Annotated in this window: 51 protein-coding genes (1 of these 51 running past the window's edge); 34 read left to right on the top strand and 17 right to left on the bottom strand. The window is 47.0% G+C overall.

Annotated elements, in window-relative coordinates; genetic code table 11:
- Window positions 1-294 precede the first annotated feature (294 nt).
- The 3 genes from QTO06_RS18165 to QTO06_RS18175 all read left to right on the top strand — a co-directional run bounded on the left by QTO06_RS18165 (window position 295) and on the right by QTO06_RS18175 (window position 4,888).
- Window positions 295-1,710: an SLC13 family permease gene (locus QTO06_RS18165; protein WP_331409251.1), complete on the top strand. Its 1,416-nt coding sequence runs from the start codon at window positions 295-297 to the stop codon at window positions 1,708-1,710.
- 286 nt (window positions 1,711-1,996) lie between these two features.
- Window positions 1,997-3,877 carry a methyl-accepting chemotaxis protein gene (locus QTO06_RS18170; protein ID WP_331409252.1) on the top strand — a complete coding sequence of 627 codons (1,881 nt, stop codon included), beginning with the start codon at window positions 1,997-1,999 and terminating at the stop codon, window positions 3,875-3,877.
- Between the two features lie 123 nt (window positions 3,878-4,000).
- Window positions 4,001-4,888 (top strand): DMT family transporter, encoded by an 888-nt coding sequence (locus QTO06_RS18175; RefSeq protein ID WP_331409253.1) that lies wholly within the window; start codon window positions 4,001-4,003, stop codon window positions 4,886-4,888.
- A 138-nt stretch (window positions 4,889-5,026) separates the two neighbouring features.
- On the opposite strand, the gene gpmM is transcribed toward QTO06_RS18175, so the two are convergent.
- Complete coding sequence (gene gpmM, locus QTO06_RS18180) at window positions 5,027-6,559, bottom strand: 2,3-bisphosphoglycerate-independent phosphoglycerate mutase (protein ID WP_331409254.1); 1,533 nt, start codon at window positions 6,557-6,559, stop codon at window positions 5,027-5,029.
- Window positions 6,560-7,045: 486 nt separating this feature from the next.
- Here gpmM and QTO06_RS18185 point away from each other — a divergent pair, with 486 nt between their 5' ends.
- The 5 genes from QTO06_RS18185 to QTO06_RS18205 all read left to right on the top strand — a co-directional run bounded on the left by QTO06_RS18185 (window position 7,046) and on the right by QTO06_RS18205 (window position 11,464).
- Window positions 7,046-7,480 carry a rhodanese-like domain-containing protein gene (locus QTO06_RS18185; protein ID WP_005425033.1) on the top strand — a complete coding sequence of 145 codons (435 nt, stop codon included), beginning with the start codon at window positions 7,046-7,048 and terminating at the stop codon, window positions 7,478-7,480.
- Between the two features lie 201 nt (window positions 7,481-7,681).
- Window positions 7,682-8,146: a protein-export chaperone SecB gene (secB, locus tag QTO06_RS18190; RefSeq protein ID WP_005386410.1), complete on the top strand. Its 465-nt coding sequence runs from the start codon at window positions 7,682-7,684 to the stop codon at window positions 8,144-8,146.
- 205 nt (window positions 8,147-8,351) lie between these two features.
- On the top strand, window positions 8,352-9,389 hold the full coding sequence (gene gpsA / locus QTO06_RS18195; protein WP_009707847.1) for an NAD(P)H-dependent glycerol-3-phosphate dehydrogenase: 1,038 nt from the start codon (window positions 8,352-8,354) through the stop codon (window positions 9,387-9,389).
- Window positions 9,390-9,467: 78 nt separating this feature from the next.
- Window positions 9,468-10,289 (top strand): serine O-acetyltransferase, encoded by an 822-nt coding sequence (gene cysE, locus QTO06_RS18200; RefSeq protein ID WP_331409255.1) that lies wholly within the window; start codon window positions 9,468-9,470, stop codon window positions 10,287-10,289.
- Window positions 10,290-10,315: 26 nt separating this feature from the next.
- The gene (locus tag QTO06_RS18205; protein ID WP_331409256.1) at window positions 10,316-11,464 is read left to right on the top strand and encodes a murein hydrolase activator EnvC family protein; all 1,149 of its coding nucleotides are present in this window, start codon (window positions 10,316-10,318) and stop codon (window positions 11,462-11,464) included.
- A 96-nt stretch (window positions 11,465-11,560) separates the two neighbouring features.
- On the opposite strand, the gene QTO06_RS18210 is transcribed toward QTO06_RS18205, so the two are convergent.
- The 4 genes from QTO06_RS18210 to epmA form a co-directional block, all read right to left on the bottom strand.
- Window positions 11,561-12,517 carry a DHH family phosphoesterase gene (locus tag QTO06_RS18210; protein WP_331409257.1) on the bottom strand — a complete coding sequence of 319 codons (957 nt, stop codon included), beginning with the start codon at window positions 12,515-12,517 and terminating at the stop codon, window positions 11,561-11,563.
- Window positions 12,518-12,703: 186 nt separating this feature from the next.
- Window positions 12,704-13,339, bottom strand: coding sequence for a TetR/AcrR family transcriptional regulator (locus QTO06_RS18215; protein WP_005440488.1), 636 nt, complete (start codon window positions 13,337-13,339; stop codon window positions 12,704-12,706).
- Window positions 13,340-13,360: 21 nt separating this feature from the next.
- Window positions 13,361-13,735: a VanZ family protein gene (locus tag QTO06_RS18220; protein WP_039840843.1), complete on the bottom strand. Its 375-nt coding sequence runs from the start codon at window positions 13,733-13,735 to the stop codon at window positions 13,361-13,363.
- 9 nt (window positions 13,736-13,744) lie between these two features.
- Window positions 13,745-14,716 (bottom strand): elongation factor P--(R)-beta-lysine ligase, encoded by a 972-nt coding sequence (gene epmA, locus QTO06_RS18225; RefSeq protein WP_122068686.1) that lies wholly within the window; start codon window positions 14,714-14,716, stop codon window positions 13,745-13,747.
- 449 nt (window positions 14,717-15,165) lie between these two features.
- Here epmA and frdA point away from each other — a divergent pair, with 449 nt between their 5' ends.
- From frdA to frdD, 4 genes are read left to right on the top strand one after another with little or no spacing between them, the layout of a single operon-like run.
- The gene (gene frdA, locus QTO06_RS18230) at window positions 15,166-16,986 is read left to right on the top strand and encodes a fumarate reductase (quinol) flavoprotein subunit (protein WP_331409259.1); all 1,821 of its coding nucleotides are present in this window, start codon (window positions 15,166-15,168) and stop codon (window positions 16,984-16,986) included.
- Window positions 16,986-17,744 (top strand): succinate dehydrogenase/fumarate reductase iron-sulfur subunit, encoded by a 759-nt coding sequence (locus QTO06_RS18235; protein ID WP_103412613.1) that lies wholly within the window; start codon window positions 16,986-16,988, stop codon window positions 17,742-17,744. Before frdA ends, QTO06_RS18235 begins: the two co-directional genes overlap by 1 nt.
- Window positions 17,745-17,746: 2 nt before the next feature.
- Entirely contained in the window at window positions 17,747-18,130 is a 384-nt protein-coding gene (gene frdC / locus QTO06_RS18240) for a fumarate reductase subunit FrdC (protein WP_005425044.1), read from the top strand.
- A gap of 12 nt (window positions 18,131-18,142) precedes the next feature.
- On the top strand, window positions 18,143-18,520 hold the full coding sequence (gene frdD, locus QTO06_RS18245; protein WP_005425034.1) for a fumarate reductase subunit FrdD: 378 nt from the start codon (window positions 18,143-18,145) through the stop codon (window positions 18,518-18,520).
- Window positions 18,521-18,611: 91 nt separating this feature from the next.
- Here the strand turns inward: frdD and QTO06_RS18250 are convergent, their stop codons facing one another.
- From QTO06_RS18250 to efp, 3 genes are all read right to left on the bottom strand, one after another.
- On the bottom strand, window positions 18,612-19,295 hold the full coding sequence (locus QTO06_RS18250; protein WP_331409261.1) for a nitroreductase family protein: 684 nt from the start codon (window positions 19,293-19,295) through the stop codon (window positions 18,612-18,614).
- Window positions 19,296-19,538: 243 nt separating this feature from the next.
- Window positions 19,539-20,942, bottom strand: a complete 1,404-nt coding sequence (locus QTO06_RS18255) for an SPFH domain-containing protein (protein WP_331409262.1) — start codon at window positions 20,940-20,942, stop codon at window positions 19,539-19,541.
- Window positions 20,943-21,215: 273 nt separating this feature from the next.
- Window positions 21,216-21,782 (bottom strand): elongation factor P, encoded by a 567-nt coding sequence (efp, locus tag QTO06_RS18260; RefSeq protein WP_005440472.1) that lies wholly within the window; start codon window positions 21,780-21,782, stop codon window positions 21,216-21,218.
- A gap of 32 nt (window positions 21,783-21,814) precedes the next feature.
- Here efp and epmB point away from each other — a divergent pair, with 32 nt between their 5' ends.
- Together epmB and QTO06_RS18270 are read left to right on the top strand one after the other, a co-directional pair.
- Window positions 21,815-22,837 (top strand): EF-P beta-lysylation protein EpmB, encoded by a 1,023-nt coding sequence (gene epmB, locus QTO06_RS18265; RefSeq protein WP_331409264.1) that lies wholly within the window; start codon window positions 21,815-21,817, stop codon window positions 22,835-22,837.
- Between the two features lie 94 nt (window positions 22,838-22,931).
- Window positions 22,932-23,429: an MgtC/SapB family protein gene (locus QTO06_RS18270; RefSeq protein WP_005425045.1), complete on the top strand. Its 498-nt coding sequence runs from the start codon at window positions 22,932-22,934 to the stop codon at window positions 23,427-23,429.
- A 77-nt stretch (window positions 23,430-23,506) separates the two neighbouring features.
- Here QTO06_RS18270 and QTO06_RS18275 read toward each other — a convergent pair whose 3' ends face one another.
- The 3 genes from QTO06_RS18275 to QTO06_RS18285 all read right to left on the bottom strand — a co-directional run bounded on the left by QTO06_RS18275 (window position 23,507) and on the right by QTO06_RS18285 (window position 26,563).
- Window positions 23,507-24,070 carry a VC2662 family protein gene (locus tag QTO06_RS18275; RefSeq protein ID WP_331409266.1) on the bottom strand — a complete coding sequence of 188 codons (564 nt, stop codon included), beginning with the start codon at window positions 24,068-24,070 and terminating at the stop codon, window positions 23,507-23,509.
- A gap of 473 nt (window positions 24,071-24,543) precedes the next feature.
- Window positions 24,544-26,199, bottom strand: coding sequence for a chaperonin GroEL (gene groL / locus QTO06_RS18280; RefSeq protein ID WP_239911975.1), 1,656 nt, complete (start codon window positions 26,197-26,199; stop codon window positions 24,544-24,546).
- A gap of 73 nt (window positions 26,200-26,272) precedes the next feature.
- On the bottom strand, window positions 26,273-26,563 hold the full coding sequence (locus tag QTO06_RS18285; RefSeq protein ID WP_005440461.1) for a co-chaperone GroES: 291 nt from the start codon (window positions 26,561-26,563) through the stop codon (window positions 26,273-26,275).
- A 228-nt stretch (window positions 26,564-26,791) separates the two neighbouring features.
- Between QTO06_RS18285 and QTO06_RS18290 the strand changes: the two genes are divergently transcribed.
- On the top strand, window positions 26,792-28,171 hold the full coding sequence (locus tag QTO06_RS18290; RefSeq protein ID WP_331409269.1) for an MATE family efflux transporter: 1,380 nt from the start codon (window positions 26,792-26,794) through the stop codon (window positions 28,169-28,171).
- A 105-nt stretch (window positions 28,172-28,276) separates the two neighbouring features.
- Here QTO06_RS18290 and pfkA read toward each other — a convergent pair whose 3' ends face one another.
- The 3 genes from pfkA to QTO06_RS18305 all read right to left on the bottom strand — a co-directional run bounded on the left by pfkA (window position 28,277) and on the right by QTO06_RS18305 (window position 31,066).
- A complete protein-coding gene (pfkA, locus tag QTO06_RS18295) occupies window positions 28,277-29,239 on the bottom strand; it encodes a 6-phosphofructokinase (protein WP_331409270.1) in 963 nt (320 codons plus the stop codon).
- Between the two features lie 285 nt (window positions 29,240-29,524).
- Window positions 29,525-30,433 carry a CDF family cation-efflux transporter FieF gene (gene fieF / locus QTO06_RS18300; RefSeq protein WP_331409271.1) on the bottom strand — a complete coding sequence of 303 codons (909 nt, stop codon included), beginning with the start codon at window positions 30,431-30,433 and terminating at the stop codon, window positions 29,525-29,527.
- Window positions 30,434-30,556: 123 nt separating this feature from the next.
- Complete coding sequence (locus QTO06_RS18305; protein WP_331409272.1) at window positions 30,557-31,066, bottom strand: CpxP family protein; 510 nt, start codon at window positions 31,064-31,066, stop codon at window positions 30,557-30,559.
- Between the two features lie 191 nt (window positions 31,067-31,257).
- Between QTO06_RS18305 and QTO06_RS18310 the strand changes: the two genes are divergently transcribed.
- The 4 genes from QTO06_RS18310 (at window position 31,258) to trmL (ending at window position 34,641) form a co-directional block, all read left to right on the top strand.
- On the top strand, window positions 31,258-31,947 hold the full coding sequence (locus QTO06_RS18310; protein ID WP_331409273.1) for a response regulator: 690 nt from the start codon (window positions 31,258-31,260) through the stop codon (window positions 31,945-31,947).
- Window positions 31,947-33,350, top strand: a complete 1,404-nt coding sequence (gene cpxA / locus QTO06_RS18315; RefSeq protein WP_331409274.1) for an envelope stress sensor histidine kinase CpxA — start codon at window positions 31,947-31,949, stop codon at window positions 33,348-33,350. The genes QTO06_RS18310 and cpxA overlap by 1 nt, the downstream gene beginning before the upstream one ends.
- A 72-nt stretch (window positions 33,351-33,422) precedes the next feature.
- Window positions 33,423-34,031: a superoxide dismutase gene (locus QTO06_RS18320; protein WP_331409275.1), complete on the top strand. Its 609-nt coding sequence runs from the start codon at window positions 33,423-33,425 to the stop codon at window positions 34,029-34,031.
- Window positions 34,032-34,161: 130 nt separating this feature from the next.
- Complete coding sequence (gene trmL / locus QTO06_RS18325; protein WP_009698900.1) at window positions 34,162-34,641, top strand: tRNA (uridine(34)/cytosine(34)/5-carboxymethylaminomethyluridine(34)-2'-O)-methyltransferase TrmL; 480 nt, start codon at window positions 34,162-34,164, stop codon at window positions 34,639-34,641.
- Between the two features lie 70 nt (window positions 34,642-34,711).
- Here the strand turns inward: trmL and QTO06_RS18330 are convergent, their stop codons facing one another.
- Complete coding sequence (locus QTO06_RS18330) at window positions 34,712-35,230, bottom strand: FxsA family protein (protein WP_255985437.1); 519 nt, start codon at window positions 35,228-35,230, stop codon at window positions 34,712-34,714.
- Window positions 35,231-35,654: 424 nt separating this feature from the next.
- Between QTO06_RS18330 and aspA the strand changes: the two genes are divergently transcribed.
- The 10 genes from aspA to QTO06_RS18380 all read left to right on the top strand — a co-directional run bounded on the left by aspA (window position 35,655) and on the right by QTO06_RS18380 (window position 47,118).
- Window positions 35,655-37,106 carry an aspartate ammonia-lyase gene (gene aspA / locus QTO06_RS18335; RefSeq protein ID WP_005440436.1) on the top strand — a complete coding sequence of 484 codons (1,452 nt, stop codon included), beginning with the start codon at window positions 35,655-35,657 and terminating at the stop codon, window positions 37,104-37,106.
- A 176-nt stretch (window positions 37,107-37,282) separates the two neighbouring features.
- Window positions 37,283-38,590, top strand: coding sequence for an anaerobic C4-dicarboxylate transporter (locus QTO06_RS18340; RefSeq protein ID WP_005440434.1), 1,308 nt, complete (start codon window positions 37,283-37,285; stop codon window positions 38,588-38,590).
- Window positions 38,591-38,751: 161 nt separating this feature from the next.
- Entirely contained in the window at window positions 38,752-40,584 is a 1,833-nt protein-coding gene (locus tag QTO06_RS18345) for a protein-disulfide reductase DsbD (protein WP_331409277.1), read from the top strand.
- Window positions 40,585-40,779: 195 nt separating this feature from the next.
- Window positions 40,780-41,415, top strand: coding sequence for a response regulator (locus QTO06_RS18350; protein ID WP_005440424.1), 636 nt, complete (start codon window positions 40,780-40,782; stop codon window positions 41,413-41,415).
- Window positions 41,416-41,543: 128 nt separating this feature from the next.
- The gene (locus QTO06_RS18355) at window positions 41,544-42,170 is read left to right on the top strand and encodes a MarC family protein (RefSeq protein WP_005448274.1); all 627 of its coding nucleotides are present in this window, start codon (window positions 41,544-41,546) and stop codon (window positions 42,168-42,170) included.
- A 200-nt stretch (window positions 42,171-42,370) separates the two neighbouring features.
- The gene (locus QTO06_RS18360) at window positions 42,371-42,634 is read left to right on the top strand and encodes a DUF4212 domain-containing protein (protein WP_005448273.1); all 264 of its coding nucleotides are present in this window, start codon (window positions 42,371-42,373) and stop codon (window positions 42,632-42,634) included.
- A gap of 12 nt (window positions 42,635-42,646) precedes the next feature.
- On the top strand, window positions 42,647-44,374 hold the full coding sequence (locus tag QTO06_RS18365; protein ID WP_005448271.1) for a sodium:solute symporter family protein: 1,728 nt from the start codon (window positions 42,647-42,649) through the stop codon (window positions 44,372-44,374).
- A gap of 260 nt (window positions 44,375-44,634) precedes the next feature.
- On the top strand, window positions 44,635-45,120 hold the full coding sequence (locus QTO06_RS18370) for a hypothetical protein (RefSeq protein WP_005448269.1): 486 nt from the start codon (window positions 44,635-44,637) through the stop codon (window positions 45,118-45,120).
- Window positions 45,121-45,335: 215 nt separating this feature from the next.
- Window positions 45,336-45,716, top strand: a complete 381-nt coding sequence (locus QTO06_RS18375; protein ID WP_005440416.1) for a hypothetical protein — start codon at window positions 45,336-45,338, stop codon at window positions 45,714-45,716.
- A gap of 16 nt (window positions 45,717-45,732) precedes the next feature.
- A complete protein-coding gene (locus QTO06_RS18380) occupies window positions 45,733-47,118 on the top strand; it encodes a class II fumarate hydratase (RefSeq protein WP_331409278.1) in 1,386 nt (461 codons plus the stop codon).
- A 56-nt stretch (window positions 47,119-47,174) separates the two neighbouring features.
- Here the strand turns inward: QTO06_RS18380 and QTO06_RS18385 are convergent, their stop codons facing one another.
- Together QTO06_RS18385 and QTO06_RS18390 are read right to left on the bottom strand one after the other, a co-directional pair.
- Window positions 47,175-50,606: a hybrid sensor histidine kinase/response regulator gene (locus QTO06_RS18385; RefSeq protein ID WP_331409279.1), complete on the bottom strand. Its 3,432-nt coding sequence runs from the start codon at window positions 50,604-50,606 to the stop codon at window positions 47,175-47,177.
- A gap of 143 nt (window positions 50,607-50,749) precedes the next feature.
- Window positions 50,750-51,940 (bottom strand): 3-phenylpropionate MFS transporter, encoded by a 1,191-nt coding sequence (locus QTO06_RS18390; protein WP_039840831.1) that lies wholly within the window; start codon window positions 51,938-51,940, stop codon window positions 50,750-50,752.
- 241 nt (window positions 51,941-52,181) lie between these two features.
- Here QTO06_RS18390 and QTO06_RS18395 point away from each other — a divergent pair, with 241 nt between their 5' ends.
- The 5 genes from QTO06_RS18395 to accB form a co-directional block, all read left to right on the top strand.
- Window positions 52,182-54,008: a DUF294 nucleotidyltransferase-like domain-containing protein gene (locus QTO06_RS18395; RefSeq protein WP_331409280.1), complete on the top strand. Its 1,827-nt coding sequence runs from the start codon at window positions 52,182-52,184 to the stop codon at window positions 54,006-54,008.
- Window positions 54,009-54,043: 35 nt separating this feature from the next.
- Window positions 54,044-54,676 carry a 3'-5' exonuclease gene (locus tag QTO06_RS18400; protein ID WP_005440406.1) on the top strand — a complete coding sequence of 211 codons (633 nt, stop codon included), beginning with the start codon at window positions 54,044-54,046 and terminating at the stop codon, window positions 54,674-54,676.
- A gap of 218 nt (window positions 54,677-54,894) precedes the next feature.
- On the top strand, window positions 54,895-56,847 hold the full coding sequence (gene acs / locus QTO06_RS18405) for an acetate--CoA ligase (protein WP_045485557.1): 1,953 nt from the start codon (window positions 54,895-54,897) through the stop codon (window positions 56,845-56,847).
- Between the two features lie 305 nt (window positions 56,848-57,152).
- Window positions 57,153-57,602, top strand: coding sequence for a type II 3-dehydroquinate dehydratase (aroQ, locus tag QTO06_RS18410; protein WP_331409281.1), 450 nt, complete (start codon window positions 57,153-57,155; stop codon window positions 57,600-57,602).
- Between the two features lie 60 nt (window positions 57,603-57,662).
- Window positions 57,663-57,671, top strand: the 5' end (the start) of a protein-coding gene (gene accB, locus QTO06_RS18415) for an acetyl-CoA carboxylase biotin carboxyl carrier protein (RefSeq protein WP_045482542.1). Its footprint extends 456 nt past the window's final position; 9 of the gene's 465 nt are visible here — the first part of the coding sequence; it begins with the start codon at window positions 57,663-57,665; its stop codon lies off the right edge, out of view.

Below are 57,671 nucleotides of genomic sequence, written 5' to 3' on the forward strand. Positions count from 1 at the left end.
AATTGTTCTTGTGCCCAAAGTTTAGCGTCTGAATATGTCATCTTAGTGTTTCAGTGAGGAATAGTAAGTGATCAGATCGCACACACGTTAAAGAGTTCAAAAAAAATCCCCAAGCTACAAGCTTGGGGATTTGTGTATAAGAGACAGCCGTTTACGGGGGCTTTTTTTTATTGACGAAAAGCAAAACTCTGTTCGAAATTTCGCCTCTCTTTTTCAAACTCGTACTTGCCTCTAAGTACCTAAAAGCGCAATCAATTATTCTGCGTTGAGGGATGATTATAAAAGGGGCTGCCAATGCCAAAGATGAGTGCGGACACACTGGTCAAATTACTGGTGTGTTTTTTGATTCCACTCGGTGTTTTAATGATGCCGATAGATGCCATTCCAATTGACGATCTCACTTTAATTCAGCATCGTCTTCTGGCTATTTTTCTTCTTGCTGCACTACTTTGGGTTTTAGAGCCGGTTCCCGTCTTCGCTACTTCGATTCTGATCATCGCACTTGAATTGATCATGATATCGGACAAGGGATTACACCTATTTCGCAATCCACCAGCGGGACATGACTTGGGTGAGTTGATTGCTTACACCGATATTTTCTCCGCTTTCTCCTCTCCCATCATCATCCTTTTCATGGGTGGTTTCGCGCTCGCTATTGCGGCCTCTAAATACGAGCTTGATAACAACCTTGCTCGTGTGCTGCTAAAGCCATTTGGTACTCAACCTAAGTTCATTATGTTGGGTTTAATGCTGATCACCGCCGTGTTCTCGATGTTTATGTCGAACACTGCGACGACCGTTATGATGCTAGCTCTCCTTGGTCCCATTGTTGCTTCAGCACCAAAAGGAGACTTGGGGATCAAAGCACTGGTTTTGTGTATTCCTATTGCCGCTAATACCGGCGGTATCGCGACGCCAATCGGTACACCGCCTAACGCGATTGCCTTGCAATATTTAACCGGAGAAAACAGCATCGATTTCCTATCTTGGATGCTGATGGGCTTGCCTTTTGTCTTAGTGCAACTGACGCTAGCTTGGTTCTTATTGCAAAAGCTCTTCCCTTCTAGTGAACCGGAAATGAAACTGCGCTTGGATGGTAAATTTAAGAAAAGCTGGCGTGCCATAGTGGTCTACGTGACCTTCGCTATGACCATCCTGCTATGGATGACAACTAAAGTGCATGGCATGAATACCTATGTAGTCGCTATCATTCCACTCGCGGTATTTACCTTAACGGGAATCATGGGCAAAGAAGAGCTCAAGCTTATCAACTGGGATGTGCTATGGCTGGTAGCCGGTGGTATCGCCATTGGTATTGCGTTAGATAAAACTGGCTTGGCTGAAGCACTCGCACACGCAATTGATTATGAGTCCCTATCACCATTCGCTGTCGTTGTTGCCCTATCGATCGTGTGCTGGCTAATGGCAAACTTTATGTCTAATACTGCCACTGCGAACTTGTTGATGCCGATTGCAGCGGCGATTGGTGCTTCTATGCCGAGTCTGGTTGCTATCGGTGGTTTACAAGGATTGCTGGTTGTCGTCGCTTTCTCGGCTTCACTAGGTATGATTTTACCAGTCTCTACACCACCTAACTCACTCGCTTACTCAACAGGCTTAATTGAAAGCAAAGACATGGCAAAAGTCGGTTTGATTATCGGTTTGGAGGGCCTATTCATCGTCTATGGCGCTGTGATTATCTTGTTCTAACACGCTAACTTCGGGGTGGTTCACGCCACCCCAGGCTCTTTCCTTCCAGCACTTTAAATCCACAGCAATATTTACGAAATCTATATCGATTTTCGAATCTAGAAAATTCACTTTTATAATCAACATATTGAATAAAAATTACGCTATTTATCTCAAGTTTTCACGTAAAACGTCGATAAATTAGCTACAGCCTTTCATGTAACTTTCAGTGCTTGAATCGTCTCACACCCTTTGAAGTCACGGCTCGTGACATTGATCTTTTCGTCTGTTTTATGAAGGTAAGGCAATGAGAAATACCATCAAACTTAAAATACAGATTGCGATTGCAGTCATTATCGCCATTGTTAGTGGCGTTCAAGCTTGGGTTTCCGTCAATCAACTGCGCACAGAAACCACTTCTACCCTTAATCGAGAGATTCAAAACATCTCTCAATCGACCAATCGTTACATCAGCGATTGGCTGGCGATTCGCAGCGATATGATGCTGGCAAATGAAAATATCATTGCAGGATCAGACGATGCCGATCGTGAAATGCTACTGACCAAGCGCGCTGGTAAGTTTTTATCGGTCTACGCTGGCTTCTCTGACGGCTCAATCGCCTACGGTGATAAGACGGAATCATGGCCTGCAGATTACGATCCACGCACTCGTCCTTGGTACCAAGATGCGATGGCAAAATCAGGGTTGATCATCACAGAGCCATACCAAGACTTCGATGGCAGCATTGTGGTTAGCTTTGCCAAAGCTTTTAATCAAGGTAAGAAAGGCGTGCTTGCTGCAGACTTGGCGGTAACTGACATCATCACTGAAGTGCTTAACATTCAACTTGATAATGACGGTTTCGCGTTCCTAGTTGATGGCAACAATAACCTAGTGGCTTACAAAGATGAAAAGCTTAGCCAAAAACCACTGACAGAACTCAACCCAGCTTTAACTCATAGCACGATGATGACGCTAGCTGGCGATGCGAAGCTAGACACCATTCAATGGCCGAGCCAAGGCGACAAGCTGATTTACGTGGCGAAAGTGCCGAACACCGATTGGTCTTTAGGTATTGTTCAAGACAAACAAATGGCGTTTGCTTCTGTCTCTGATCAAGTGACATTTACCGCTATTGCTTCGATTGTGTTGTATCTGATTATTGCGGCAATCAGTACTTACATCATCACTCGTTTATTGCAGCCACTTCAAACGCTTTCTGATGCGCTTTCAGAGTTATCACAGGGCGAAGGCGATCTTACTCAGCGCATCAAGATCGAGCGCATGGATGAGATTGGGGAACTTGCCACTCACGTGAACCAGTTCCTTGCTCAAATGCAGACCATGTTGAAGAGTATTGTTGAAGACAGTGAGCAACTTTCGGAACAAGCAAATCAAGCAAATGAGCTATCTGCGATGGCTGCGGGTCGTGTTGAACATCAGCAAAATGACGTCAACCAAATTGCTACTGCTATTCATGAGATGTCAGCAACCGCTGCTGAGGTAGCAAGCCACGCAGAGCTAACAGCGAGCGCTTCGCAAAACTCCGCATCTGCTTGTATGGAAGGGCAAAACGTCATCCAGAAAAACCGTGAAGCCATTGTAGAACTAGCAGAACAAGTAAGTGATGCCGCCAGCGTGATTTCAGAGCTAGAAGCAAACACGCAAAGCATCAACCAAATCCTATCGACGATCCAAGGCATTGCCGAGCAAACCAACTTGTTGGCACTCAACGCAGCAATTGAAGCGGCTCGTGCTGGTGAGCAAGGTCGCGGTTTTGCTGTGGTTGCTGATGAGGTACGTGTGCTTAGCCAACGCACTCATGGTTCAACGGAAGAAATCCGCACCATGATCGAAACGTTGCAAAACAACACCAAGCTAGCAGTAAACAGTATGCAAACCAGCACAAGTTTGGCAGACACCAGTGTGGACTATGCTCAACAAGCACACGACAGCTTGACTAGCATTACTAACTCAATTACTGAGATCAACGACATGGCAATGCAAATCGCAAGCGCTGCAGAAGAGCAACGCGCGGTAAGCGAAGACATCAGCCGCAACACACAAGGCATTAAAGACGATGCCGACATGATTGCCGAACAATCGCTTAAGAGCAGCGAAGGCGCACGCCAGATGTACGATACCGCCAATACCATGCGTGAGAACATCAGTCGCTTTAAAGTGTAACCCTCCCTATCAAAAGCAGCTCAACGAGCTGCTTTTTTATTAGCAACAAGATGCTCTTTTACATCTTTATGAATTGATGCATATTAAAGCCCTTCCCCTGCTCTACAAGGATGTCTCGCAATCATGGGTTACGAATGGCTAGCGCTGTGCGCTGCTTTCTTATGGGCTGTTTCTAGCTTAATTTCTGTTGTTCCCGCTCAGCATCTTGGTGCGTTTGCCTATAGCCGTTGGCGTATGGGTTGTACCGCAGTAATCCTCTCCACAATGGCGTGGATAACGGGTGGCTGGCTCAGTGTATCGGCAGGACACATTACGCCGATGATGGCGTCCGGTTTGATTGGTATCTTTATTGGCGATACCGCGTTATTCGCTTGTTTGAACCGCATGGGGCCACGCCAAGCAGGCTTGTTGTTTTCTTGTCATGCCGTCTTCTCTGCCATTCTGGGTTACTTCCTGTTTAGCGAAAGCATGACGGGTATGGAGCTGATTGGAGCCGCCTTGGTCTTCAGCGGTGTAGTGATGGCAATTTTCTATGGTCGACGCGGGCAAACCAGCAACGCGCTAGAAGAGATCAAAGGCAACGTTTGGATTGGCGTCGGACTCGGTTTAACTGCCGCTATGTGTCAGGCTCTGGGCGGCATCATCGCTAAACCTGTCATGCAAACCAGTGTCGATCCTGTCGCCGCTTCCGCGATTCGTATGCTCAGTGCTTTCGTCGCACATTGCGCACTCTGGTTAATTGGCGCCAAAGTCGCTCGCGCGACTCAAACCATCACATGGAAAGTTTTTGGCATTACCGCATTAAATGGCTTTTTGGCCATGGCGGTGGGTATGACGTTGATTCTATATGCCCTGCGTGAGGGGAATGTCGGGATGGTGGCTCTGCTTTCTTCAACAACGCCGATCATGTTGTTGCCATTGTTGTGGATTTACACCAAGAAACGTCCGAATCGATTCGCTTGGTTTGGCGCTGCTCTGGCGGTCATAGGCACTGGCATCCTAGTGCAATAGCTCAGGTTTAATGAGGGGCTGTTAACCATAGTAATTGTTGAGCTTCGTAACTCACCGCCGCCTTACTAAACACCGAATCGTAGACATAAAAAAGCCCGAGTCGAGCTCGGGCTTTTATCATTCTGAATCGTCAGTTAATTACTTAACTAGCACTTCACCAGACATTTCTGCAGGGATTTCTAGACCTGCTAGAGAAAGCATTGTTGGTGCAAGGTCAGACAGTTTACCGCCTTCTTTGAACTCAACTGCTTTGCCACCTACGTAGATTAGAGGTACTGGTAGGTTAGTGTGAGCAGTGTGGATGCCACCCGTTTCTGGGTCGATCATCATCTCTGCGTTACCGTGGTCCGCAGTAATTAGCATTTGACCACCAACTTCTTTGATTGCTTCAACCAATCTACCAACGCTTTCGTCTAGTGCTTCGATAGCTTGCTCAGCCGCTTCGTAAACGCCAGTGTGACCAACCATATCTGCGTTCGGGTAGTTACAGATGATAGTATCGAACTTACCAGACTTGATAGCCGCAACCATCTTCTCTGTTAGCTCTGGAGAGCTCATTTCTGGCTGCATGTCGTAAGTTGCTACTTTTGGAGATGCAACAAGTTGACGCTCTTCGCCTTCGAATTCGTTCTCAATACCACCGTTGAAGAAGAACGTTACGTGCGCGTATTTCTCTGTTTCAGAGATACGTAGCTGAGTTTGACCTTGCTTAGATAGCCACTCACCGTAAGTGTTTTCTAGAGACGCAGGTGGGAATGCGATTGCTAGAGGGATGTCAGCCGCGTATTGAGTCAGCATCACGAAGTTGATTGCTGGGAATACAGCGCGCTCGAAGCCGTCAAATGCAGGAACGAATGCACGAGTGATTTGACGTGCACGGTCAGCACGGTAGTTCATGAAGATAACCGCATCGCCATCTTGCATGATTGCGTCTTCTTGACCTTCTGCTTTGATAGCTGTTGCTTTAACGAATTCGTCGTTTTCTTCACGAGCGTAAGCCGCTTCTAGACCTGCAACTGCCGTTTCTGCTGTGAACTCAGCTTTAGCTTGAGTTAGAAGATCGTAAGCAACTTGAACGCGATCCCAGTTGTTGTCACGGTCCATTGCGTAGTAACGACCTACTAGAGAAGCAACACGACCTTTACCTAGTTTCGCAAATAGATCTTGGAAACGTTGTAGTGAGTTTTCGGCACTACGTGGTGGCGTATCACGACCGTCTAGGAAGCAGTGTAGGTAGATCTTTTCAGCGCCACGAGCTGCTGCCATTTCAACGGCTGCGTAGATGTGGTCTTCGTGAGAGTGAACGCCACCAGGAGACATAAGACCCATGATGTGTACTGCTTTTTCAGCTTTTACTGCAGAGTCGATAGCTTCAACTAGTGCTGCTGTTTCAGCGAATTCACCGTCAGCGATAGACTTAGTGATACGAGTTAGATCTTGGTATACAACGCGACCTGCACCGATGTTGGTGTGACCAACTTCTGAGTTACCCATTTGACCGTCAGGTAGACCAACGTCCATGCCTGAAGCAGAGATTAGAGTGTTAGGGTTGTTCGCAATTAGTGCATCCATTACTGGTGTTTTAGCATTTGCAATTGCGTTACTTGCTGTGTCTTCACGGTAACCGTAACCGTCAAGGATAACTAGAGCCAATGGCTTCTTAGCAGACATAGTGATGACCTCATCAAATTTAAGTAACTTTCGGTGTAGAGCTTCGCTGCTCTATCTAACCTTGAAACAAAACTAGCGTAATTTTACTACACTTTTTAACCAAAACTGTAGGTTAAGATCAAATAATGTTTGCGATTTATTGTTGCTATCTTACAAGTTAGCAAGCAATCCGACTCAGTCAGCAAACGTGTTCCACAAGCATAGTCACTTTCAAGACGCTTTGTACGACCACCGAAATACTTTGGTGAAAAACTTTTTGTTGTGACCCATTGTGCGCTTTTTCGACCAGAAGTGAAGTCAATTACACCGATTGAATTGATAGGAGGAAGTGATAATAAGATTGCGTGAATAACACATCAGAAAAGCCTTGGGGCAAGCGCGTAGATCTCAATTATTCGTTAGAAAATTTTAACCCTCTCGCCTAAGACGACTAACCCCGCTATACTCCTGCTTTATTTTTCCGCCAACATTGCAAGAGCTCAAGACATGCAAGAGTACATTGATTTTTTCCAACAGAACATGATTCTATCTTTGGTTTGGGTAGGTCTTCTTGTCGCATTTATCATGAACCTCGTGAAATCAGCGACAGCCGCATACAAAGAGATTAACGTAAACCAATTGACTCACCTTATGAACCGTGAAAACGGCGTTGTGGTGGACATCCGCTCTAAAGATGAGTTCAAACAAGGTCATATCACCGACGCACTTCACATTTTGCCGTCTGATATCAAAGCAGGTAACTTTGGTAGCCTTGAAAACCGTAAATCAGACCCAATCATTGTGGTATGCAAAACGGGTCAAACCGCTCAAGAAAGTGCAAACCTACTAGCGAAAGCAGGCTTCGAAAACGTAAGCCTACTGAAAAACGGTTTGATTGCATGGAACGAAGCGAACCTTCCACTAGTACGTGGTAAGAAATAAGGTCGCGGTAAAACAATTTTGCCAGCCTCGTTTATATAAACTGAGCAAATAGAAAGCAGTTGAAGCACTAAGTTGTGATGCTTTGCACGTAATACGCGCTTCATCTAGTCAAGCTAGATTTGCTCAGTTAGTCTCAGGACAAACCATATTTCTGGGTTTAGAAAATCCTAGACCCAACAAATGTTTATTAAGGATTTAAAAATGGCTGAAGCAGCACCACAAGACGCACAACAAAACTTTGCAATTCAACGCATCTTCCTAAAAGACGTTTCTTTCGAAGCGCCTAACTCTCCAGTAATCTTCCAAAAAGAGTGGAACCCAGACGTTAAACTAGACCTAGACACTCAAAGCCGTGAGCTTGGTGAAGGTGTTTACGAAGTTGTTCTACGTCTAACAGTTACTGTTAAGAACGAAGAAGAAACAGCGTTCCTATGTGAAGTTCAACAAGGTGGTATCTTCACTGCTGAGCAAATGGAAGCAGGTCAACTTGCACATTGCCTAGGCGCATTCTGCCCGAACATCCTATTCCCATACGCTCGTGAAACTATCTCAAGCCTAGTGGTTAAAGGTACGTTCCCTCAACTGAACCTAGCACCAGTTAACTTCGACGCGCTATTCATGAACTACCTACAACAGCAAGCTCAACAAGGCGAAGCTGAAGCGTAATTCACGTTTTGTAAGTGACGTGTTGCCCTTCATAGAGAATGAGCACACGTCATATACCTGAAGAAAATGCACAAAGCGTCCTCTCAGCGATGCAATGTGCATTTTTTATTTCTGATAAAAGTTCCTAGTTCCTAACCCCTTGAGAGCGTAAACTCTAGCGATTATGAACTAGATTCTACTAGTAGAAAGACAATTAGGCGGTAGCATGACACAAGCAAATACAAACAATGCTTACGGTAAAGACATCGCAATGACTGTGATCGGTGCTGGCTCATACGGCACTTCTTTGGCAATCTCCCTTGCTCGTAACGGCGCGAACGTCATCCTATGGGGTCACGAGCCAGAGCACATGGCACGCCTTGAAGCAGACCGTGCCAACCACGAATTCCTACCTGGTATTGATTTCCCAGAGAGCTTGATCATTGAATCGGATTTAGAAAAAGCCGTTCAAGCAAGCCGTGACTTGTTAGTTGTGGTTCCTAGCCACGTTTTCGGCATCGTACTAAAAAGCTGTCAGCCTTTCCTACGTGAAGATTCTCGCATCTGTTGGGCAACCAAAGGTCTTGAGCCAGAAACCGGTCGCCTACTAAAAGAAGTGGCGTTTGACATCATCGGTGACAGCTATTCGCTAGCGGTACTGTCTGGCCCTACGTTTGCTAAAGAGCTTGCGATGGGTATGCCTACTGCCATCTCTGTTGCCTCGCCAGACGCAGACTTCGTTGCTGACCTACAAGAGAAAATTCACTGCAGCAAAACTTTCCGTGTCTACGCAAACAACGACTTTATCGGCATGCAACTTGGCGGTGCGGTGAAGAACGTTATCGCAATTGGCGCAGGTATGTCTGATGGTATCGGTTTTGGTGCCAATGCCCGTACAGCACTGATTACACGTGGTTTGGCAGAAATGAGCCGTCTTGGTGCCGCACTAGGCGCACAACCTGAAACCTTTATGGGTATGGCTGGCTTGGGTGACCTTGTTCTGACTTGTACAGACAACCAATCGCGTAACCGCCGTTTTGGTTTGGCACTAGGTCAAGGTAAAGACGTCGACACTGCGCAAGAAGAAATCGGTCAAGTCGTTGAAGGCTACCGCAACACCAAAGAAGTTTGGATGCTCTCTCAGCGCATGGGCGTAGAGATGCCAATTGTTGACCAAATTTATCAAGTATTGTATCAAGGAAAAGATGCACGCCTGGCAGCGCAAGATTTACTTGCTCGTGACAAAAAAGCCGAAGGAAAGTAGCACCCTAGCTCCCTTTGCACCTCATCTGAGAAGAATAGAAGTTGTCGGGTCACGGAAGAACCACTCAGGATATTGAGAATGAAACACTGCGAAAAACAAAAAGTCTGGAACAAAATTGTTTCAGAAGCCCGTGAGATGTCAGAGCAAGAGCCTATGCTGGCGAGCTTTTATCATGCGACCATTATTAAGCATGACAGCCTGTGTGCCGCATTGAGCTATATTCTGGCCAACAAATTAAACACTGCATCGATGCCTGCTATGGCAGTGCGTGAAGTGGTTGAAGAGGCATTTGCTGCCGATCCTACTATCACGGACGGCGCAGCTTGTGATATTTGTGCCACGGTCAATCGCGACCCCGCGGTTTCTATGTACTCAATGCCATTATTGTACTTAAAGGGCTACCATGCTCTGCAAGGCTACCGAGTAGCAAACTGGTTGTGGAAGCAAGGTCGTCACGCTCTTGCGACATATCTACAAAATCAGATTTCTGTTGCATGTCAGGTTGATATTCACCCTGCAGCGCGCATTGGTAGTGGTATCATGCTAGACCATGCAACCGGCATTGTGATTGGTGAAACGGCCGTTGTCGAAAACGACGTGTCTATTCTGCAAGATGTCACCCTAGGTGGTACCGGTAAAGAATGCGGTGACCGTCACCCGAAAATTCGCGAAGGCGTAATGATCGGCGCAGGTGCAAAGATTCTTGGCAATATCGAAGTGGGAGAAGGTGCCAAAATTGGCTCCTGCTCCGTGGTATTGCAAGCAGTGCCACCCCACACAACTGTGGCTGGTGTGCCTGCAAAAATCGTTGGTCGTCCGAAAACGGACAAACCTTCTCTCGATATGGATCAAGGCTTTAATGGCAAATCGCAAAGCTTTATCCATGGAGATGGTATTTAATCGTCATCTGATCCTTTGACAATAATGTGGTAGGTAACTCTCAAGTGCGAAAACAAAATCACCCAGTGCTACGCTCGGCTATTTTATTAACTTGTGCTTTATCTGCCACATATCCCCTCACCTCTTTCGCTGCCAGTCAGCAAGAGTTAAAAGGCGTTTCTAGCGAAATCAGCCGTCAGCGTAAATCGCTCACTTCTCAAGAAAAACAACTTAACGATCTGCAAAAGTCGCTTAAAGACCAAGAGCTTGGTATCTCGAAACTAGAAAGAGAAATTAAGCAAACTAAGGCGGAATTAGCGCAAGCCGATCAGAACATTAATAAGTTGGAAGAGAAAATTGCACTGCAAGAAGGCCAGCGCCAAGCGCAAGAGGAAGAGCTAAAACAACTGATTCAAACCTACTACGTCACGGAGCGTGCGAAAGCCAATGGGCATCTCCTTAACGAAGGCGTAGAAGAAGATCGCATCAGCCAATACTTTCAACATCTTGCCAAAGCTCGCGCGGAAGTCATTGATGCGATTACCAAAACCACTCAAGAGTTGGCGCACAACAAGAACCAACTCGAACTGGAAAAAGACCAAATTGAAACCTTGCTTAAACAGCAATCAGAAAAACGTTCGTCTTTAGCAAGCACGCAGTCGAAACGTAAAGGTACGCTGAGCAAGATTCAAAAGAGCATCAAAGATGACAAACGTTACTTAGCAGAACTGCAACGTAACGAAACCCGTCTAAAGGCCGAGATAGCGAAAGCCGCAAAACGTAACGCAGTACCGATGGATGGTATTGCGAAACAACGTGGCAAACTGCCCTGGCCACTGAAAGGCCGAGTGCTGCATAACTTCGGAACCAGACAGACTGGCCAAGTAAACTGGAAAGGCATGGTGCTTTCAGCAAGCTACGGTCAACAAGTCAAAGCCGTTTACCCAGGTACCGTTGTATTCGCCGAATACTTGCGTGGTTATGGTCTAGTCGTTCTACTCGACCACGGTAAAGGTGACATGACGCTCTACGGTTACAACCAAGCATTGACCAAAAAAGAAGGCGATAAGGTAACAGCCGGTGAAGTGATTGCCCTTGCGGGTGATACAGGTGGTCAAGACAGGCCTTCACTGTACTTCGAAATTCGCCGTAACAGTGAAGCGCAAAACCCGAAATCTTGGTTAAAGCGTTTGTAGCTATCATTTATCATCGCAGTTCTAAGCTGCACTATCGTGACACAAAAAACAAAGGAGCCACTCGGCTCCTTTGTTGTATGTCTATTTTGGAAAATGCTATGCGTAGTAGGTTTCGACCGCATCAATAAAGGCACTAACATCATCTTTGCTTAGCGCATTGATACCCGCCGCAGCCTCTCGACCACCACCTGTCGGGAACTGTCCACACACCGCCACGGCACCTTGCTTGTTATTCAATGGCGCGCGAAGAGAAACCGTGTAAGTACCGTCTGCATTTTCTGTTAATACCGCATGCGCAGAGTCTGGGGTTTGGTTTGCAAGCCAGTTGCCATAAACGCCGCTAATTCGACGTGATGCTGCATTGTTTGGCAGTTCAAATAGCTTGAGCTTCGCACTCTCGTGAGTAGCAGGAACCGCCTGCGCCGCATCCATATCTTGTTGATAAGCCGATTGTAATTGGTAGTAAGGTGACGCTTTATCTGCAATCGCATCGAATGGTGAAACGTATTGCTTTAACGCTTGATACAAGTCCGCTGGGTGAAAATGCAGGTCGTCTACTTTAGAGCCATAGCCGTTGTAGTTAATCAACGTCCCGAGCTCTTTTAGTTGTGCTTTCTGCTCTTGATTAAGTCCGGCTTTGTCCGCCAATGCATCCGCTTTAGCGATCAAGTTATCGCCATAAGCAGCGGTGATCGCCCATGTATGAAAACGGCCATCAAGCAGTTTATCGATAATCAATGCAGTACACATGTTGGCATCGAGATCGATGTGCGCGTCCAAATTACCATGTTGAGGAATCTCGCCCGCCTTGTGGTGATCGGCGTAGAAGACATGCGCGCCTTGAGCCAAAGCTTGCTCTAGACCTACCATGTTCTTTTCCATTGAAATGTCCAATACTGTCAGCTCATCACCCGCTTGCACATCCACTTTTTCCATCAGTTTGATGTCGCGCTTTACGCCTGTCACCAACTCAGCGTTGATAGGATCCGCTAAGCGCAATTGCAGCAATGCGATGATGCCGTCGGCATCGCCATTAAAAATGTCGTAATTCATTGAACGATAGTTCCTTTATCGAGAATCATCTTCCACTAGAAAGTATGGAAGAGCATGAGTTCTATTGTGCGAAATGAGCACAGCAAGTCAACTCAAGGAAGGAGTTGAAAATGAGAGCTGCGCTCTAAACCTTAAGCGTTGAGCCATACTCTCATTTTCTGAAATGAATAAGGAGGGAAAATAGTATTAACTGTGCAGACGACTCACTGCTTCTTCAAGCAAAAGCAACTGTTCCATGCCCTGCTCGGTCGCCACGGGTTTCACCACGTTAAGCATCTGCAACATGCCTTGTTTCACCATTAGCTCAGTAATATCGGTCTTTGATGACATCGCCGATTGGTAAGCTAACCAACTACACGCAATAAGATGCAGCGTGCAAACCAGTGATTTCAACTGCTCTTGGTCGACATTCAACAGCTTCAGCGACACAAACTCTTGCATGATTGCAATGAGGTTGGCTTGCAGCTTCTCTTGAACATCAATGTATTCATCATGCAGTTGCTCATCTCGAGAAAGGATTTCTGGCAGGTTCGCGTAGAAAAAACGGTACTTCCACATCAGAGTGAAGATTGAATCGAGGTAGCTTTTCAGCATGGTCAGGCTCTCTTGAGAACCTTGAATTGGAGTAAAGCGTTCTAGCAGTTCCGCAGAGTAAAGCGCGAAAATCTCACGCACGATTTCTTGTTTGTTACGGAAGTGGTAGTAAAGATTGCCTGGGCTAATTTCAATATGATCAGCAATGTGGTTAGTTGTAATATTGCGCTCACCATGTTGGTTAAACAACTCCAGTGCGGCATAAACGATTTTGTCGCGCGTTTTCATGGTTATCGTATTCCCTCTTCATTATCGAATCGAGTATAGCGACTTCACCAACCTAGGTCGATAGAGGCTCCAAATACGGTAACATAGCAGACCAGTTAGAATGCCAATCGAGTTCGCAATCAAGTCGTGCCAAGAGGTTTGACGCCCCACATAACCTTGTAAAACTTCAATCACAGCGCTGAATAACAGAATGCTCAGAGCCACCGTCCAACGCTGACGCCAGCTTGCTACACAGAAGCAGCCCAAGAAACCAAAACCACTGTACGCCATCGCGTGCTGCATCTTATCTAAGTACGCAATATCCCCCCAATCTTGCAACTCTCCCGAGCTCAAAGATAGGTAAGCAATTAATGTCGCGTAACTCAGTAGCACCAAACGTGCAGCGGTCAGATTCATCGTCAATCCTTAAGCAATTGGGAATGGGAAAGCAGTTACTTGGTCAATATGGTCACAACCAAGAGCCAACATAATCAAGCGATCAACGCCGAGCGCCACACCGGCACAATCTGGCAAGCCTGCCTCTAACGCGCCAATCAAGTGATAATCGATCGGCTGTGGCTTAAGACCCATTTCCAGACGCTTAGCGTTATCTTGTTCAAAGCGAGCCAATTGCTCTTTCGGGTTATCTAGCTCGTGGAAACCGTTCGCTAACTCAATACCTTTGAAGTACACCTCAAAACGATCAGCAACGCGATTGTCTTGTGGATTAATCTTCGCTAATGCGGCTTGCGATGCAGGGAAGTCATAAACAAATGCCGGTACTTGCTGGCCAATCTTAGCTTCCACACCAATGCTGAATAGCAGTTGCAGCAAGGTATCGCGATCTTCTTCAGGCTCAGCAATGTCGCTCAGACCCAGCTTTGCTGCGACTACTTTTAGCTCTTGCATCGAGCCTTCTAACGGACACACGCCAAGCACATCAATAAAGGCTTGCTGGTAAGTCATTCGTTCAGCAGCGCCGCACTTCAATACCAGTTGTAGCAGGTCATCCATTTCGTCCATCAGCTTGTGGTGATCAAAGTCGATGCGGTACCACTCCAACATGGTGAATTCAGGATTGTGGTGACGACCATTCTCTTCATTACGAAACGCTTTGTTGATTTGGTAGATACAACCACTGCCTGCCGCTAGTAAGCGCTTCATATGGAATTCAGGGCTAGTCATAAAGAACAGCTTGCTGCCATCGGCATAGCCTGGGCCAACAAACTCGGTCTGGAAAGTATGCAAATGAATGTCGGTCACAGTGGCGTGACTCATGGCTGGCGTGTCGACTTCCATCACCTGTCGCTCGGCAAAGAATTGACGAATAGCGGTGATCAACGCGGCACGTTGACGAAGTTGTTCCATAGAAGCAGTAGGTTGCCAGGTCGTTTGCATAACAAGACTCTCAATACATAAGTGAGCGAGGAAAATAGCAATTTTGTCACGCTTTGCCTAGCTCGGCGAGGGGGGATTCATCTTAATTGTATTGGTCTAAATACGAATAAAACTCGATCAGAACTGAAGCAAGTATTCCACGTTCTACAGTACAAAAAACACTCACAACTTACCCTATTATCAATGAGGGTAATATCGTGCAACACCTGTGTAACATTGAGCAGCTTTACGTTTATCCCTCAACTGTTTCGTGCCGTGATAGCAGTCACATAACCTAGAATTTCTATGCTCTCGTGTGCATTACCGGAGAAAAAACCCAAATACATCAATTTTTCTGCCATAAGGCTCCCCTACACTAACCCTACTACTTTTGAGGGATAGCCTAAAAACGGTGCCCTCACACTCACAATAACAAGCGGATTTCCGCAATCACACACTGGAGGATAACTGTGCAAACTATCACCACAGATATCGCAGTCATCGGCGCAGGCGGCGCTGGTCTTCGTACTGCTATTGCAGCGGCTGAAGCAAACCCGGACTTAGAAGTAGCGCTTATTTCTAAAGTTTACCCAATGCGCTCCCATACGGTTGCTGCAGAAGGTGGCTCAGCAGCAGTTATCAAGGATGAAGATAGCTTAGACAACCACTTCAACGACACTGTTGGCGGTGGTGACTGGCTATGTGAACAGGACGTTGTTGAATACTTTGTAGAGAACGCGACTCGCGAAATGATCCAAATGGAGCAATGGGGTTGCCCATGGAGTCGTAAAGAGAACGGTGAAGTCAACGTACGCCGCTTTGGTGGTATGAAGGTTGAACGTACTTGGTTCGCTGCAGATAAAACGGGCTTCCACATGCTTCACACGCTATTCCAGACGTCGATGAAGTACGACAACATCAAGCGCTTTGATGAGTACTTTGTTGTCGACTTGCTTGTTGATGAAGGTGAAGTACAAGGTCTGATTGCAATCCACATGTCTGAAGGTGAGTTGATTACGATTAAAGCGAAGTCTGTTGTACTAGCAACAGGTGGCGCAGGTCGCGTTTACCACTGTAACACCAACGGCGGTATCGTAACGGGCGACGGCATGGCGATGGCTTACCGTCACGGCGTTCCTCTACGTGATATGGAATTCGTTCAGTACCACCCAACAGGTCTTCCTGGCACGGGTATCCTGATGACTGAAGGTTGTCGTGGTGAAGGCGGTATCATCGTCAATAAAGACGGCTACCGTTACCTACAAGACTACGGTATGGGCCCAGAGACTCCAGTGGGTCAACCTAAGAACAAATACATGGAACTTGGTCCACGTGACAAAGTTTCTCAAGCTTTCTGGCACGAGCAACAGAAAGGCAACACCATCAAACACCCTCTTGGTGATGTGGTGCATCTAGACCTTCGCCACCTAGGTGAAGAGTACCTACAAGAGCGTCTACCGTTCATCTGTGAGCTAGCGAAAGCTTACGTGAACGTTGACCCTGCAAAAGAGCCAATTCCAATTCGTCCAACGGTTCACTACACCATGGGTGGTATTGAAACCAACGGCGAATGTGAAACTCGCATTAAAGGTCTATTCGCGGTTGGCGAATGTGCGTCTGTTGGTCTTCACGGTGCAAACCGTCTAGGTTCTAACTCGCTGGCTGAGTTCGTAGTATTCGGTCGCGTTGCGGGTGAACAAGCGGTGAAACGCGCGGCAGAATTCAAAGGCTGGAACGAAGAGTCTATCGCGACTCAAGTGAAAGCTGTAGAAGATCGCATTGCTGCTCTAATGAACCAAGAAGGCGATGAAAACTGGGCAGATATCCGTACTGAAATGGGTCACACCATGGAAGCGGGTTGTGGTATCTACCGCCAAGAAGATTTGATGCAAGCAACGATTGAAAAGATCACTGAGCTGAAAGAGCGTTACAAGAAAATCAGCATCAAAGACAAAGGCAAAGTGTTCAACACTGACCTTCTATACGCTATCGAAGTGGGTTACGGCCTGGAAGTCGCAGAAGCGATGGTTCACTCTGCAATCCTGCGCAAAGAATCTCGTGGTGCCCACCAACGTCTAGACGATGGTTGTACAGAGCGTGATGACGTGAACTTCCTGAAACACTCGCTTGCTTTCTTCAAAGAAGATGCAGCACCAAGTATCGACTACAGCAACGTGACGATTACTAAGTCACAGCCTAAAGCGCGTCTATACGGTGAAGCAGCAGAGAAAGCAGCAGCAGCTGAAAAAGCCGCTGAAGCAGAAGCGAAGAAGGCAGAGGAGCAAGCATAATGTCATCAAACCGCATTCAAAAAGTCGACATTCTGCGTTACGACCCAGAGAAGGACGCAGAACCATATACTCAAACGTTCGAAGTACCTTTTGATGAAACCATGTCTGTACTTGACGCACTTGGCTACATCAAAGATCACCTAGATAAAGATCTGTCTTACCGCTGGTCTTGTCGTATGGCGATCTGTGGTTCTTGCGGCATCATGGTAAACAACGTGCCTAAGCTAGCTTGTAAGAGCTTCCTACGTGATTACCCGAATGGCGTAACTATCGAGCCACTAGCAAACTTCCCAATCGAGAAAGACTTGATCGTGGATATGACGCCGTTCATCGAGCGCTTAGAAGCAATCAAACCTTACATCATTGGTAACGACCGCAAACCAGAAGACGGTACAAACCTACAAACACCAGAGCAAATGGCGAAATACAAGCAGTTTGCTGGCTGTATCAACTGTGGTCTTTGCTACGCAGCATGTCCTCAGTTCGGTTTGAACCCTGAGTTCATCGGCCCTGCAGCACTGACTCTGGCACACCGTTACAACCTAGACAGCCGTGACAACGGTAAAGATGAGCGTATGAAGCTGATCAATGGTGAAAACGGCGCTTGGGGTTGTACATTCGTAGGTTACTGTTCTGAAGTTTGTCCGAAGAACGTTGACCCAGCAGCGGCAGTAAACCAAGGCAAAGTGGAGTCTTCTATGGACTTCGTAATTGCGATGTTGAAACCTGATGGTTCACCAAAGAAAGTGGAGGCATAAGGATGAGCAACCGTAAACCTTACGTTCGTGAAGTAAAACGCACTTGGTGGAAGAACCATCCTTTCTACCGCTTCTACATGCTACGTGAAGCAACTGTGCTCCCTCTGATCCTGTTCACTATCTTCCTGACTTTCGGTCTAGGTTCACTAGTGAAAGGCCCAGAAGCTTGGCAAGGTTGGTTGGAGTTCATGGCAAACCCTATCGTGGTAGCGATCAACATCGTTGCACTACTAGGTAGCCTATTCCACGCACAAACTTTCTTCAGCATGATGCCACAAGTTATGCCAATTCGTCTGAAAGGCAAACCAGTGGATAAGAAAATCATCGTTCTGACTCAGTGGGCAGCAGTTGCGTTCATCTCACTGATCGTTCTCATCGTGATGTAAGGAGCTTGAGTAATGAAACCGAATTATAGTGTTAATACAGCACCGAAACGTTCTGATGAGCCAATCTGGTGGGGTCTATTTGGTGCCGGTGGTACTTGGTTCGCAATGATCACGCCAATCACGGTACTCGTACTCGGCATCCTAGTTCCACTAGGTGTGATTGATGCAGAAGCAATGAGCTACGAGCGCGTGTCTGAATTCGCAACTAGCATCATTGGCGCACTGTTCATCATCGGTACGCTAGCGTTGCCAATGTGGCATGCGATGCACCGTGTACACCACGGCATGCACGACCTTAAATTCCACACAGGTGTGGTAGGTAAGATCGCATGTTACGCGTTTGCAGGTCTTATCTCTGCACTGGCTGTTGTCTTTATCTTCATGATTTAAGACGCTGACGGAAATGAAAAAAGCTGGCATATCGCCAGCTTTTTTATTGCCTGTTATTTATGTTTATCTTCAGCGCTATTCGTTTTAGACACTATTCAATAAAGGTCGCGATTTCATCCAGTGACTTTTTGTGCATTGCATGTTCTGGAATGGTTGCGTTTTCTTCCGGATAACCGGTCACAATCAACATGTACGGACGGTCAACATCGTTGTCTCGCCCACAAATCTTACTCAAGAAACTCATCGGCTTTGGCGTGTGAGTCAACGTACCCAAACCTGCATTGTGCAGTGCTTGAAGTAAAAAGCCTGTGGCAATCCCGACTGACTCGTGCACGTAATAGTTAGTTTGTTCCCCATCGTTACTCATGCCGCCCTTCTTCTGCGAAAACACCGCAATCAACCATGGTGCTTTTTCTAGATAAGGCTTACTGGCATTGGTACCGAGTGGCTTCAGTGCATCTAACCATTCTTGCCCTGCTCTCCCTTCATAGAAAGAACGCTCTAGTTCTTCAGCGGCTTGGCGGATCTGCCCTTTCACTTCCGCACAGTTAATCGCAACAAAATGCCAAGGCTGATGGTTTGCCCCACTCGGAGCTGTACCTGCTGCTCGAATGCAATGCTCAATCACTTCTTTCGCCACTGGACGATCAGAGAAGCTACGAATGGAATGACGGCGTTGAAGTTGCTCAAGATTATGTACAGCTCTTGCTGCCATTTCTTGTGGTGGGTATTCAACAAAATCATTGAGTGGGTGATGTTGTTCTTGATTCGACATAGTGCTTCCTTGCGCTTGTTGGGTGTCGATTTACTATAGCTACAAATTTCACCCTCGCCTTTTTATCTTCATAAAATCAATGTGATATTGAGATAAAGCGCAAATATTCAGCAATAGATAACCAACAAAAAAGAGAGGCCGATAACACGTATCAGCCTCTGCATTACTCTGATTTGTACAGTTATCAGAGCTTTTGGTCACCCATGATCTTTTTGCTTTTTTAGCTTTTGACCACCCATGATCTTATTGCTGTGTGACCTTCTTGGTTTGGTCCATTAAGCCCAATGCGCCAAAGCCCGTAATGACATCAAGGTTGGTTTTAAGACCCGTTTCTTCACCACCACCGATGTAGTTTTGTGGCATCTGCACTTGGAAGTTTTGCAGGTTGTTATACAGCGAGTTCGCCACATCTCGGTTCAACTCTGCCAAGTACACTTCTCGGTTTGCACCCAGTGCTGCGTACTTCGCTTTCAAGACTTCCGCTTCTGCACGGCCTTTTTCAAGAATCGCTTTTGCTTCAAATTCCGCTGATAGAGCGTTGGCTTTTTGAATCGCTAGGTTAGCTTCCGCAATCGCTAACTCTTTCTCTTTTTCCACCTCAGCCAGTCGCTTGGTTTTTTCGACTTCGACGATTTCACGCTCCGCAATTTGACGTGCAACTTCGACTTCTTTTTGCTGAGCGATGATCGCGAGCTCTTTACTACGTTGAGCATCTTGTACTTCACGGGTACGTTGAATCTCTTTACGTAACTGCTCAGTCTCTGCTTGCGCTTTCGAGGTCTCTTGCTCCTGAATCGCACGGATACGGTCTGCTACTAAGCGTTTTTTATCTGCCAGCAATTGATCAAGCTGCTTCTCTGGTTGCGGGTCACCGATGGTCACCTGCGTCACTTGAATACCGTATTGCTGTAGCGGGTTATCCTGACGGATTGGTTGGCCTGTGTTGTCCACAACCGGTACCGTCTTCCAAACCAGTTGGTTAGTGCGTTGCAGTTGGTTCGCGTTCGACTGATTCGCACCCACCGGAGCCAGATCTAGCTCTTCCACTTCAACTTGACGACGCTCTGTCAGATAAATACCTTCACGCAGTTGGTCACCCAATTTGGATTTGAACTGGTTCAAGCCGCCTTGGAAAAACTCTTCACCTGTGTATTGAGTCGCGGTAATCACCGTCACGTTACGTGCGTTCTTCACTAACAATGCATCGATTAGGTTGCTGTTGTTGCGGAACTCTTTATGCATCTTCTTAACCGCTTCTGGGTCATTACTTAACTTGAAGCGGAATGTCACAGGGATCTGACCAATGTAGGTATCGGCAAAGCGAACCTGAATCGCATCAAGGCGTTGATAAAAATCTTCGCCCTTGCTGTTACCAAATGACACGGTGATCACTTGGTCATACTTAGTGATCTTGGACAGAAACGGCATGCGAAAGTGAATGCCCGGTTCTGTGAATACGTCTAATTCACCAGTGATGTTGTTCTGATGCACATAGCTGTAACCCGCATCGGTCATCAGCACTGAGCTGTTAATCGTTAAGCCTATTGCCAGCAGCGGAATACCAAATACGGCTGCTTTCAATCCTTTATGTAGTAACTGACGTCTCTCTTCCACCTTTAAACCTCGTCCTAAGCCTCTGCTTTCCATTTTGCTCTCCTTTTTGGATTGTCATTGAGTTAAATCGATAAAAATCAAATTGCTATACAACTCGCTGACAACGAGGACTAATGTATCAAATTGTTACATTAAGAAATAATCGAAAGATTCATGAAATAAATAAGATTTTTACGAATAATATAAAATCATCAGGAATTTGCGGAAGATATCGATGTTTTGTACAGAGGCATCAAAGAGAGGAAAATGACAGACAATAAAAAAGGCCGCCGAAGCGACCTTTTCAATCAGAAAGTCTAAGGTGAATTACTTCACACGACCTACGTATTCACCAGTACGAGTGTCAACTTTGATCACTTCGCCGATTGCGATGAATAGTGGTACACGTACTACAGCGCCAGTTGATAGTGTTGCTGGTTTACCACCTGTACCTTGAGTATCACCTTTCAGACCTGGATCTGTGTCAGTAACTTCTAGTTCAACGAAGTTTGGTGGAGTAACAGTAATTGGGTTACCGTTCCAAAGCGTGATCATACAAGTGTTGTTTTCTACCAACCACTTAGCGTTTTCACCAACCGCTTTCAAGTCAGCAGCGATCTGCTCGAAAGTTTCGTTGTTCATAAAGTGGTAGAATTCGCCGTCTGAATATAGATAATCTAGGTCGATATCCATTACGTCTGCCACTTCACAAGTGTCACCAGACTTGAATGTTTTCTCTAGCACTTTACCAGAAAGAAGTTTACGAATTTTAACGCGGTTGAACGCTTGGCCTTTACCTGGTTTAACGTATTCGTTTTCCAGAATTACACAAGGCTCGTTATCAAGCATTAACTTAAGGCCGCCTTTAAATTCATTGGTGCTAACTGTAGCCATTTTTTCCTCTTACATTCTTAGAGCTAAATTCAATGCCGCACATAATAACCCGAAAAGTCGAATCTGTTGAGCAAAACTGGCTCAAACAGTTAGCGAATGGGATCTCTGATCCTGCAAAATTGCTGGAAATATTGGAAATTGATCCATCGCCATGGCTGGACGGGTTTGCTGCGCGCAAGCTGTTTGCACAGCGTGTACCGCAAAGTTTTGTCGATAGGATGGAAAAAGGCAATCCTTACGATCCACTTTTGCGCCAAGTTTTACCTTTGAGCGAAGAGTTTGAGGTCCATGAAGGCTATTCCAATGATCCTTTGGAAGAGCAAGACAACGAACTCCCTGGGTTGCTGCACAAATACCGCAACCGAGCCTTAATGATCGTGAAAGGTGGCTGCGCGGTGAATTGCCGTTACTGCTTCCGTCGTCACTTCCCTTATCAAGAGAATAAAAGCGGCAAGCAAGCATGGACAAAGTGCTTAGAGTACATGGCGCAACAACCAGAGCTGAACGAAGTGATCTTCTCTGGTGGTGATCCTTTGATGGCGAAAGACGATGAGATCCACTGGCTGCTTGAACACATCGCACAAATTCCACACATCAAACGCCTGCGTATTCACAGCCGTTTGCCAGTGGTAATTCCTGCTCGTATCACTGATGAGCTATGCCAACTACTTCGCGCTTCTCGTCTGCAAACCGTGTTGGTGACGCACATCAACCACGCTAACGAAATCAACGCTGAATTTGCCGCTAAAATGGCGAAGCTTAAGCAAGCCGGAGTGACCTTGCTAAACCAAGCGGTATTGCTGAAAGACGTTAACAACAGCATTGAAGCACAAGTTGCATTAAACGAAGCCTTGTTTGATGCGGGCATTTTGCCTTACTACTTGCACGTATTAGATAAAGTCCAAGGTGCGGCGCACTACTTTGTTTCCGATGAAGAAGCCAAAACAATCATGCGCGGTGTGATCACGCGAGTTTCCGGTTACCTAGTGCCTAAACTAACCCGTGAAATTGGCGGTCGTCCAAGTAAAACGCCTCTGGATCTGCATCTAGAGTAAGTTGCTAGCCGTATAAAGGTTGTCGTTACGAGCAAAAGCTTTTGTTCGATCGAACGGTCTTATCTATGCATACTCCGCAAATTTGGAGGTTAAGATGCAAGCAACTTTTGAACACTATTTCGATCTTGGCCCATTCAGTTGGGCGGCATTACTTTGCTGCGCAATCAATGGTTTGATGATTGGCATTGAGCGTCAAACTCGAGGTAAACCCGTTGGTATTCGTACTGCAATTCTCGTCATATCAGGTACTTACCTATTTATGTCAATGGCGGTTTCACTTTCACCAAACACGTTAGACCAAGCTCGTGTTCTTGGGCAGATCATTACTGGTGTTGGCTTTTTAGGTGCTGGTGTGATGATGACTCAAGACGGCAAAATCCACGGTGTGACTTCAGCAGCAGTAATTTGGGTATTGGCAGGCTTGGGCTTGATGATTGGCTTAGGTTACTTATCGCAGTCGATCATTATTACCGTGTTGGCATTGACCGTTTTGCTCGGTGTAGACCGGGCAGAAAACCGCGTCAAAGCTTTGCGCCGCGGTGTGCACCAGAAAATGCAGCAGCGAAAAACATCTACACGTTTGATCAAATAATCCATTCAATAAAAAAGACCCCGACGTCTCGCCGGGGTCTTTTTGTATCTGGCATTTATCGTGGAAGGTCGCGGAACTTATTTCGCAAAGTTCACGATAGGGAAACACTTGAAGAAACCGTTGTCCGCACAGTTTAGAAGACCAATTTGAACACCATCGATTTGATCAGTCATGTTGAAGACACCAAGCTGGAAGTTAGATTTTTTAGAGATACTTGCCAGACCAATGTCTGCCATTGTGTAACCTTCAGAGTAGTTCACCGCACTCCAGTTCAAACCTTTCACATTGTTTGTTACGTTCACTGCACCCAAGTTAACACCATTCGTCTGACCTTGGTTCCAGTTAAATAGACCCAGAGAAGCACCCGTCATTTCTTGATTTACTTTTGATGCACCAAAGAAAAGACCGAAGTTCACACCGGTTGTACGATCTGTTTCAGACATACCAAGTAGAGAGAAATCGACACCTTTCACTTCGTTCACCTGACCGTGAAGAACAGCAAGACGCACACCACCAACTGAGGAGTTAGAAGGCGCGTTCGTGTTGTCGATTGTAGAGAACATAACTGGTGAGCTGTCAGCAAGAGCAACAGGTGAAGCGATAACGGCTGTAACAGCCAGTGACGTCATTAGCTTTTTCATTTTCATCTCCATGGGGATTTGTCTTTTACAACATAGTGTAGTGTTCAGAGTTTGCGCTATTTTTAGTTGATGAATGTTAGCGCTAAGTCATATTTAACTGAGTGAATATTTAACCCAATAATTCACACGCATTATTTATCCGCTTTTTTCCTAAACTCTGATGATTAGTAACCACTCAATTTCGAGTGTTTCCGTCAATGTTCTCAGCACTCAGCTCAATCCAATGACACCTTGCTCTGCTATGTCTAACGAAGAAGAATCAGAATTTCCCTACAACTCAATCTCACCAACAAACAGCCTCAATTAACAGACATAAAAAAGCCGAGGCATTCACCTCGGCTTCCTAGTTTGGTTTGGTCGTTTGTCTTTAAGCTATAACGTCTTAGAGCAAAGAGAAAGCGCGGAGTTTACGCACGTAAATGAGCACTTTCGGTGCAGCTATAAGGCGTTAGAGCGACAAGACAAGCAGCAAATTACATCATGCCGCCCATACCACCCATACCGCCCATACCGCCCATACCACCCATGTCAGGCATACCTGCGCCTTCTTTTTGTGGTAGGTCAGTAACCATCGCTTCAGTTGTGATCATTAGACCTGCAACTGATGCTGCAAATTGTAGAGCAGAACGCGTTACTTTAGTTGGATCTAGGATACCCATCTCTAGCATGTCGCCGTACTCGCCTGTTGCTGCGTTGTAGCCGTAAGAACCTTCACCTGCTTTCACGTTGTTCGCTACTACTGACTCTTCATCACCTGCGTTCTTCGTGATTTGACGGATTGGCGCTTCCATTGCACGTAGTGCAACGCGGATACCAACGTTTTGCTCTTCGTTGTCGCCTTCTAGGTCAACAATCTTAGATGCTGCACGGATTAGTGCTACACCACCACCAGCAACAACGCCTTCTTCAACCGCTGCGCGAGTTGCATGTAGTGCGTCTTCTACGCGGTCTTTCTTCTCTTTCATTTCAACTTCAGTTGCTGCACCAACTTTGATTACTGCAACACCGCCTGCTAGCTTAGCAACGCGCTCTTGTAGTTTCTCTTTGTCGTAGTCTGAAGTTGCATCTTCGATTTGCTGACGGATTTGAGCAACACGACCTTGGATCATTGCTTCTTCACCCACGCCATCGATGATGGTTGTGTTTTCTTTTGTGATTGCAACGCGCTTCGCTTGACCTAGGTCTTCTAGTGCTACTTTTTCTAGCTCTAGACCCACTTCTTCAGAAATCACGATACCGCCAGTTAGGATAGCGATATCTTGTAGCATTGCTTTACGACGGTCACCAAAACCAGGCGCTTTCACTGCTGCTACTTTAACGATGCCACGCATGTTGTTCACAACTAATGTTGCTAGTGCTTCACCTTCTACGTCTTCAGCGATGATCAGTAGCGGGCGAGATGCTTTTGCTACTGCTTCTAGTGCTGGAAGAAGTTCACGGATGTTCGATACTTTCTTATCGATCAGAAGGATGAATGGGTTTTCTAGATCAACAGAACCTGCTTCTTGGTTGTTGATGAAGTAAGGAGATAGGTAACCGCGGTCGAACTGCATACCCTCTACTACGTCTAGCTCATCTTGTAGTGCTTGACCTTCTTCAACTGTGATAACACCGTCGCGGCCAACTTTTTCCATTGCTTCAGCAATGATGTTACCTACGCTTGAGTCAGAGTTCGCAGAGATAGTACCAACCTGTGCGATAGCTTTAGTGTCGTTACACTCAACAGATAGCTCTTTTAGTTGCTCAACTGCTGCGATAACTGCTTTGTCGATACCGCGCTTAAGGTCCATTGGGTTCATACCCGCTGCAACTGCTTTTAGACCTTCATTTACGATTGCTTGCGCCAGTACAGTTGCTGTTGTTGTACCGTCACCCGCTGCGTCGTTTGCTTTAGACGCAACTTCTTTAACCATTTGTGCGCCCATGTTCTGGAACTTGTCTTCCAGCTCAATTTCACGCGCTACTGATACACCATCTTTAGTGATTGTTGGTGCACCAAAAGATTTGTCTAGAACTACGTTACGACCTTTAGGACCCAGTGTTACTTTTACTGCGTCCGCTAGAACGTTTACGCCTTCTAGCATTTTAACTCGTGCGTCATTACCAAATTTAACGTCTTTAGCAGCCATCTTTGATTTCCTTTCTAAATTCTGTTTTTGATTGCGTTTTGAATCAGAGCAAAAAATTACTCAACGATTGCTATTAGTCGACAATAGCCATGATGTCGTTTTCAGACATGATAAGAACTTCTTTGCCGTCGATCTTCTCAGTCTTAGTGCCGTAACCTTCAGCGAAGATAACGGTATCACCAACTTTAACGTCCAGCGGTAGCACTGTGCCGTTCTCTAGGATGCGGCCCTTACCCACAGCTAGAACAACACCGCGAGTCGATTTTTCCGCAGCAGAACCAGTTAAAACGATGCCACCAGCTGACTTAGATTCAACTTCTTTACGTTCAACGATAACTCGGTCATGTAATGGACGAATGTTCATCGGTCGTCTCTCCTGAAAATTTCCATGATTATTTGATAATTGCCCGCTCAGGGGCACGTGATCTGTATATAAGGGCAAAGCTAAGGATCCCAAGGGGTAGACGTGAAATTTTTGTGACTTAGTTAAAATAACCAGCAGCTAAGCAACGGTTTGCGTGCGAAATGCTCGCTCGCCGAGGCAATGGCTTTCTTGTATCCTTGCCCTTCCCTCACCAGATAGACGTCAAAAATGTTGGAAAAGAATAAGCCGGGCAACCAGGCCGAAGACAAACATGGTTTGTTGACCGCCCCCATTCCCGACACCTTACGCAAAATGACCGTACCTATGACCATGGGCATGATCGCGATTTTGATGTTTAACTTGGTCGATACCTTTTTTATCTCACTGTTGGGTACCGAAGCGCTCGCCGCGATCAGTTATACCTTCCCAGTGACCTTTGCGGTGAACTGCATCACCATGGGCATTGGGATGGGCCTGTCGACCAATATAGGCCGCTTACTTGGCCAAGGGCAGTCTTCCCAAGCCGCTCGTTTTACCAGTCATGGCTTACTGCTTGCCGTTGCCCTAGTCACTATCGCTTCGACATTGGGCTTCTTTACTATCGAACCTTTGTTTAGCTTCCTAGGCGCAAAAGAAGACTCTATCCCACTGATTGAGCAGTATATGCAGGTTTGGTATTTGACCATTCCTCTATTAGTGATTCCAATGGCGGGCAACAGTGCCATTCGCGCCACAGGTGACACCAAAACTCCAGCCAAGATCATGATGCTCGCAGGGCTTATTAACGGCATTCTCGACCCGTTACTGATCTTTGGCTATGGCCCTTTCCCTGAGCTCGGCATTCAAGGCGCTGCGATTGCCAGTGCATTCAGTTGGCTTGGTGCGTTGTGCGGTTCTTTCTATGTACTGATCAAACGCGAAAAGCTGCTTGCCGCGCCGCAATGGTCGCTCATCAAACAAGACTGGCAGCAAACACTTAAGATAGGCACACCCGCCGCCCTATCGAATGCCATGACGCCACTCTCTGGCGCGATTCTGATGATGATACTTTCCAGTCACGGTACTGCAGCGGTGGCCGCTTATGGCGCGGCGCAGCGTATTGAGTCAATTTTGATTCTGGTGCTGATGTCGCTTACCTCTGCACTCACCCCGTTTATGGCGCAAAATTTCGGAGCCAATAACCCTGCTCGTGCTTTCTCTGGCTGGTTCCTGAGCATGCGCTTTGCGGTGGTCTTCCAAGGCTTTATCTTTTTGATGATGGTGCCTCTTAGCATTCCTCTTGCTGCGCTTTTCTCTCAAGAAGCAGCGGTAAAAGACTTGTTGTGGCATTACCTCTTAGTCGTGCCATTTAGCTACGGCTTCCAAGGGATTGTGATGATGCTGGTGAGTGGCTATAACGCGATGCACAAACCGCTGCGCGCCTTCCAATGGAGCTTTATGCGCTTGTTCGTCTTTACGTTACCAGCGGCATGGGTTGGCAGTCAGCTTTATAGCATCGAAGGTTTGTTTATAGGCATTGCTCTGGGTAACACCTTAGGTGGGTTGTTAGGTTATCTCTTTGCCCTGCGCGAGCGTCGCCTGACGTTAGCAGAGCATGCGAGTTCTTAACTCGGCACAGAGCCTGTCTCAAACAAACTTCAGCTCAGGTAAATTTCAGACAATAAAAAACCGCAGATAACCGCGGTTTTTTGATTTTGACTTTATCAAGCGAGCTTAGAATAGCTCTTCAGCAACTTGGTATAGGTCGTTGCGTACTGGACGCTTCATGTTCTCGATTGCATCGATGATGTCGTGGTGAACCAGTTGCTCTTTCACGATACCAACACAACGGCCACCATGGCCTTCCATTAGTAGGTGAACGGCGTAGTTACCCATGCGAGATGCTAGAACACGGTCGAATGCTGTTGGACGACCACCACGTTGGATGTGACCAAGAACCGTTGCGCGAGTTTCACGACCAGTCGCCGCTTCAATCTCTTTCGCTAGTTCGTTTGCATCCATCATCAGCTCAGTTAGCGCGATGATTGCGTGTTTCTTACCTTTAGAGATGCCATCTTGGATGTTGCTGATTAGCTTCTCTTTATCTAGACCAGTTTCTGGAGTGATGATGTACTCACAGCCACCTGCGATTGCAGACATCAGAGTTAGGTCACCACAGTGACGACCCATGATTTCTACGATAGAAATACGCTGGTGAGAAGAAGACGTGTCACGTAGACGGTCGATTGCATCGATAACTGTGTTTAGTGCAGTTAGGTAACCGATTGTGTAATCAGTACCCGCGATGTCGTTATCGATTGTGCCTGGTAGACCGATACATGGGTAACCCATTTCAGTCAGTTTCTTAGCACCCATGTAAGAACCGTCACCACCGATAACAACTAGTGCATCGATACCGTGTTTTTTAAGGTTCTCAATCGCTTGTTCGCGTACTGCCACTTCCTTGAATTCAGGGAAACGTGCAGAGCCTAGGAATGTACCACCCTTGTTGATCACATCAGAAACGCTAGAACGATCTAGCTTCTCGATGCGGCCTTCGTATAGACCTAGGTAGCCATCGTAAACACCGTAAACTTCCAATCCCTCAGATAGTGCTGTACGAACTACGCCGCGTACTGCAGCGTTCATACCAGGTGCGTCACCGCCACTTGTTAAAACACCGATCTTCTTAATCATGCTCACCCTCGATCTTTGGCAATCAATTTATTTAATTTTCTTCTAGGCCCCTTGTTACCAAGCAACCTGCATAATCCAGAACTGTGCGTTATGTTACATTTCCTCTACAGGAATACCAATGAAAACACACTTTTTTATGTAACTTTTCTACTTATGTAAGAGTATTACAGTTTCTCTTTGCAACTTCGTTGATTCACATCAGGATCACGATTCTTAATAAGCAGTGATGGAAAGATAGCCAATAAGCGCCTGTTTGTCGTCAGACACCGTCTGATTTTTCGACCGCTACCAATCTTGCGCCTTCTGCTCTTTCTCTGGCCCAAACACAACCGATAATGGATCTTGGTGGATCAATACGTCCGCCTCAGGGAAAAGAGCCAGCAAATTGTCTTCTACTTTATCGGCAATATGATGTGCTTCGATCAAACGTAAATTGTCATCTAGTTCTAGGTGTAACTGGATAAAACGCGTTGGACCAGACATACGCGTACGCAACTGATGCACACCTAATACCCCGTTCACTTTCAAGCACTCTGAGCGGATTTGTTCTAGTTCTTCATCAGGCAATTTTCTGTCTAACAAAGTCTGAATCGCTTCGCTGACCATCTTGAAAGCGCTGTACAAAATAAAGATACCAATACCAATCGCAAACACCGCATCGGCTTGGGTGACACCAAAGTAGCTCAAACCTAACGCCACCATAATGGCACCGTTCATATAAAGGTCAGTTTGGTAATGAAGAGAATCCGCAGCAATAGCTTGGCTACCAGTAAGGCGCACCACATGCTTTTGGAACATCACAAGTCCAAAGGTCACCACCATGGCGAATAAAGAGACGTAAACACCGAGCTCTGGAGCATTGAGTTCATGTGGACGGAAGAAGCGTTCGATACCATTAAGAATCAAGAACACGGCAGAACCCGAGATAAACATGGCTTGCGCCAAGGCCGCTAAAGACTCTGCTTTACCGTGACCAAATGTATGCTCTCTGTCGGCAGGTTGTAAGGAATAGCGCACCACAATAAGGTTTACTACCGATGCCGCGATATCCAGCATCGAGTCGATTAAGGATGCAAGTAGACTGACCGAGCCAGTGACCCACCAAGTGATGACTTTAACAATCAAAAGAAGTGTCGCGACAATAGTAGCCGTCCAAGCAGCCGTCGTGACTAAACGTGCGTATTGCTGTTTCATAATCAAATAGTTAACTCAAACCGTGCTTTGAGTATACCTTGAGAATTATGTAATGAGTATGAAATCGCCAAGATCAAAAAGAGGCAGCACTCTGGCTACCTCTTTCACTTTATTTTTCAGCGATTAGCTGTTGTGGTGCTTTTCCATGCGTTTTTGCATTTTTTCGCCACACTGTTGTTGACGCTCTTTTTGTAGCTCAACAAATTTTGTTTTTTGCTCAGGAGTCAGAACACTCAGCATTTGGTGCTTTTTCTCCATCATCTTAACGCGACGCTCAGTCTGCTTCTCAACCATTTCTTTCGCTAGGTCGTTTGCTGCTGCTTCGTCAAAGTTATCCGCCAATAGTAGCGCTTGTACTTTGTCGTGGTGTGCTTGACGCTCAGCCATGTGAGCTTCGTGGCCATCGGCGAATTTCGCTTTCATTTCTGCTTTGTTCGCTTTACGCATTTCTTTTAGCTGGTCTTTTTGTGCATCCGTTAGGTCTAGTTGACGCATGATGCCGCGGTCCATACCCATACCACACTCACCGCGATGACCTTTGTGGTCTTTACCGCCAAATGCGAATGCACTCGCTGTACCTAGAGTTAGAGGTAGAACAACAGCCGCTAGTACCAGTTTCTTTGCAGTTTTCATAATACGATTCCTTACACAGGTTAGTGATTCTTCTGAGCTGTTCTCACAGCGCTTGAGTGTAGAATACGACCTACTAGGTAAAGCGACGTATAGAGACCGTAAAGAATCGTAAAGAGTGATTTTTACACTCATTCTTCACCGTCATTACCATGTAATATTAAAACAACTACGAATGATAAATAGGTACTCATATGGCGAACATTCTTTTGATTGATGACGATACCGAGCTAACCAGCCTACTTAAGGAAGTGCTGAGCTTTGAAGGGTACGAAGTCAGTGAAGCCAATGATGGTGAAGCAGGCTTATTGGCTATTAACAGTGAGATCGATCTTGTACTGCTTGACGTCATGATGCCAAAACTCAATGGAATGGAAACCCTAAAGCGCCTGCGAGAAAACTGGGAAACGCCAGTCCTTATGCTAACGGCGAAAGGCGAAGAGATAGACCGCGTTATCGGCCTAGAGCTTGGCGCCGATGATTACCTACCTAAACCATTTAGTGACCGCGAATTACTGGCGCGCATCCGTGCGATTTTGCGTCGTACCAGCAGCACTCAAAAGAGCAGCAAAAACAGCGATTGCATTGAGTATCGAGAAATCAAACTCTATCCAGGCAAACAAGAAGCGTACTGTGAAGAAGCCTTACTGGATTTAACCACGACCGAGTTTGCGCTGTTAACGCACTTTGTGCAGAACCCAGGCCACGTACTGACGAAAGAAACTCTCAGCCTTGATGTACTTGGTAAGCGCCTTGCAGCCTTTGACCGTGCGATCGATATGCACGTATCCAACCTACGTAAAAAATTGCCAGACCAAAACAACGGTAAGCCACGCATTAAAACCCTACGAGGGCGCGGCTACATGTTGATTGAGGAGGATTAATGCGCCCGTCACGCTTCAAACTGCCGAAGATTAATAGCCTGTATGGACGCATCTTTGCCATCTTTTGGTTCACCATGTTTTTGGTTCTGATGGCGGTGCTGTCATTACCGCATTTGGATCCACGTAAAGCTCGCGACATTCCGAAAGAACATTATCAGCGCATGCTTGAAATACGTGACGGTATTGAGAAGAAATACCGCAAGCAAGATAACCTGGGTAAGATCTTGTTCAGCCTCGAAGGGCAACGACGCAGTAAACATGATCCGCGTCCGCGCATCTTCTTTTCCGATCACGAAGGGAATGTGCTGAGCACCTCGAGCCACAAAGACTTTAAGCTTCGTGCACTGCAAAACTTTGTCACCAGCATTGAAGATCAATCACAGCCGAAACAAAAACTCTACGGTCGCTACATGATTGCAGGCCCTGTGCCGATCAACATCGCCAATTCTGACCTGTTGATGTACGTCGGCTTTAAATGGAATGAACCGCCACCGATCATGCTGCGTCTGTTCGACCACCCATTGCAATTGCTCCTCGCCGTCATGTTGGTAAGTACACCACTATTGTTATGGTTAGCATGGGCATTGAGCCAACCAGCCCGACGATTGGAAACCGCGGCACAGCGTGTGGCCAAAGGTGAGTTTGTCATTGACCCGAATCTGGAAAAAGGCACCACGGAGTTTCGCCAAGCAGGTACTAGCTTTAACCAAATGGTCGAGGCGGTGAATCAAATGATTTCTGGTCAGCAGCGTTTGCTCTCGGATATTTCTCACGAGCTGCGCTCTCCACTCACTCGCCTGCGTATGGCAAGTGCGTTGGCGACTCGTAAGCAAGGTGAAAGCCCAGAACTAACTCGTATTGATACCGAGGCCCAGCGCTTAGAACAGATGATCGCCGAGCTGCTTGAGTTGTCGCGCATGCAAGTGAACAGTCACATGACGCGTGAAACTCAGCCGATTGCCAGCTTATGGGAAGAGATCATTAAAGACGCACAGTTCGAAGCCGAACAAATGGGTAAAACGCTTAGCTACTCTGCTGTGCCAGAACGCAGTATCTCAGGTAACCCAAAACTGTTGATGAGTGCGGTGGAGAACATCATCCGCAACGCGATTTACTACGGCAAAGACGAAGTGAAAATCAACATTCAGGATTCATTCGATACGCTACGCATTGTGGTGGATGACAACGGCGAAGGCGTTCCAGAGGAAGAGTTGGAAGCGATTTTCCGTCCGTTTTATCGTGTGTCGACCGCGCGCGACCGCCATTCTGGTGGTACAGGGTTGGGCTTAACCATCACCGAAAGTGCGATTCGTCAGCACAGTGGTTCGATTATCGCAAGTCGCAGCCCATTGGGTGGTTTACGCGTCACCATTACCCTGCCATTGATCAGTGAGGCTAAATAACCCCACAAAGATCAAAGTTGATAATGATTTTCATTAACATTAAAGTAAATCCTCCATTAAGGAGGATTTACAATGTCGCACATATTCCCAGAGCTTCCGTACAGCTACGATGCGTTAGAGCCTTACATCGATGCGAAAACCATGGAAGTTCACTACAGTAAACACCATAAAACCTATTACGATAAATTCATGGCTGCCGCCAAAGGCAGCACTCTCGAGACTCAAAGCCTCGATGACATCTTCGCTTGCATTTCTCAACACAGCCCAGCTATCCGCAACAATGGCGGTGGTTACTACAATCACATCATTTACTGGAACTGCATGTCAGCAGATGGTGGCGGTGAGCCTCAAGGTGCTCTTGCAGAGGCCATCAACGATAAGTTTGGCGACTTCGAAAAATTCAAAGACGAATTTGCCCAAGCGGCTATCAACACCTTCGGCTCTGGCTTTGCTTGGCTAGTTGTAAAAGATGGTGAAATTCACATTACCTCCACCAGCAACCAAGACAACCCTCTGATGGACGTTGCTGCAGTACAAGGTGAGCCAGTTCTAGCATTGGATGTGTGGGAGCACGCTTACTACATCAGCTACCAAAACCGTCGCCCTGAGTACATCGACGCATGGTGGAATGTCGTCAACTGGCGCGCAGTGGAAGAGAACTACGCTCGCGCTCTGAGTTAATCTATCTCAATTAGGGCAACATAATGAAGTGGTTGCCCTCTTCTATACCCAGTCATTGTGTTGAATCTCGCTTCTCATGGTGACTTGGGTATATACTGCTCGCCTGTTTTGACCAATCTAATTCAATACCATGTTTGATATCGCTCTATACGAACCAGAAATCGCGCCGAACACCGGCAACATCATTCGCCTGTGTGCTAACTGTGGTGCGAATCTCCACCTGATTGAGCCACTGGGTTTCGATCTAGAAGAGAAGAAAGTCCGCCGCGCAGGTTTGGATTACCACGATTTGGCTCGCGTGACGCGTCATAAAAATTATCAAGCATTCTTGGAATACTTAGAGAAAGAGAAACAAGGCAACTACCGCCTGTTTGCATGCACGACAAAGACCACAGGTCATCATGTGGATGCGAAATATCAAGAAGGCGATGTTTTGATGTTTGGTCCAGAAACACGCGGTCTGCCAGCAGACGTAATTGATAGCCTGCCAATGGAACAACGTATTCGTATTCCGATGATGCCAGATGCGCGCAGCCTGAACCTGTCTAACGCCGTGGCTATCATTGCGTTTGAAGCATGGCGTCAAATGGGCTTTGAAGGCGCGTTGTAAGCACTGCAAATGACAGATACGAAAAAGGGCGCTCAATGCGCCCTTTTGCTTTTCTTACTGACCGATTGAATCAGTTGAGCTTGTTACGGTCATTGTCGTCTTTACGCTCGTATTCACCTTCGAAGGTGTTGCCGTTATCCGATTGAGAATCAAATGGGTCACGACGGAATGGGTCTTGCTCAAATGGACCTTGATTTGAGAAGCCACCTTGGAAGCCGCCACCATTCATGGTCTTCACCACCATCTTGCTCATTAGGTATTTCGCAATTGCCGCTCGCGGTGCTGGCAACAACACCAACATACCCAATGCGTCGGTCATGAAACCTGGTGTTAACAGCAATACGCCTGCAACTGCCAGCATTACGCCTTCAAAAATTTGCTGAGCCGGAATTTCACCTTGCTCTAAACGACCTTGCACTGACATCAAGGTCTGGATGCCTTGGCTGCGTACCAAAGACGCGCCGACAAATGCCGTGATCAATACCAAAGCAATCGTAGGCCAGAGACCTAAAAAGCCTCCCACCTGAATAAATAGGCCGATTTCGATGATCGGGACGAAAATAAACGCCAATAATAAGATAGGAAACACACGCCCTCCTTTGTTGATTTCAGTGTAATGGCAAAAGCCTACTAAGCTCAAACGAATCGTTGTAAAAAAGCGTGTTCATACTAGGGAGAATGCGTTGTGCAAAAAACGCCATTTGAACAAAGATGCATATACAAAAATTGGTCGTTGAAAAGTGCTATTTTCGCACTCTTAATATCCATGTTTGTCGAGGAAAATCGCCTACCCATAAAGGGTTATTAATATCCCGTTCATACTTTGCAAATTATTGACGCATTAAAAGCGAAAAAGGTGATCCACTTACTATTTTTATGCGCTAGGTGCAGTATGATGTGCCACATAAGTCAGGACGGTTTTTCCAGCCAAAAACTCTGATGAATGGATTCTAGATTGCAGAAATGGCTAATAAATAACTTAAATATCAGAATTATTATCTAAGGATCCTGTTATGGCTACACTATCTGATGCACCAAAGACAGCAAACCAAGCCACTCGTATTGAAGAAGATCTATTAGGCCAACGTCATGTCCCTGCCGATGCTTACTACGGCATCCACACACTTCGCGCTATCGAAAACTTCAACATTTCAAGCACTACCATCTCTGACGTACCTGAATTTGTACGTGGCATGGTAATGACTAAGAAAGCCGCTGCACTAGCAAACAAAGAGCTAGGCGCAATTCCAAAAGACGTTGCTAACTACATCCTAGAAGCGTGTGATTTGATCCTTGAAACAGGTAAGTGCATGGATCAGTTCCCTTCAGACGTATTCCAAGGCGGTGCAGGCACGTCAGTGAACATGAACACTAACGAAGTTATCGCGAACGTTGCACTTGAACTGATGGGCAAGGAAAAAGGCCAATATGAGTTCATCAACCCGAACGATCACGTTAACAAGAGCCAATCAACAAACTGTGCGTACCCAACGGGTTTCCGTATCGCGGTTTACAACAGTGTTCATCAGTTGATGGAAGCGATCGAATACCTTAAAGGCGCATTCGAGCTTAAAGCACAAGAATTCAAAGACATCTTGAAGATGGGTCGTACTCAGCTGCAAGATGCGGTTCCTATGACTGTGGGTCAAGAGTTCCACGCATGGGCAGTAACACTAAACGAAGAAATTCGTGCTCTAGATTACACGTCTAAGCTACTACTAGAAATCAACCTAGGTGCAACAGCAATCGGTACTGGTCTAAACGCACCTACAGGTTACCAAGCGCTAGCAGTAAAACACCTAGCAGAAGTAACTGGCGTTGAAGTGGTTGCAGCAGAAGACCTAATCGAAGCGACTTCTGACTGTGGTGCTTACGTAATGACGCACGGCGCGTTGAAACGTCTAGCAGTGAAACTGTCGAAGATCTGTAACGACCTTCGTCTACTTTCTTCTGGTCCACGTGCTGGTCTTAACGAACTGAACCTACCAGAAATGCAAGCAGGCTCTTCAATCATGCCAGCGAAAGTAAACCCAGTTATCCCAGAAGTAGTAAACCAAGTTTGCTTCAAAGTTCTAGGTAACGACAACACGGTTTCTTTCGCAGCAGAAGGCGGTCAGCTTCAGCTAAACGTAATGGAACCAGTTATCGCACAAAGCGTGTTTGAGTCTATCTCTCTACTACACAATGCGTGTGTGAACCTACGCGATAAATGTATCGATGGCATCACTGTGAACAAAGAAGTTTGCGAAAACTACGTTTACAACTCTATCGGTATCGTAACTTACCTAAACCCATACATCGGCCACCACGAAGGCGATATCGTTGGTAAGATCTGTGCAGAAACAGGTAAGAGTGTACGTGATGTAGTTCTAGAACGCGGTCTATTAACTGAAGAAGAGCTAGATGACATCTTATCGGTTGAAAACTTCATGCATCCGACTTATAAAGCGAAACGCTACGAGTAATCGCATGTGAAAGGGGTCCCTAACGGGACCCTTTTTTGGGCTCGAATACGGTTAACCACAATTTTTATGCGCTTTTTATTGCCGTAAGCCGCTCGGGTTCTGATTTTCTGAACACTTACTCCTGTTCCTGAGTGCTCAAAAAATCAGAATCATTAAAAACTAAAAGAGGTATCAATATGGTAATGGTCGAACTCTTCGTGGTTCTGCTCTTCATTTATTTGGGGGCAAGAATCGGTGGTATCGGCATTGGTTTTGCCGGTGGTGCTGGGGTAATTGCATTGTCTTTAATCCTAGGTGTCCCGACAAGCCAGTCTTTCATCCCTGTCGATGTAATCCTGATCATCATGTCTGTAATTACTGCTATCGCTGCAATGCAGGTAGCGGGTGGTTTGGACTGGATGGTTCAGGTTGCGGAAGACTTTTTGCGTAAACATCCCGAACGCATCACCTTTTACGCACCTATCGTGACATTCCTAATGACACTACTTGCGGGTACTGGTCACACGGCATTCTCTACTCTTCCTGTTATTGCAGAAGTAGCGAAAGGCCAAGGTGTTCGTCCTTCTCGTCCACTGTCTATCGCGGTAGTAGCATCGCAAATCGCTATCACAGCGTCGCCAATCTCCGCGGCTGTTGTTGCGTTCGCAGCAATGCTTCACCCATTTGGCGTTGACTACCTAACGCTACTAGCAATCTGTATCCCAACAACGTTCATCGCTTGTATGATCGGTGCATTCGTAGCGAACTTCATGGGTAGCGAGCTTAAAGACGATCCTGAATACCAAGACCGTCTAGCAAAAGGCCTGATCAAGCTAAACACAGAATCTAAGCGCGAAATCCTGCCAACAGCGAAGAAAGCAACCTTCATCTTCCTAGGCGCTATCGCATTCGTAGTATGTTACGCAGCAGCAATCTCTGGCTCTGTTGGCCTTATCGAGAACCCTGCGCTAGGTCGTAACGAAGCTATCATGACGGTAATGCTAGCAGCTGCGGCAGCTATCGTAATGAGCTGTAAAATCGACGCTGGCAAAATCCCAGCAGCAGCAACATTCCGCTCTGGTATGACAGCGTGTGTGTGTGTTCTTGGTGTGGCATGGCTAGGTTCTACGTTCGTTAACGCGCACGTTGACGGCATCAAAGAAGTGGCTGGTGCACTACTAGCAGACTACCCATGGATGCTAGCACTTGTTCTATTCTTCGCTTCAATGCTGCTTTACTCGCAAGGTGCAACTACCGTTGCGCTTATGCCAGCAGCACTAGCAATCGGTGTGGCACCACTTACCGCAGTTGCGTCTTTCGCAGCAGTAAGTGCGCTATTCGTACTGCCAACTTACCCAACGCTACTAGCAGCGGTTGAGATGGACGACACGGGTTCAACTCGCATCGGTAAGTACGTATTCAACCACCCATTCTTCGTACCAGGTGTGGCTACCATCGCTTCAGCGGTAGCACTTGGCTTCGCATTCGGTGGTCTACTGATCTAGTAGAAACAGAGTCTTAATCGGGGAGCTTCGGCTCCCTTTTTTATTGCCTGTCGCATTGGATAGCGCTTAACAAATCTTCACTTCCATGAAACTTATTGGCTAGCCAGCAGGTCTGATTGAGTTACACTAACGGCAACTATCTAAGATGAATTGAACCTTTTATGCGTGCATTATTTTCCGTCTTACTTTTAGGGCTTATTACCTTCTCTGCGCCTTCTTTTGCGCTGTTTGGCAATGACCAGTTAGGCAATACCCAGAACACCTTTGGCAACAGCAACGATACCTTTGTGTCTGTCGATCAGGCTTTCCCATTCAACTACTACCAACAAGACGGCAAACTGATGCTGGACTGGCAAGTACGCGATGGTTATTACCTGTATCAAGAACGCCTATCGGTAGCGGGTGAGAAAGTATCGCTAGGCGAACTGCAAATGGAAGACGGAACGCCACATAAAGATGAATTCTTTGGTGACGTGCATATCTACACTCAGCCTTTGTTCGTCAACGTACCAATGCATGATTGGCAAGACGGAGCACGCGTGGTAGTTCAATACCAAGGTTGTGCGAAAGCAGGCTTCTGTTACCCACCAGAAACTCGCGTGATTCCTATCAGCGCGTTTACTTCGTCGAACTCAGATTCAACAGCGGCGACGACAACACCAAAAGCAGAGCAAACACCAACAGTAACGCCACCAGCGGCGCAATCATCTAGTTCTGGCGACACGCCATCGGCTCCAGTAACACAGCAAGATAGCCTTGCCGCAAACCTAGCTGATAACTGGTGGACGCCACTTCTATTCTTAGCGCTTGGTGTGGGCTTAGCATTTACGCCATGTGTGCTACCTATGTACCCAATTCTGACCAGCATAGTGCTTGGCAGTGGCAAACTGAGCCAACATCGCGCGCTAGGCTTGTCGTTTGTCTACGTGCAAGGCATGGCGCTAACTTACACCCTACTCGGCCTTGTGGTGGCGTCTGCGGGCATGCAATTCCAAGCGGCAATGCAACACCCTTATGTGTTGATTGGTTTGAGTGTGCTGTTCGTGACACTCGCATTGTCTATGTTTGGTGTTTATAACCTGCAACTGCCAAGTGGCGTACAAACGTGGTTAAACAACCTCAGCAACAAACAACAAGGCGGAAGCAGCGCAGGTGTATTCGCGATGGGTGCGATTTCTGGTCTGGTGTGCTCACCATGTACCACAGCACCTCTGTCTGGTGCGCTACTTTACGTTGCACAAAGCGGTGACTTACTGACAGGTGGTATCGCGCTCTATGCACTAGCAATGGGTATGGGTATTCCACTCATTCTTGTTGCTGTATTCGGCAACAAACTTCTGCCGAAAGCTGGGGGTTGGATGGATCGCGTTAAGACGCTATTCGGCTTCATCCTTTTGGCTGCACCTATCTTCTTACTTGAGCGCATCATGCCAGAAATGTGGGTGACGGCATTGTGGTCAGCACTGGGTATCGCGGCTTTTGGTTGGCTATACCACATCAAAAACAGCCTAGAATTTGGCGGTTGGAAGCAAAGTGCAGTGGGCATCATTGCCATGCTTGGTTTGTTTGCTTCTGCTCAACCAGCACTAAACTACTGGTTTGGCGGTAGCACCACTACACAAACTCAGCAAACAACAGTGAGCTTTACCCGTATCGCTAACGTGGCTGAGCTTGAGACTGCACTTGCTCAGGCGAAACAAGCCGGCAAACCAGTGATGCTGGATTTCTACGCCGACTGGTGCGTAGCATGTAAAGAGTTCGAGAAGTACACCTTCCATGACCCAAGCGTCGAAGCCAAACTGCAAGACTTCGTTCTTCTGCAAGCGGACGTAACTAAGAACCAAGTGCAAGACATCGAGCTGCTTAAGCATATGAATGTCCTTGGTTTACCAACGATTGAGTTCTGGGATGCCAATGGCGAACACGTTTCAAACGCTCGTTTGACGGGCTTTATGCAAGCCGAGCCTTTCTTAGAGCATATCAACCGATTCTGATGATGAATCTTTCAAACGCCAGTGATTTTTCACTGGCGTTTTTTGTTGTCTCAATAAAACCAAGAAAGTTGCGTTTATATGCAATTTTTCTAATAAAAGTCGATTTAGTTCAGACTTTTAGCGGATAAATATTGTCCACATTCTTAAAGGTGGACAATAATTCCATTAACGAAATAGTCAAAAGTGTTTAACGTCATGGATTCGACCTACACCATTATCATCGCTGATGATCACCCGCTGTTCCGCAATGCCTTGTTCCAATCGGTACACATGGCTGTGAGTGGTGCCAACCTTCTCGAAGCGGATACGCTGGACGCTCTACTCGCGTTGCTGGAAAAAGAAGAAGAGCCAGATTTGGTGTTGTTAGATCTCAAGATGCCAGGCGCCAATGGCATGTCGGGCTTGATTCACCTTCGTGCTGAATACCCAGATCTTCCGGTGGTGGTGGTATCTGCCAGCGAAGAGCCTAGTGTGGTCACACAAGTGAAGAGCCACGGTGCGTTCGGATTTATTCCAAAATCGAGCGACATGCGCGAGCTGGTCAATGCCCTCAACCAAGTTCTCAATGGCGACCCATACTTCCCAGAAGGCTTAATCACCAACAACGCAGCCTGTAATGACTTGGCAGAAAAAATTGCCGCACTTACCCCTCAGCAATACAAAGTGTTGGGTATGCTTTCCGATGGCTTACTCAACAAGCAAATCGCTTACGAACTCAATGTCTCTGAGGCCACCATCAAAGCGCACATGACGGCGATTTTCCGCAAACTGGGCGTGAAGAACCGTACTCAAGCCGTCATCCTACTGCAGCAAATGGAACCCGAGCAGTAATGTGTTAGTAAATATATCTAATTCACATTTATATGACGCAAAAAGAACAACAGACGTTAAAATAAACAGGCTGTCACACACAGCCTTTTCATCCCTCTGTTAAACCGCTAACTCTGGGAGGTCATACTTTGCTAAGTATTCTCGTCACTCAATTCGTCGTACTCTGGGCCGTCATCGACCCGATTGGTTCAGTACCCGTTTATCTATCACAAACTCAACACCTCACGGCAAAACAGCGTCGTCTCGTCGCGTTGAAAGCCATTGCCATTTCGATGGGTGTGTTGCTGTTCTTTCTTATTGCCGGTCAGTTATTACTGGAAGCAATGCAAATCCCATTACCCGCGTTCCAAGCCGCTGGTGGCTTAGTGTTATTGCTGTTTGCATTGTCGATGATCTTTGGTGAGAGCAAGCCAGAACAAGAACAAAAACTGGGCGAAGAAGTCAGCCACTCCGATCTCGCTGACTTAGCCGTTTACCCTCTTGCGATTCCTTCGATTGCGTCGCCGGGTGCCATGATGGCTATCGTGATGCTCACCGATAACAACCGATACTCTTTTGTCGACCAAGCAATGACCGCAGGCGTCATGATTGCGGTACTTCTGGTGACCTTATTCTTGTTACTAGGTGCAAACACGATTCAAAAAGTGATTGGTAACGTAGGCGCAGCCATCATCAGTCGCGTAATGGGGCTTATCCTTGCTGCTGTTGCACTGAATAATTTGCTGCTTGGTATAAAAGATTTCTATGTTAATTGATAAAACTCTTAGACCTTTGGCTAATTTAACATCAAATTAACATCACACTTTTATTCCCACCTCCTCTCAAACGCCCTAAAAACGGGCGTTTTTGCTTTTTAGCGTCCCGACTAAAGTTGAAAAGAGTTCTTGCCAGTGCCTTGCTAATGTACATGTTGAAACATTTTTTTAACAACAATACCAATCGTAAGGAGACGGCAATGGCATTTGAAAGCGAAGAAAGAGCCAAAGCCTACTGGGACAAGAACGTGAAGCTCATGATTACCCTAATGGTCATCTGGTTCGTAGTGTCTTTCGGCTGCGGCATTTTATTTGTCGACGTACTTAATCAATTTCAATTAGGTGGATACAAACTCGGGTTCTGGTTTGCTCAACAAGGCTCCATCTATGCCTTCCTAGGTATTATTTTCTACTACGCGTGGAAAATGCGCCAAATCGACCGTGAATTCGGCGTAGATGAGTAAGGAGTAACTCAGATGGATTTGAAAACTATTACCTATCTGGTGGTTGGCGCGACGTTCGTCCTCTACATCGGTATTGCGATTTGGGCTCGTGCGGGCTCAACCAAAGAATTCTATGTAGCAGGCGGCGGTGTAAACCCTATCGCTAACGGCATGGCAACGGCAGCAGACTGGATGTCAGCAGCATCGTTCATCTCAATGGCTGGCTTGATTGCCTTCATGGGGTACGGCGGTTCGGTATTCCTGATGGGCTGGACAGGCGGTTACGTACTGCTTGCACTTCTGCTTGCGCCATACCTACGTAAGTTCGGTAAGTTTACTGTGCCAGAATTCGTAGGTGAGCGTTTCTACTCTAACGCAGCACGTATCGTAGCGGTTGTGTGTCTTATCATCGCATCAGTAACTTACGTTATCGGTCAGATGAAAGGCGTGGGCGTGGCGTTCGGGCGTTTCCTAGAAGTGGATTACTCAACAGGTCTACTGATCGGTATGTGTATCGTATTCATGTACGCAGTAATGGGCGGCATGAAAGGCATTACCTACACGCAGATTGCTCAATATTGCGTACTCATTCTTGCTTACACTATTCCTGCAATCTTTATCTCTCTGCAACTAACAGGTAACCCACTACCACAGATCGGCTTAGGCAGTACCATCCAAGGCACCGATGTCTATCTACTCGATAGGCTCGACCAAGTGGTCACCGAGCTCGGCTTTAGTGAATACACCACCCAAGTTCGTGGCGACACACTAAACATGTTCGTGTACACCATGTCACTGATGATCGGTACGGCGGGTCTACCACACGTAATCATCCGTTTCTTTACCGTGCCTAAGGTTCGTGATGCACGTACATCAGCAGGTTGGGCACTAGTTTTCATTGCTATCCTTTACACAACAGCACCTGCAGTATCTGCTATGGCGCGCCTAAACCTAATGGATACCGTTAACCCAGCTCCGGGTCAGCACCTTGCTTATGATGAGCGTCCTGACTGGTTCAAGAACTGGGAGAAAACAGGTCTACTAGGCTTTGATGATAAGAACGGCGACGGTCTGATCGAGTACACGTCAAACCCAGCAACCAATGAGCTGAAAGTTGACCGTGACATCATGGTACTAGCAAACCCAGAGATTGCTAAACTACCTAACTGGGTTATCGCACTTGTCGCAGCAGGTGGTCTGGCGGCAGCACTATCGACAGCTGCAGGTCTACTACTGGCGATTTCGTCCGCAATATCTCATGACTTAATCAAAGGTGTGATAAATCCGAACATATCCGAGAAGAAAGAGCTGCTCGCGAGCCGAATCTCCATGGCAGTCGCCATCGCAGTCGCCGGTTACTTAGGCTTGAATCCGCCAGGGTTTGCAGCCGGTACGGTAGCGCTCGCCTTCGGTCTGGCGGCATCCTCCATCTTCCCTGCGTTGATGATGGGCATCTTCAGTAAGAGCATCAACAAAGAAGGCGCAATCGCAGGTATGATTGCAGGTATCAGTATCACGCTATTCTACGTATTCCAGCACAAAGGCATCCTATTTGTTGCTGACTGGACTTACCTACAAAGCTGGGGTCAGAACTGGTTCCTAGGCATCGAACCAAACGCATTTGGTGCAATTGGTGCTGTGTTCAACTTCATCGTGGCATTCGCTGTATCGAAAGTAACGGCAGAAACACCACAAGAAGTAAAAGACCTAGTCGAGCACGTACGTGTACCAGCAGGCGCTGGCGGTGCGGTAGACCACTAAAATATAACGCAAACCACAAAAGCCCCGCTTGGGGCTTTTTTATTCACTTAACTTATTCTAATAATTAGAGATTCCCTGAACCGTAGCAAGGAAGCATACCAATGCCATTGATTATATGTTCAGGGGTTACGCGGAAAAAATCGCTTAGAACAAGGCAAAGATTGCTGCAAGCTAGTTGCTCTAACTTCAAAATCTTTAACGAAGTTATTAGCGATTTTAGCCAGTAAAAATGAACAGATAATTGATGGGATTAGTATTTTATGTTCAAAAACAAGCACTTTATTATCGCTCTGTTGATCGCCCCGATTCTGTCTTTGATCGCTTATTTCGGTACAGACATGGCTCTAAGTGAGAAACCTCATGCCGCTAAAGAAGGGGAAAGCTACAAACTGGCCAGCAAGTCGAATTGCCGTTATACCAGTGGCTTGTGTGATATGGAGAACGGTGACTTTAAAGTGAAGTTTCGCTCAGAAAAGCTGACTCAAGATAGCCTAGAGTTGTCTTTACATGCGGCTTACCCACTGGAAGGAGTGAAGCTTTCAGTCGTGGATAGCCAAGAGCAAAACGCACAACCAATTGACATGAAGCCAGCGGATCAAGCCGGACAAAACTGGACCATCACTTTGCCTAAGCCTGCATCAGCCGAGAGTTGGCTACGTGTTGCGATTCAATCTGAAGGCACGCTCTACTACGGTGAAACGCAAACAGCGTTTGTGAAATACGAAACCCTGTTTACGGACAAATAACTTACTTGCTCCATAAGGCTTGAAGACGCATTTGAGCCAACCTTATCTCGCGAAAGAATACCGAGCTTAATTGTAGGGATTGAGCTCTCCCACTTCAGCCGATACTGAGTCCGAGTATCGGCTTTTTTTGTTGTGTTATTTCCTCAAAAAAGCTGTGGTTGCTAATCGACAATTAATTGATAATAATTATCATTATCTTAATTGTCGAGGTAACTATGGACAGCAGCCAAGCCATCTACAACGCCTTTTTTAAAGCGCAAGATCGATTCCTTCATGTGTATGCGCCAAGCGGCTTCGAACCCGATGTGATTCATGATTACATCCATTGGGGTATGGTGCTGTCGTCCATCTACGATCACGATGCAGAGCACGAAAACCTGTTGCTGTGCGAGCTGTATTTGCGCCAAGTCTACTTCCATCTACTTGATGCAATTCAAGACCCTACTCGTAGTCGTATCTTCCGCCGAGTCTGCCTCGATTCCATTCACACTCCGCTACTTTGTCTCAAACGCTACTACTACCAGTTTGAGGATGGCGATGTGAAATTTCTCTCATTACAACAACAATTACGTCTGATACAGACGCCACTCGATTAAACAAAAGGAACCTACCATGACCACGGAATTCCGTATCGAAGCGGACAGCATGGGCGAAGTCAAAGTCCCAGCCAACGCTTTGTATCAAGCCCAAACTCAACGCGCTGTCGATAACTTTGCTTTCAGCAAACACACCATGCCGACAGGGTTTATTCAAGCACTCGCTCACATCAAACAAACCGCAGCGCTTACCAATGCTCAACTTGGCTTGCTAGAAGGTGATATAGCCAATGCCATCGCTGATGCCGCGCAAGCCATCATTGATGGTAAACACATCGCTCAATTCCCTATCGATGTATTCCAAACTGGCTCGGGCACCAGTTCCAACATGAATGCCAACGAAGTGATTGCAACATTGGCGTCTGAGCACCTAGGCGGAACGGTCAATCCAAATGATCACGTCAATATGGGTCAAAGCAGTAACGACGTAGTGCCTACTGCGATTCAAGTTAGCTCTGCAATTGCGATTGAGAAACAGCTACTGCCTGCACTGTCCCACCTAAGTGAAACACTAGAGACTAAGCAACAAGCCCTGAAAGATGTGGTGAAAACAGGTCGTACGCACCTCATGGATGCGATGCCAATTACCTTCGCCCAAGAGCTTGGTGGCTGGCAGTTCCAAATCGAGCACGCCAAACAAGCTATCGAACAAACACTGCCAGCAGTGAAAGCGTTAGCCCAAGGCGGAACAGCGGTGGGGACAGGGATCAACGCCGATCCACGTTTCGCCGATCTTTTTGCTGATAACCTTACGCAATCAACGCGCATCGAGTTTGCTTCAAGCAAAAACTTCTTCTTCAATCTCAGCAGTCAGGATGCGATCGTCTCCCTGTCGGGACAGCTCAAAACAGCAGCAGTTGCGATCATGAAGATCGCAAACGATCTTCGCTGGATGAACTCAGGTCCACTAGCTAGCTTAGGTGAAATCGAACTGCAAGGCTTACAGCCGGGCTCTTCTATCATGCCGGGCAAAGTGAACCCTGTGATTCCAGAAGCTGCAGCCATGGCGTCGGCACAAGTGATTGGTAACGACGCAACCATTACCGTTGCAGGTCAATCGGGTAACTTCCAACTTAATGTAATGCTGCCAGTGATAGCTCACAATGTACTAGAAAGCATTGAACTGCTGTCGAACAGCGCCGTTGCTTTGGCAGACAAAGCCATCGCGACGTTTGAAGTGCGCCAAGACAACCTTGATGTTGCACTGGCGAAGAACCCGATTCTGGTCACCGCACTTAACCCTGTGATTGGCTACCTAAAAGCAGCCGAAGTAGCGAAGAAAGCCTACAAACAAGGTCGCGCTATCATTGATGTTGCGGAAGAAGAAACAGACTTAGATCGCGCAACATTAGAAAGATTGCTCGATCCAGCCAAACTGACTCAAGGCGGCGTTGCAGAGTAAGCCACCGACCGAGCAACCCCTTAAAGCAAAAGACCTCCAAGCGGAGGTCTTTTTTTCTAGGCGACTCGATTGAGTACTGAACGCAGCTTCAAAGGTTTCACCGGTTTGGCGATAAAACTGAACCCATTGGCTTTAATGCCTTCCATCATGTCATCGGTTCGATCGGCACTGATGATCACCCCTTCAAAACGGTTACCCAGACGTAAGCGGCATTGCTGCAACACCTCTAATCCCGTTCGACCATTATCTAAACGATAATCGGAGAAAATCACATCCGGCAGCCAATCGTCTTCGATCGCTTTTAGACTCTCAACAATGTCGGTCGCAATGCGAATATCACAGCCCCAACGCGAGAGTAGATTCTCCATTCCAACCAGAATATCCGGCTCGTTATCAACACATAGGACACGAATATGGCTTAAATCGGATTGTGCACTCTTCACCGCTTTGACCGCCGGAATGTGCACCTTCTCTGCCTTATCTAAGGTAATCGAGAACACACTGCCTTTACCGAACCAAGAACGCATGGATATTTCATGCCCCAGCACTTGAGCAATACCTTTCGAAATAGCCAAACCTAACCCCAAACCTTGGTCTGAACGGACTTGAGTACCGCGATTAAATTCTTCGAAGATCTCTTGTTGCTTCTCTTCTTCGATGCCCATGCCGTTATCCCACACATCGATACGCACTCGGCCTTGTACGCGACGCACCCCAAGCGCCACTTTGCCATTCGGGCTATAACGGAATGCATTGGTAAGGAAGTTCTGTACCACACGGCGTAGCAATTTCGGGTCGGATTTCACCATCAAAGACGATGGGATCATGGTGAACTCAATGCCTTGTTGTTTCGCTAGTGCGCTGAATTCCGCATTCAAGTTTGCCAACACATCATTAACCGCAAAGCCATGCACATTGACGTCCAACTTGCCCGATTCCAAACGTGAAATATCCAGCAAGTCACCAATCAAATCTTCCGCCGCCCCCAACGCACTCTCAATGTGGGTCGATAACTTTTGGGTTTCACTGTCTTTGGCCACTTCCGACAACGAAGAAGCAAACAGTCGTGCAGCATTCAGCGGCTGCATCAAGTCATGACTCACCGCGGCTAAGAAGCGCGACTTGGACTGTGACTCATGCTCAGAACGTTGGGTCGCTGCCACCAGTTGTTTGTTCAATTGCTCCAACTCACGAGTACGAGCACGAACGCGTTCTTCTAGTGTCTCATTGGCATCTTTCAGGGCTTGCTCCGCATCGCGGAACACGGTGATATCAGTAAAGCTCATAACGAAACCGCCACCGGGCATTGGGTTCCCTTGTACTTCAATTACGCGACCGTCAGGACGCACACGGGAGGAGGTATGTCGCGTGCCTTGCTCAAGGTGATAAACGCGGCGACGAACGTGGTCTTCAGGGTCACCAGGACCACATAAACCTTGCTCAGCATTATGGCGAATCACATCTGCAATCGGACGCCCGACCTGAATCAACCCCGGCGGGAAGACAAACAACTCCAGATAACGTTGGTTCCACGCTACCAGCCTTAATTGCTTGTCGACCACTGCGATGCCTTGTCCAATGTGTTCAATCGCCCCTTGCAGCAAGCCACGGCTGAAATCATACAGCTCTGACGCTTCATCAACGATGGTCGCCACTTCCTCAAGTTGCATGTTTCTGCCCTGCAGAGCAGAAGTAAGTACTAACTTAGCTGAAGAGGCACCAAACACACCGGCAAGCACGCGCTCGGTATGTCGAATCAAGGTAGAGGGGGCTTGTTGGTTGGGAAGCAGCTCCTCGCGTTGCTGACTCCAATAGGTTTGAAAAGCAGATTTCACTCGCGTTCGTCCGACAAATCGTGACGCTAACATCTCAAGTTCACTGACCGTTACACGGCTCTGATACAAGCTGATGTTTTCACTTTCAGGCAACGGCGTACCAACGAATGACGCCGATTGTAAGCGTTCACTTATGCTTGGGCGCGTAGCTAGTGATACCGCGACAAAACACGCGGTATTTGCCACTACACTGAGGATCATGCCCCAGTCAGAAACAGCAATACCAAAGCCTGCCAATAAATCAGGCGGAGTGATCAACCAAATCAGCAAGTTGTTACTTGCGTCACCCGCCAGCATGTCGGTTTGGCTCATCAAAGTAATCAACCAAATGGTGAAACCCACCAGCAGACCGACATACACGCCTTTCTTGTTGCCCTGACGCCAGTACATACCACCAAGCAGAGACGGTGCGAACTGGGTAATCGCTGCAAATGAGAGAAAACCTATCGCAGAGAGTGAGTGGATACTATCTAAAGCCTGATAAAAGCCCCATGCACCAATCAAAAGAAGCAGAATAAGCCCACGACGTATACGTAATAACAGCGTAGAGAAGTGATGATGATTGCGTTTTGATAACTTCATCCGGCGCAAAATCAGCGGCATCACCAAATCGTTAGATACCATGATCGCTAAGGCAATGGTCGAAACGATAACCATGCCACTTGCCGCGGAAGTACCGCCCAAAAATGCCAGTAAGGCGATGTCATTCGCGCCCACCGCCATCGGCACACTGATCACGTACGTATCGGCAGGACTGCCACTCAACAGACTTTGCCCTACCCATGCGATTGGCAGAACGAAAATTCCCATCAGAATCAGATACAGTGGGAACAACCAACGAGCGACGTGTAAGTCTTGCGCGCGTTCATTCTCGACCACCATGGTATGGAATTGACGTGGCAAACAGACAATCGCCAACATGGTCAGAATGGTATGAATCAACAAAGTCGGAATGTTGGGTGATTCATAGGTTTCAGCGGCAATATCGGCAAGGTGGAAGCTCTCAGTATCCATCGCGAGCCAAACAATAAACACACCCACAACTAAAAACGCCACCAACTTGAGCACTGATTCAAACGCAATCGCCATCATCATGCCGCGGTGATGTTCGGTGTTATCTATATGGCGTGTACCAAACAGCATGGTGAAAATGGCCATCGCCCCGACCACAAACCAAGATACGCTGTAGTTTTGATAACTGAGATCAGATGCTAAATCTGGCGCGATGATCTCCAACCCCATTGTGATGCCGCGCAGTTGCAAAGCGATATATGGAAGAATGCCTGCCACGGCGATTAAAGTGACAACCACCGCCAAGCCTTGCGACTTGCCATAGCGGGCGGCAATGAAATCGGCAATGGAGGTGATGTGCTCGCGCTTAGCAATCAAGATCAGCCGAGCGAGGACGCGCCAGCCGATGGTAAACACGATGATTGGCGCGATATAGATGGGTAGGAAGGACCAAGGATTGTTGCTCGCCTGTCCGACCGTGCCGTAGAAGGTCCACGACGTACAGTACACCGCTATCGACAAGCTGTAGATCCATGGTCGCCAACGCGCTAACCATCTCTTTTGTTTGTCACCGTACCAAGCGATTAAAAACAGAATTCCCAAATACGCCAAAGAAACGGGAATCACTAGCCATCCTTGCATCCGATATCCTTTCTTACTTTTCTTGCCTTTCTTGCTGTTTTTAAAGCAAGGAATAAAAAAACCTCTCCATAAGGGAGAGGTTTCATTTAACACTGCTTTCACAACAGAGACAAAGGTTAGTTTTTAATCTCTGTCACAGAAGCTTAATTCTGTGCTTCGGGTGCATTGGCTGAGAGATCAACCACATGACTTTCATCATTTTGAGGCTCAACTTTGATAAACAGTGCAATAAAGCCCATCGCCGCCATCAGCCAGAAGATATTCGCCCCCCAGTGCTCGTAACCCCAACCACTGATCACCGTCATCAACGCGATAAACGCACCCAGTGGGATTGCGTTATATAGTGCCTGCAATGCCACCATCTTGTTCTCGGCTGAGTTCTGGATGTATTGAATCGCAGCAATGTGCGCCATTGCAAACGTCACGCCGTGAAGCATTTGCACTACCACCAACGCCAAAATAGAGGTCGTAGACGCAGTCATGCCCCAACGCAGCATCACACCACCAGCCGCAACCACAAACAGAGTGCGCAAAGACCAGCCTGCGAATAGACGCTTACTAAGAGCAAATACAGCAACTTCAGCTGCCACGCCCAAGCTCCACAAGTAACCAATCACATCTTCTGAATGACCCGCCGCTTTCCAGTGAATCGCACTAAAACCGTAGTACGCCGCATGGCTGCCCTGAATTAACGCCACCAGCACAAGGAACTTCACGACCGGTTTATCCGTCAGTAACGCTGAGAGTTTTGGACGCTCAGAATGTTGACCGCTACGCGTCACAGGCATTGGGTTGGTGTTACGCATTGCAAACAAGAGCGAGATAAACACACCGACCATCGCCGTGTACAAAATCATGTCAGAGCCAAACTCTGCCACCAAGTAACCCACCACAGTCGAGCCTGCAATAAAGGCAACCGAGCCCCACAAACGGGTACGACCGTAATCAAGCATTTTCAAACGAGCGTAGTAGTTCGCCATCGCATCAGACAGAGGCACGACAGGACCACAACACAAGTTGAACAAGACGGTGGCAAGCGCCATTAACCAGAAGTTGCCGCCAGTGAAAAAGTGGAAACCAACAAATATAAGAGCAGCAAAACTCAACCAGCGCAATGCAGGCATAAGGTGTTCGACTTTATGCAAACGTGGGGTAAGTACCATGTTCGCCACACAGCGCGTCGCTAAACCTAGACCCACTAACAGACCAATATCTGTTGGAGAAACGCCCTGCTCTTTAAACCACAACGACCAAAATGGCAGATACACGCCATACGCAAAAAAGAATCCGAGAAAGTACTGGGAAATCCAGCCATACGGAGAGGGTTTCAACATCACTGACATCCTAAAAAACGACAAAAACTAACGACTTCCGCCACGTAAACGTTTGGGACGCGGAATTATGGATCGCAATGCGTAATAGAAAAAGGGAAGAATCGGCAACTTACCGTTTCCTCAATGGCACAGGGTCTCGAAATGCAAAATTAGATTGTGACGATTTAGACCAAAGTCGTCTGGCTTCGACAGGGAAATTTGTCAGACTTAGAATGTGTTCCCACCAAATTTAGGTGCTCTCATGCCTGACAAATTTAATATGCAATCTCCACCGTTCGACCGCCTGACTGACGCACAGCAAAATCGACTGCGCTCGTCTCTTGATGTGGCGTATTACCGAACGCGAGATGTCATCTTAGCTTGTGGGCAAGACAACCCTCACCTGCACGTGCTGATTAAAGGTGCCGTGGAAGAGCGCTCAAAAGAGCAAGACGAAGTGTTTGCTCACTACGCTAACGACGACATGTTTGATGTGCGCTCTTTGTTTGAAGAAAGCGTGCGCCATCAGTATGTGGCACTGGAAGATACCCTCTCGTACTTGCTGCCCAAAGAAGTGTTTCTTGAGCTGTATAACGAGAACGGACAGTTCGCTGCCTACTTCGATAACAACCTATCCAAACGCCAAGCCCTCATTGAAGCGGCTCAACAGCAACAAAACCTCGCGGAATTCATTCTGACTAAAGTCAATAGCAGCATCTATCATCCACCGATGCTATTGGCACCTGATATGCCAATTAATCAGGTCACCAAAACACTCAAAGACAATGGCATTGATGCCGCTTTGGTTCAGCTTAACCAAGATGACCCACGCCTAGAGCAATATCCATCGGCGCATCCCTACGCGATAGTGACGCGAACCAATATGCTCCATGCCGTGATGCTTGACGACCACCCACTCGATACGCCCGTGAGTAAGATTGCGACCTTCCCTGTTTATCACGTGGATGATGGTGATTTCTTGTTTAACGCCATGATCACCATGACGCGTAATCGCATGAAGCGTCTAATGGTGTGCGAAGGTAATCAAGCGGTCGGTATGTTGGACATGACGCAAATCCTCAGTGCGTTTTCCACTCACTCACACGTACTGACACTCAGCATAGCGCGAGCCAGCAGCGTGGAAGAGTTAGCCCTTGCTTCCAATCGACAGCGTCAGTTGGTGGATAGCTTGCTGACCAACGGGATCCGTACTCGCTTCATCATGGAGCTGATATCTGCCGTAAACGAACAAATCATCGAAAAAGCGTTTGAACTTGTGGTGCCACCAGCACTGCACGATCACTGTTGTCTGATTGTGCTTGGCTCGGAAGGTCGCGGAGAACAAATCCTCAAAACCGATCAAGACAACGCACTGATCATCCAAGATGGGCTGGAATGGGAACATTGCGCCGAAGTGATGCAAACCCTCACCCACACCTTGCAGCAACTGGGTTATCCACTCTGCCCTGGCAAAGTCATGGTTAACAATCCGAAGTGGGTCCGAACGCAGCAAGAATGGATTAAAACGCTCGATGGTTGGATTGCTAAAGCGCAGCCTGAACAAATCATGGATTTAGCCATCTTCAGTGATGCCCATGCAGTCGCAGGCAATCGAGAATTACTCACGCCTATCGCAGATCACCTCAGAGACAGCATGAAAGATCGTATGTTGATTCTGTCCGATTTCACTCGACCTGCGCTGCAATTTTCCGTACCTCTTACTCTGTTTGGCAACGTAAAAAGTGCTAAGGACGGGCTGGATATTAAGCGTGGCGGCATCTTCCCTATCGTGCATGGCATTCGCACTTTGGCATTGGAATACGCAATTGAAGAGAAGAACACCTTCGAGCGTATCGAAGCACTGAGAAACAAGCGTATCTTAGAACCAGAAACCGCCGATAACCTCAATGAGGCGCTGAAGCTGTTCTTCAAGATCCGTTTGAACCAGCAATTGAGTAAGCAAGAAGCATTAAACAATATCGACATCAAACAGTTAGACAGGACTGAACGAGACCTGCTACGCCACAGCTTACACGTGGTGAAGAAGTTTAAGCAGTTCTTAGGCTTCCATTATCAAATCCGTGATTAGAGTCTTTTAGGCAAATAAGACGAGAGGTAACAGGGATGAATTGGCTACAAAGGAAATACTGGCATTACAAGCTGAAGGGCTCACCTTATCAGCCACTGTTTTGTTCGCCGCAAAAAGGCGAGTTTGTCTCTCTCGATTGCGAAACCACCAGCTTGGACCCAAATCGAGCCGAGCTGGTCACCATCGCTGCGACCAAAATCATCGACAATCGCATCATCACCAGTAAGCCATTCGAAGTTCGACTGCGCGCCCCGCAATCACTCGATTCAGGCTCGGTAAAAATTCACCATATCCGCCATCAAGATTTGGTGGATGGCATCAGCGAAAAAGAAGCGCTCATCAAGCTGCTCGACTTTATCGGCAATCGTCCTTTAGTCGGCTACCACATTCGCTACGACAAAAAGATCCTCGACCTCGCCTGTCTGAGGCATTTAGGCTTCCCACTACCTAACCCACTCATCGAAGTGAGCCAGATTTATCACGACAAGCTCGAACGTCATTTGCCTAACGCCTACTTCGACTTAAGTCTTGATGCAATTTGTAAGCACCTTGAGCTACCGATTCAAGACAAACACGACGCCCTGCAAGACGCAAAATCTGCTGCTTTGGTGTATGTGCGCCTAACCAAAGGCGATTTACCAAACCTGAGCGTGCCTTATACCCAATAGGCTTAAGACTCAGCTTTCGATCCACGTCCCACATTCGCTTTAAATTCAGCAATATCGCGGCGCATTCCTCACTCTCATCCTAAAGTCTAATTGTGGAAATACGCGCTGTGACTGACAGTTATATGCACAGCAACGTTCTTGATGAATCACAGACGAAAGAACGGAAACCGCCCTACAAAAGACGAAGGTCGAGAATTAAAGGCACAAGGAGAGAAGCCATGAGCGAAGCCCACGTTTATCCGGTAAAAGAAAATATTAAAAACCATACGCATGCGGATAATGACACTTACCTAGCCATGTATCAGCAGTCGGTAAGCGACCCTGAAGGCTTCTGGAGCGAACACGGTAAAGTTGTCGATTGGATTAAGCCATTCACTCAAGTTAAAAATACCTCTTTCGATACTGGTCACGTCGACATTCGTTGGTTCGAAGACGGCACGCTGAACGTATCTGCAAACTGTATTGACCGTCACCTTGCCGAGCGTGGCGATGAAGTCGCAATCATCTGGGAAGGCGATGATCCTGCTGACGATAAAACCCTCACATTCAATGAACTGCACAAAGAAGTGTGTAAGTTCTCTAACGCACTAAAAGAGCAAGGCGTGCACAAAGGCGACGTGGTTTGTCTTTACATGCCAATGGTGCCAGAAGCGGCTATCGCAATGCTGGCATGTACGCGTATTGGTGCGGTTCATACCGTGGTATTTGGTGGCTTCTCGCCAGAAGCACTGTCCGGTCGTATCATCGACTCAGATGCGAAAATCGTTATCACCGCTGACGAAGGCGTTCGTGGTGGTCGCGCAGTACCACTGAAGAAAAACGTTGATGAAGCACTGACAAACCCAGAAGTAAAAACCATCGACAAAGTTGTCGTTCTAAAACGCACGGGTGGCAACATTGATTGGCACGAGCACCGTGACGTTTGGTGGCACGAAGCAACGGCTGTCGTTTCTGACGTATGTCCACCTGAGGAGATGAAAGCGGAAGACCCTCTATTCATTCTTTACACTTCAGGCTCAACAGGTAAGCCAAAAGGCGTGCTGCACACTACAGGTGGTTACCTAGTGTACGCAACCATGACCTTCAAATACGTGTTCGATTACCAAGAAGGTGAAACGTTCTGGTGTACTGCGGATGTGGGTTGGATTACAGGTCACACTTACTTAATTTACGGTCCACTGGCGAACGGTGCGAAAACCATTCTGTTCGAAGGTGTACCAAACTACCCAAGCACGGCTCGCATGAGTGAAGTGGTTGATAAGCATCAAGTAAACATTCTCTACACTGCGCCAACAGCGATTCGCGCCCTAATGGCGAAAGGTAACGAAGCAGTAGCAGGAACATCTCGTTCAAGCTTGCGTGTTATGGGCTCAGTTGGTGAACCTATCAACCCAGAAGCATGGGAGTGGTACTACAAGACCATCGGTAATGAAAACTCACCTATCGTGGATACTTGGTGGCAAACAGAAACAGGCGGTATCTTGATTGCACCACTACCAGGTGCAACCGACCTGAAACCAGGCTCAGCAACTCGCCCATTCTTCGGTGTACAACCTGCGCTAGTAGATAACATGGGTAACATCATTGAAGAGACCGCAGCAGAAGGTAACTTGGTGATCCTTGATTCATGGCCAGGTCAGATGCGTACTGTTTACGGTGACCACGAGCGCTTTGAGCAAACCTACTTCTCAACCTTCAAAGGCATGTACTTCACCAGTGATGGTGCACGTCGTGACGAAGACGGTTATTACTGGATCACAGGTCGTGTAGATGACGTACTGAACGTTTCAGGTCACCGCATGGGTACCGCAGAAATTGAATCAGCACTGGTTGCACACGATAAGATTGCGGAAGCGGCGATTGTCGGTATTCCTCATGACATCAAAGGTCAGGCAATTTACGCTTACGTCACGCTTAATGACGGTGAATTCCCATCAGCCGAGCTGCACAAAGAGGTGAAAGACTGGGTACGTAAAGAGATTGGTCCAATCGCGACACCAGACGTGCTGCACTGGACAGACTCTCTACCGAAAACTCGCTCTGGTAAGATCATGCGCCGCATCCTACGTAAGATTGCAACGGGTGATACTAGCAACCTGGGTGATACTTCGACACTGGCTGATCCAAGTGTTGTAGACAAGCTAATTGCAGAGAAAGCAGAACTGGCATAACACCCAGCCCCTGTTTTAAACGCTAGCCCTAAAAGCCACCATTGCATGGTGGCTTTTTTGTGCGTGGACGCAAAATAAACCACAGAAAGCACGTGGCAATTATGTTGTTTTTGTTAACTTGGTTACAGAAACGGCGGGGGCTATTGGGAGATTAGACCAGTAAATTGCTGCTAATTGCTGTGAATTAGCTATAATCTTGGTCGATTTTTTAAAATTTGCTCGGTTTTAACAAAAAAATCGTGCTGAATTATCGTATATTTGGGAATATAAACGTTCCACTCACGATAAAGGAAGATAGCAACATAATGTCTGCAAAGTCACGGATTCTAGTTCTAAACGGACCAAATCTTAACCTATTAGGTCTGCGTGAACCGGCACATTACGGTAACAACACCCTAGCACAGATTGTTGATGCATTGACTGAACAAGCTCACAACTCTGGGGTGGAACTTGAACACCTGCAATCGAATCGTGAGTACGAACTGATTGAAGCTATCCACGCTGCGTACGGCAAAGTGGACTTCATCATCATCAACCCAGCAGCTTTCACTCATACCAGTGTGGCGCTGCGTGATGCATTACTTGGCGTAGCCATCCCATTTATCGAAGTGCACCTATCGAACGTTCACGCTCGTGAGCCGTTCCGTCATCACTCTTATCTGTCAGATAAAGCAGAAGGAGTGATTTGTGGCTTAGGTGCACAAGGTTATGAATTCGCTCTGTCTGCAGCAATCGCGAAATTGCAGGCAAAGTAAACCAAACACTCTGCAGCCCTTTGGGGTTGTCTTAATCACAAGATAAAAGAGAAAGAAAAGATGGATATT

The sequence above is a fragment of the Vibrio sp. M260121 genome, from assembly GCF_036533715.1.
Classification (GTDB): Bacteria; Pseudomonadota; Gammaproteobacteria; order Enterobacterales; family Vibrionaceae; genus Vibrio.

Coding starts and splice junctions, on each gene's coding strand:
- QTO06_RS18390 (WP_039840831.1), bottom strand. CDS start 51,940: ATGTTGAAACCCTCTCCGTATGGCTGGATTTCCCAGTACTTTCTCGGA.
- QTO06_RS18395 (WP_331409280.1), top strand. CDS start 52,182: ATGCCTGACAAATTTAATATGCAATCTCCACCGTTCGACCGCCTGACT.
- gpsA (WP_009707847.1), top strand. CDS start 8,352: ATGACACAAGCAAATACAAACAATGCTTACGGTAAAGACATCGCAATG.
- pfkA (WP_331409270.1), bottom strand. CDS start 29,239: ATGATTAAGAAGATCGGTGTTTTAACAAGTGGCGGTGACGCACCTGGT.
- QTO06_RS18210 (WP_331409257.1), bottom strand. CDS start 12,517: ATGAATTACGACATTTTTAATGGCGATGCCGACGGCATCATCGCATTG.
- QTO06_RS18255 (WP_331409262.1), bottom strand. CDS start 20,942: ATGGAAAGCAGAGGCTTAGGACGAGGTTTAAAGGTGGAAGAGAGACGT.
- cpxA (WP_331409274.1), top strand. CDS start 31,947: ATGCGCCCGTCACGCTTCAAACTGCCGAAGATTAATAGCCTGTATGGA.
- QTO06_RS18170 (WP_331409252.1), top strand. CDS start 1,997: ATGAGAAATACCATCAAACTTAAAATACAGATTGCGATTGCAGTCATT.
- trmL (WP_009698900.1), top strand. CDS start 34,162: ATGTTTGATATCGCTCTATACGAACCAGAAATCGCGCCGAACACCGGC.
- QTO06_RS18310 (WP_331409273.1), top strand. CDS start 31,258: ATGGCGAACATTCTTTTGATTGATGACGATACCGAGCTAACCAGCCTA.
- QTO06_RS18285 (WP_005440461.1), bottom strand. CDS start 26,563: ATGAACATTCGTCCATTACATGACCGAGTTATCGTTGAACGTAAAGAA.
- QTO06_RS18165 (WP_331409251.1), top strand. CDS start 295: ATGCCAAAGATGAGTGCGGACACACTGGTCAAATTACTGGTGTGTTTT.
- fieF (WP_331409271.1), bottom strand. CDS start 30,433: ATGAAACAGCAATACGCACGTTTAGTCACGACGGCTGCTTGGACGGCT.
- QTO06_RS18380 (WP_331409278.1), top strand. CDS start 45,733: ATGACCACGGAATTCCGTATCGAAGCGGACAGCATGGGCGAAGTCAAA.
- QTO06_RS18250 (WP_331409261.1), bottom strand. CDS start 19,295: ATGTCGAATCAAGAACAACATCACCCACTCAATGATTTTGTTGAATAC.
- QTO06_RS18215 (WP_005440488.1), bottom strand. CDS start 13,339: ATGAAAACGCGCGACAAAATCGTTTATGCCGCACTGGAGTTGTTTAAC.
- QTO06_RS18365 (WP_005448271.1), top strand. CDS start 42,647: ATGGATTTGAAAACTATTACCTATCTGGTGGTTGGCGCGACGTTCGTC.
- QTO06_RS18185 (WP_005425033.1), top strand. CDS start 7,046: ATGCAAGAGTACATTGATTTTTTCCAACAGAACATGATTCTATCTTTG.
- QTO06_RS18370 (WP_005448269.1), top strand. CDS start 44,635: ATGTTCAAAAACAAGCACTTTATTATCGCTCTGTTGATCGCCCCGATT.
- aroQ (WP_331409281.1), top strand. CDS start 57,153: ATGTCTGCAAAGTCACGGATTCTAGTTCTAAACGGACCAAATCTTAAC.
- epmB (WP_331409264.1), top strand. CDS start 21,815: ATGCCGCACATAATAACCCGAAAAGTCGAATCTGTTGAGCAAAACTGG.
- QTO06_RS18305 (WP_331409272.1), bottom strand. CDS start 31,066: ATGAAAACTGCAAAGAAACTGGTACTAGCGGCTGTTGTTCTACCTCTA.
- aspA (WP_005440436.1), top strand. CDS start 35,655: ATGGCTACACTATCTGATGCACCAAAGACAGCAAACCAAGCCACTCGT.
- QTO06_RS18270 (WP_005425045.1), top strand. CDS start 22,932: ATGCAAGCAACTTTTGAACACTATTTCGATCTTGGCCCATTCAGTTGG.
- QTO06_RS18360 (WP_005448273.1), top strand. CDS start 42,371: ATGGCATTTGAAAGCGAAGAAAGAGCCAAAGCCTACTGGGACAAGAAC.
- cysE (WP_331409255.1), top strand. CDS start 9,468: ATGAAACACTGCGAAAAACAAAAAGTCTGGAACAAAATTGTTTCAGAA.
- QTO06_RS18290 (WP_331409269.1), top strand. CDS start 26,792: ATGTTGGAAAAGAATAAGCCGGGCAACCAGGCCGAAGACAAACATGGT.
- gpmM (WP_331409254.1), bottom strand. CDS start 6,559: ATGTCTGCTAAGAAGCCATTGGCTCTAGTTATCCTTGACGGTTACGGT.
- QTO06_RS18350 (WP_005440424.1), top strand. CDS start 40,780: ATGGATTCGACCTACACCATTATCATCGCTGATGATCACCCGCTGTTC.
- QTO06_RS18340 (WP_005440434.1), top strand. CDS start 37,283: ATGGTAATGGTCGAACTCTTCGTGGTTCTGCTCTTCATTTATTTGGGG.
- QTO06_RS18275 (WP_331409266.1), bottom strand. CDS start 24,070: ATGAAAAAGCTAATGACGTCACTGGCTGTTACAGCCGTTATCGCTTCA.
- QTO06_RS18345 (WP_331409277.1), top strand. CDS start 38,752: ATGCGTGCATTATTTTCCGTCTTACTTTTAGGGCTTATTACCTTCTCT.
- frdD (WP_005425034.1), top strand. CDS start 18,143: ATGAAACCGAATTATAGTGTTAATACAGCACCGAAACGTTCTGATGAG.
- QTO06_RS18320 (WP_331409275.1), top strand. CDS start 33,423: ATGTCGCACATATTCCCAGAGCTTCCGTACAGCTACGATGCGTTAGAG.
- QTO06_RS18375 (WP_005440416.1), top strand. CDS start 45,336: ATGGACAGCAGCCAAGCCATCTACAACGCCTTTTTTAAAGCGCAAGAT.
- QTO06_RS18385 (WP_331409279.1), bottom strand. CDS start 50,606: ATGCAAGGATGGCTAGTGATTCCCGTTTCTTTGGCGTATTTGGGAATT.
- QTO06_RS18400 (WP_005440406.1), top strand. CDS start 54,044: ATGAATTGGCTACAAAGGAAATACTGGCATTACAAGCTGAAGGGCTCA.
- groL (WP_239911975.1), bottom strand. CDS start 26,199: ATGGCTGCTAAAGACGTTAAATTTGGTAATGACGCACGAGTTAAAATG.
- QTO06_RS18220 (WP_039840843.1), bottom strand. CDS start 13,735: ATGAATCTGACCGCTGCACGTTTGGTGCTACTGAGTTACGCGACATTA.
- efp (WP_005440472.1), bottom strand. CDS start 21,782: ATGGCTACAGTTAGCACCAATGAATTTAAAGGCGGCCTTAAGTTAATG.
- QTO06_RS18175 (WP_331409253.1), top strand. CDS start 4,001: ATGGGTTACGAATGGCTAGCGCTGTGCGCTGCTTTCTTATGGGCTGTT.
- epmA (WP_122068686.1), bottom strand. CDS start 14,716: ATGCAAACGACCTGGCAACCTACTGCTTCTATGGAACAACTTCGTCAA.
- QTO06_RS18235 (WP_103412613.1), top strand. CDS start 16,986: ATGTCATCAAACCGCATTCAAAAAGTCGACATTCTGCGTTACGACCCA.
- frdC (WP_005425044.1), top strand. CDS start 17,747: ATGAGCAACCGTAAACCTTACGTTCGTGAAGTAAAACGCACTTGGTGG.
- acs (WP_045485557.1), top strand. CDS start 54,895: ATGAGCGAAGCCCACGTTTATCCGGTAAAAGAAAATATTAAAAACCAT.
- secB (WP_005386410.1), top strand. CDS start 7,682: ATGGCTGAAGCAGCACCACAAGACGCACAACAAAACTTTGCAATTCAA.